Origin of the sequence: Kitasatospora sp. NPDC127116 (assembly GCF_042677365.1) — a bacterium.
Taxonomy (GTDB): Bacteria; Actinomycetota; Actinomycetes; order Streptomycetales; family Streptomycetaceae; genus Kitasatospora; species Kitasatospora lactacystinica.
Genome location: NZ_JBHXTL010000032.1, coordinates 31,040 through 72,481 on the forward strand (window position 1 = coordinate 31,040; position 41,442 = coordinate 72,481).

At 74.3% G+C, this 41,442-nt stretch carries 41 protein-coding genes; 20 read left to right on the plus strand and 21 right to left on the minus strand.

What is annotated here, in order from left to right:
- Positions 1-143: 143 nt before the first annotated feature.
- Positions 144-893: a site-specific DNA-methyltransferase gene (locus ACFVHV_RS15575; RefSeq protein ID WP_359904015.1), complete on the minus strand. Its 750-nt coding sequence runs from the start codon at positions 891-893 to the stop codon at positions 144-146.
- Between the two features lie 573 nt (positions 894-1,466).
- Here ACFVHV_RS15575 and ACFVHV_RS15580 point away from each other — a divergent pair.
- On the plus strand, positions 1,467-1,871 hold the full coding sequence (locus ACFVHV_RS15580) for a hypothetical protein (protein ID WP_380351568.1): 405 nt from the start codon (positions 1,467-1,469) through the stop codon (positions 1,869-1,871).
- A 159-nt stretch (positions 1,872-2,030) separates the two neighbouring features.
- Positions 2,031-2,804, plus strand: coding sequence for a methyltransferase domain-containing protein (locus ACFVHV_RS15585; RefSeq protein ID WP_380351570.1), 774 nt, complete (start codon positions 2,031-2,033; stop codon positions 2,802-2,804).
- Between the two features lie 212 nt (positions 2,805-3,016).
- On the opposite strand, the gene ACFVHV_RS15590 is transcribed toward ACFVHV_RS15585, so the two are convergent.
- From ACFVHV_RS15590 to ACFVHV_RS15605, 4 genes are all read right to left on the minus strand, one after another.
- Positions 3,017-4,234: a glycosyltransferase gene (locus ACFVHV_RS15590; RefSeq protein WP_359904010.1), complete on the minus strand. Its 1,218-nt coding sequence runs from the start codon at positions 4,232-4,234 to the stop codon at positions 3,017-3,019.
- Entirely contained in the window at positions 4,231-5,052 is an 822-nt protein-coding gene (locus ACFVHV_RS15595; RefSeq protein WP_380351572.1) for a MerR family transcriptional regulator, read from the minus strand. The genes ACFVHV_RS15590 and ACFVHV_RS15595 overlap by 4 nt, the downstream gene beginning before the upstream one ends.
- Before the next feature lie 114 nt (positions 5,053-5,166).
- Positions 5,167-6,285 carry a DUF6745 domain-containing protein gene (locus ACFVHV_RS15600; RefSeq protein WP_380351573.1) on the minus strand — a complete coding sequence of 373 codons (1,119 nt, stop codon included), beginning with the start codon at positions 6,283-6,285 and terminating at the stop codon, positions 5,167-5,169.
- Positions 6,286-6,418: 133 nt separating this feature from the next.
- On the minus strand, positions 6,419-6,745 hold the full coding sequence (locus ACFVHV_RS15605) for a hypothetical protein (RefSeq protein ID WP_359904002.1): 327 nt from the start codon (positions 6,743-6,745) through the stop codon (positions 6,419-6,421).
- Between the two features lie 201 nt (positions 6,746-6,946).
- Between ACFVHV_RS15605 and ACFVHV_RS15610 the strand changes: the two genes are divergently transcribed.
- The 7 genes from ACFVHV_RS15610 to ACFVHV_RS15640 all read left to right on the plus strand — a co-directional run bounded on the left by ACFVHV_RS15610 (position 6,947) and on the right by ACFVHV_RS15640 (position 13,924).
- Positions 6,947-7,924: an STM4015 family protein gene (locus tag ACFVHV_RS15610; protein ID WP_359903999.1), complete on the plus strand. Its 978-nt coding sequence runs from the start codon at positions 6,947-6,949 to the stop codon at positions 7,922-7,924.
- 120 nt (positions 7,925-8,044) lie between these two features.
- On the plus strand, positions 8,045-8,980 hold the full coding sequence (locus ACFVHV_RS15615; RefSeq protein WP_380351575.1) for an STM4015 family protein: 936 nt from the start codon (positions 8,045-8,047) through the stop codon (positions 8,978-8,980).
- 15 nt (positions 8,981-8,995) lie between these two features.
- On the plus strand, positions 8,996-10,135 hold the full coding sequence (locus ACFVHV_RS15620; RefSeq protein WP_380351577.1) for an STM4014 family protein: 1,140 nt from the start codon (positions 8,996-8,998) through the stop codon (positions 10,133-10,135).
- Positions 10,136-10,266: 131 nt separating this feature from the next.
- Complete coding sequence (locus tag ACFVHV_RS15625; protein ID WP_380351606.1) at positions 10,267-11,109, plus strand: STM4013/SEN3800 family hydrolase; 843 nt, start codon at positions 10,267-10,269, stop codon at positions 11,107-11,109.
- Positions 11,106-12,440 carry an STM4012 family radical SAM protein gene (locus ACFVHV_RS15630; protein ID WP_380351579.1) on the plus strand — a complete coding sequence of 445 codons (1,335 nt, stop codon included), beginning with the start codon at positions 11,106-11,108 and terminating at the stop codon, positions 12,438-12,440. The genes ACFVHV_RS15625 and ACFVHV_RS15630 overlap by 4 nt, the downstream gene beginning before the upstream one ends.
- Positions 12,437-13,351, plus strand: a complete 915-nt coding sequence (locus tag ACFVHV_RS15635) for an STM4011 family radical SAM protein (protein WP_380351580.1) — start codon at positions 12,437-12,439, stop codon at positions 13,349-13,351. The genes ACFVHV_RS15630 and ACFVHV_RS15635 overlap by 4 nt, the downstream gene beginning before the upstream one ends.
- Positions 13,352-13,543: 192 nt before the next feature.
- Positions 13,544-13,924, plus strand: a complete 381-nt coding sequence (locus ACFVHV_RS15640; RefSeq protein WP_359903984.1) for a VOC family protein — start codon at positions 13,544-13,546, stop codon at positions 13,922-13,924.
- Between the two features lie 75 nt (positions 13,925-13,999).
- On the opposite strand, the gene ACFVHV_RS15645 is transcribed toward ACFVHV_RS15640, so the two are convergent.
- The gene (locus ACFVHV_RS15645) at positions 14,000-14,710 is read right to left on the minus strand and encodes a rhomboid-like protein (RefSeq protein ID WP_380351582.1); all 711 of its coding nucleotides are present in this window, start codon (positions 14,708-14,710) and stop codon (positions 14,000-14,002) included.
- A gap of 289 nt (positions 14,711-14,999) precedes the next feature.
- Here ACFVHV_RS15645 and ACFVHV_RS15650 point away from each other — a divergent pair, with 289 nt between their 5' ends.
- The 3 genes from ACFVHV_RS15650 to ACFVHV_RS15660 all read left to right on the plus strand — a co-directional run bounded on the left by ACFVHV_RS15650 (position 15,000) and on the right by ACFVHV_RS15660 (position 18,236).
- Entirely contained in the window at positions 15,000-15,659 is a 660-nt protein-coding gene (locus ACFVHV_RS15650; protein ID WP_380351583.1) for a rhomboid-like protein, read from the plus strand.
- 211 nt (positions 15,660-15,870) lie between these two features.
- Complete coding sequence (gene argG / locus ACFVHV_RS15655) at positions 15,871-17,283, plus strand: argininosuccinate synthase (RefSeq protein WP_359903975.1); 1,413 nt, start codon at positions 15,871-15,873, stop codon at positions 17,281-17,283.
- Positions 17,284-17,567: 284 nt separating this feature from the next.
- Positions 17,568-18,236, plus strand: coding sequence for a GAP family protein (locus ACFVHV_RS15660; RefSeq protein ID WP_380351585.1), 669 nt, complete (start codon positions 17,568-17,570; stop codon positions 18,234-18,236).
- Positions 18,237-18,338: 102 nt separating this feature from the next.
- On the opposite strand, the gene ACFVHV_RS15665 is transcribed toward ACFVHV_RS15660, so the two are convergent.
- From ACFVHV_RS15665 to ACFVHV_RS15675, 3 genes are all read right to left on the minus strand, one after another.
- Positions 18,339-19,148 (minus strand): hypothetical protein, encoded by an 810-nt coding sequence (locus ACFVHV_RS15665; RefSeq protein WP_380351586.1) that lies wholly within the window; start codon positions 19,146-19,148, stop codon positions 18,339-18,341.
- Positions 19,145-19,717: a sigma-70 family RNA polymerase sigma factor gene (locus ACFVHV_RS15670; RefSeq protein ID WP_359903967.1), complete on the minus strand. Its 573-nt coding sequence runs from the start codon at positions 19,715-19,717 to the stop codon at positions 19,145-19,147. Before ACFVHV_RS15670 ends, ACFVHV_RS15665 begins: the two co-directional genes overlap by 4 nt.
- A gap of 355 nt (positions 19,718-20,072) precedes the next feature.
- Complete coding sequence (locus ACFVHV_RS15675) at positions 20,073-20,546, minus strand: MarR family transcriptional regulator (protein WP_359903964.1); 474 nt, start codon at positions 20,544-20,546, stop codon at positions 20,073-20,075.
- A gap of 169 nt (positions 20,547-20,715) precedes the next feature.
- On the opposite strand from ACFVHV_RS15675, the gene ACFVHV_RS15680 reads away from it, so the two are divergent.
- Positions 20,716-21,126, plus strand: a complete 411-nt coding sequence (locus ACFVHV_RS15680; protein WP_355266881.1) for an organic hydroperoxide resistance protein — start codon at positions 20,716-20,718, stop codon at positions 21,124-21,126.
- Between the two features lie 161 nt (positions 21,127-21,287).
- On the opposite strand, the gene ACFVHV_RS15685 is transcribed toward ACFVHV_RS15680, so the two are convergent.
- Positions 21,288-21,626, minus strand: coding sequence for an SHOCT domain-containing protein (locus ACFVHV_RS15685; RefSeq protein ID WP_380351588.1), 339 nt, complete (start codon positions 21,624-21,626; stop codon positions 21,288-21,290).
- Positions 21,627-21,778: 152 nt separating this feature from the next.
- On the opposite strand from ACFVHV_RS15685, the gene ACFVHV_RS15690 reads away from it, so the two are divergent.
- Positions 21,779-22,345, plus strand: a complete 567-nt coding sequence (locus ACFVHV_RS15690; RefSeq protein ID WP_380351590.1) for a hypothetical protein — start codon at positions 21,779-21,781, stop codon at positions 22,343-22,345.
- Positions 22,346-22,429: 84 nt separating this feature from the next.
- Here ACFVHV_RS15690 and ACFVHV_RS15695 read toward each other — a convergent pair whose 3' ends face one another.
- The 4 genes from ACFVHV_RS15695 to ACFVHV_RS15710 form a co-directional block, all read right to left on the minus strand.
- Entirely contained in the window at positions 22,430-23,080 is a 651-nt protein-coding gene (locus ACFVHV_RS15695) for a beta-glucanase (RefSeq protein ID WP_359903956.1), read from the minus strand.
- A gap of 140 nt (positions 23,081-23,220) precedes the next feature.
- A complete protein-coding gene (locus tag ACFVHV_RS15700) occupies positions 23,221-23,847 on the minus strand; it encodes a CBS domain-containing protein (RefSeq protein ID WP_359904120.1) in 627 nt (208 codons plus the stop codon).
- Between the two features lie 295 nt (positions 23,848-24,142).
- Positions 24,143-25,195, minus strand: coding sequence for a substrate-binding domain-containing protein (locus ACFVHV_RS15705; RefSeq protein ID WP_380351591.1), 1,053 nt, complete (start codon positions 25,193-25,195; stop codon positions 24,143-24,145).
- 266 nt (positions 25,196-25,461) lie between these two features.
- Entirely contained in the window at positions 25,462-26,661 is a 1,200-nt protein-coding gene (locus tag ACFVHV_RS15710) for an FAD-dependent monooxygenase (RefSeq protein ID WP_380351593.1), read from the minus strand.
- Between the two features lie 121 nt (positions 26,662-26,782).
- Between ACFVHV_RS15710 and ACFVHV_RS15715 the strand changes: the two genes are divergently transcribed.
- Together ACFVHV_RS15715 and ACFVHV_RS15720 are read left to right on the plus strand one after the other, a co-directional pair.
- Positions 26,783-27,496 carry a TetR/AcrR family transcriptional regulator gene (locus tag ACFVHV_RS15715; RefSeq protein WP_359903948.1) on the plus strand — a complete coding sequence of 238 codons (714 nt, stop codon included), beginning with the start codon at positions 26,783-26,785 and terminating at the stop codon, positions 27,494-27,496.
- 121 nt (positions 27,497-27,617) lie between these two features.
- Positions 27,618-28,418, plus strand: coding sequence for a HEAT repeat domain-containing protein (locus tag ACFVHV_RS15720; RefSeq protein WP_380351595.1), 801 nt, complete (start codon positions 27,618-27,620; stop codon positions 28,416-28,418).
- A gap of 63 nt (positions 28,419-28,481) precedes the next feature.
- Here ACFVHV_RS15720 and ACFVHV_RS15725 read toward each other — a convergent pair whose 3' ends face one another.
- Positions 28,482-28,847: a hypothetical protein gene (locus ACFVHV_RS15725; protein ID WP_359903942.1), complete on the minus strand. Its 366-nt coding sequence runs from the start codon at positions 28,845-28,847 to the stop codon at positions 28,482-28,484.
- Between the two features lie 271 nt (positions 28,848-29,118).
- On the opposite strand from ACFVHV_RS15725, the gene ACFVHV_RS15730 reads away from it, so the two are divergent.
- Positions 29,119-29,388: a GlsB/YeaQ/YmgE family stress response membrane protein gene (locus ACFVHV_RS15730; protein WP_359903939.1), complete on the plus strand. Its 270-nt coding sequence runs from the start codon at positions 29,119-29,121 to the stop codon at positions 29,386-29,388.
- A 76-nt stretch (positions 29,389-29,464) separates the two neighbouring features.
- Here ACFVHV_RS15730 and ACFVHV_RS15735 read toward each other — a convergent pair whose 3' ends face one another.
- Positions 29,465-31,366, minus strand: a complete 1,902-nt coding sequence (locus ACFVHV_RS15735; RefSeq protein WP_359904117.1) for an amino acid transporter — start codon at positions 31,364-31,366, stop codon at positions 29,465-29,467.
- A 470-nt stretch (positions 31,367-31,836) separates the two neighbouring features.
- On the opposite strand from ACFVHV_RS15735, the gene ACFVHV_RS15740 reads away from it, so the two are divergent.
- Positions 31,837-33,429 carry a N,N-dimethylformamidase beta subunit family domain-containing protein gene (locus tag ACFVHV_RS15740; RefSeq protein ID WP_380351597.1) on the plus strand — a complete coding sequence of 531 codons (1,593 nt, stop codon included), beginning with the start codon at positions 31,837-31,839 and terminating at the stop codon, positions 33,427-33,429.
- An 11-nt stretch (positions 33,430-33,440) separates the two neighbouring features.
- On the opposite strand, the gene ACFVHV_RS15745 is transcribed toward ACFVHV_RS15740, so the two are convergent.
- Complete coding sequence (locus ACFVHV_RS15745) at positions 33,441-34,268, minus strand: hypothetical protein (protein WP_380351598.1); 828 nt, start codon at positions 34,266-34,268, stop codon at positions 33,441-33,443.
- Between the two features lie 158 nt (positions 34,269-34,426).
- Between ACFVHV_RS15745 and ACFVHV_RS15750 the strand changes: the two genes are divergently transcribed.
- Together ACFVHV_RS15750 and ACFVHV_RS15755 are read left to right on the plus strand one after the other, a co-directional pair.
- Entirely contained in the window at positions 34,427-35,161 is a 735-nt protein-coding gene (locus tag ACFVHV_RS15750) for a polyprenol monophosphomannose synthase (protein WP_359903933.1), read from the plus strand.
- Between the two features lie 110 nt (positions 35,162-35,271).
- On the plus strand, positions 35,272-36,522 hold the full coding sequence (locus tag ACFVHV_RS15755; RefSeq protein WP_359903930.1) for an aromatic acid exporter family protein: 1,251 nt from the start codon (positions 35,272-35,274) through the stop codon (positions 36,520-36,522).
- Positions 36,523-36,599: 77 nt separating this feature from the next.
- On the opposite strand, the gene ACFVHV_RS15760 is transcribed toward ACFVHV_RS15755, so the two are convergent.
- The 4 genes from ACFVHV_RS15760 to ACFVHV_RS15775 all read right to left on the minus strand — a co-directional run bounded on the left by ACFVHV_RS15760 (position 36,600) and on the right by ACFVHV_RS15775 (position 41,111).
- Positions 36,600-37,049, minus strand: a complete 450-nt coding sequence (locus ACFVHV_RS15760; RefSeq protein WP_380351600.1) for an SRPBCC domain-containing protein — start codon at positions 37,047-37,049, stop codon at positions 36,600-36,602.
- A 4-nt stretch (positions 37,050-37,053) separates the two neighbouring features.
- Positions 37,054-37,527 (minus strand): VOC family protein, encoded by a 474-nt coding sequence (locus ACFVHV_RS15765; protein ID WP_359903924.1) that lies wholly within the window; start codon positions 37,525-37,527, stop codon positions 37,054-37,056.
- 90 nt (positions 37,528-37,617) lie between these two features.
- Entirely contained in the window at positions 37,618-39,633 is a 2,016-nt protein-coding gene (locus tag ACFVHV_RS15770; protein ID WP_380351602.1) for a phosphocholine-specific phospholipase C, read from the minus strand.
- Positions 39,634-39,677: 44 nt separating this feature from the next.
- Positions 39,678-41,111 (minus strand): endonuclease/exonuclease/phosphatase family protein, encoded by a 1,434-nt coding sequence (locus ACFVHV_RS15775; protein ID WP_380351604.1) that lies wholly within the window; start codon positions 41,109-41,111, stop codon positions 39,678-39,680.
- Between the last annotated feature and the right edge of the window lie 331 nt (positions 41,112-41,442).

A 41,442-nucleotide genomic window follows, 5' to 3' on the forward strand; every position in this document is an offset into this window, starting at 1 on the left:
GCTTCGTGGGCGTAGGGGGATACGGGGTTGCGGTTGATCGGGGGGGCGGTGGTGGTGTCCTGCCGGAGGTTGAGGGGGGGCTGGTGTTTGGTGCTCCAGCCGCCCTTTCGCGTCTGCGGGCCGTCGACCGGGACGGCCTCATGTCACGCCTCCGGTCCGGCGAGGGCGAAGTCGTCCTGGGTCAGCTCTGCTTGCAGGCGCTGTTCGGCGATCTCGGCGTAGTGCGGGGAGAGTTCGACGCCGACGAAGCGCCGGCCTTCGCGCAGGGCGGCGACGCCGGTGGAGCCGCTGCCGGTGAAGGGGTCGAGGACGGTGCCGCCTTCGGGGCAGATCTGGACAAGCTGCTGCATGATCTCCAGCGGCTTCTGGGTGATGTGGACGCGGTCCTTGCGGGGCTGGCTGGCGATGAAGTGGCCGGGCAGGTAGAGGTTGCGGCGGTTGTCGAGGGTGCCCTTGACGCCCCAGGTGATGAACTCGGCGGACTGCTTGAAGCCGCCCTTGCGAGGCCGGCTGGCGGGCTTGATCCACGGGATGGTGCCCTGCCAGGTCCAGCCGGCCATCTGGAGGGCGTCGCTGGTGGTGGGTTCCTGCCTCCAGTCGGAGAAGACCATGGCGACCGCGTGCTCGGCGCTGGCCCGGTAGGCCTCGGTGAGGAGTTCGGTGAGCCAGGAGCGGTAGGAGCGCTGGTCGCGGTTCTCGCCGGGGAAGGTCTTGAGATCGTGGGCGGAACCGCTGGTGACGTACTTGGCGCGGGCGTCGCGGCTGGTGCGCTCGGAGCTGGTCCGGCCGCCGCTGTTGTACGGCGGGTCTGTGATGACCGCGTTGACGGATTCGTCGGGGAGGGTCTTCAGCACGGTGAGGGCGTCGCCTCGGTGGAGGGTGAAGTCGTTCACAGGGGCCTTCCTCGGGCAGGGGTGAGCCGACTCCGGGCGCACACCGTGGCGGCCGCCGGGAGTGCCGGTGGAGGGGACGGTAGTCGCGATCGGCGGCCGCGCCTAACGGCTGGCGCAAGGACATCGGGGCTTGTCGGGGCTCGTTTGGTGCGGCCGGAGTTCGCGTCTACTGTCTCGCCATGCCAACCGGGCAGCAGGCCAAGTCGGCCCGGCCCGAGGCGCATTGGCCCGCGCTGTCTCATCCAGGCGAGACCGCGCGACGGAGTGCGCGAACCTTCCCTACACCCCGAAGAGGGCCTCGTGTTCCAGCTGAGATCACGAGCGCGGCCGGCTGCCGCGCGTGACCCGAGACCGGCGTCCGGGAGCTACCAACTCCCCTGACCCGGGCCCGCCCTGAACGAGGGCGGTTTCACCACCGGCGCGGTGCCGGCGACTTCTTCGCACGAGGGGCCGGCACCGCGCTGTCCTACGAATCCCGCAAGGAGCCGCTGCGATGCAGCATGCCCTGGCACACCTGTGCCCTCATCCGCCTCCGCCGTCGTCCCAGTCCCGGTTCGGTGATTGGCGGGCGTCGTGAAGAAGGCGTTCGGCGTGCTCGTCGGGTTCGTCGCCTGCGGGCCGCTGACGCTGGCCCTGCCAGTGGTGATCGCCGGCGCGGGCAACGCTTCGGCGACGTCCGCCTCGTGTCCGCCCGGTGGCGGTCCGCAGGGTGTGGACAGCTCGGCCGTCGCAGCGCAGGTCGAGGCGATCCTGAAGGGCTCCAGTCCGCTCAGCGCTCCGAGCGTGGCGGGGCTGAGCAAGCCCGACGAGCAGATCCCCAATGCCAAGACCATCCAGGCCACCGGTGTCGCGATGCGCTCGCGCTGGCCGGGCCGGGCCGGGCCGGTCGCCGCCGTCGCGGCGGAGCGGCAGAACCGGCAGGACCAGCGGAACCGGCGGCGGTCCGTCCGACCGGGCGTCACCGTCCGGTGTCCGTAACCTGCCCGCCCCTCGGTGGCCCCGGAAAACCGGTACTCCGTGCCAGTGTGCCCGGGCGAGGATAGCGCCGTGGCGGACGTACCGGTCGCCGCGCCCGCGCCGCGCCCACCTCCCGCCTCCCGCCTCCCGCCTCCCGCCTCCCTTGGAGACCCTGACGCCATGACCGACTCCGCCCTCGGCCGCTTCTACGACGCGTTCGCCGACGACTACCACCTCCTCTACGCCGACTGGAACGCCTCCGTCGCCCGCCAGGGCGCCGCGCTGGACGCCCTGATCCGCCGACACCTCGGTGACCGCCCGGCCGAGGTGCTGGACTGCGCCTGCGGCATCGGAACCCAGGCGATCGGCCTGGCCGCGCTCGGCCACCGCGTCACCGGCAGTGACCTCAGCCCGGTCTCCGCCGCCCGCGCCACCGCCGAGGCCGCCGAGCGCGGTATCCGGCTTCCCACCGCCGCCGCCGACATGCGGGAACTCCCCTTCCCGGACAGGCGGTTCGACGTCGTCGTCTGCGCCGACAACGCGCTGCCCCACCTGCTCACGGCCGAGGACGTCCGCGCCGCGCTCGGTGAGATGCGACGGGTCCTGCGTCCCGGCGGACTGGTGCTGGTCACCACCCGCCCGTACGACGAGCTGCGCCGCACCCGGCCCGCCTCCACCTCGCCGCAGACCGCCGACTACGAGGGCCGACGGTCGGTCCTCTTCCAGCTCTGGCAGTGGCGCGAGGACGGCGAGCGGTACGACCTGGAGCTCTTCCGTCTCCTTCCGGACGACGCCGGCGAGTGGCAGGTCGCGGTTCGCCGCTCCACCTACTGGGCGCTCACCCAGGACCAGCTGAGCGCCTTCGCCGCCGAGGCTGGCCTGTCCGGCATCCGCTGGGAGCAGCCCGTCGACACCGGCTTCTTCCAGCCCGTCCTGATCGCCCGGGCACTCTGACCTCCCGAAAGACTCCGGTACGGACCCCGCGGCCGCAGCACGAACGGCATCCCGACCATCCGCTCACCGCAGTGGCCGCGGGTCCGAGCGCCGGTCCGGGGCGCCGGGGACCACTGCGCTCCCGTGGCGCCGCAACTGCGCACCGCCGTGGTGCTCGACCGACTGGAGCGGGCCCTGGCCCGAGCCCCCGCGACGGCCCGTCCGCTCCTCCCCTACCGGCCCAATGCCGCCACCGCCTCCGCGACCCGGGCCGCGCCGTCCTCCTCCGCCATCGCGCGGGCCACCTCCTGCGCCCCTTCCCTCAGCCGCTGCTCCTCGACGGCCTGCCGGACGGCCTCCGCCAGCCGGTCGGCGGTCAGGTCGGCGAACCGCACCGGCGTGGTGGCGGCACCGAGCCGGGCGAGCCGACCGGCCCAGAACGGTTGGTCCGCCGTCACCGGGACGGGGACGCTCGGCACGCCCGCACGCAGGGCCGCGGCCGCCGTGCCCGCGCCCGCATGGTGCACGACCGCCGCCATGTGCGGGAACAGCCGGGCGTGCGGGAGCTCGCCGACGGTCAGCACGCCGTCGCCCTCCCCGGCGATCCCGGCCCAGCCGGCCTGCACCACGCCCCGGACGCCCGCCCGCCGCAGGGCCTCCACCGCGAGGGTGCTCAGCCGCTCGCCCTGCCCGGCCGCCATGCTGCCGAAGCCGATGAACACCGGTGGCGGTCCCTCCCGCAGGAAGTCCTCGACCTCGGCCGGGAGGCGGTGGTCGTCCGGTACGTACGGCCACCAGTTGCCGACCACCCGCAGTCCCTCCCGCCAGTCGGCCGGGCGCGGTACGACGGTCGGGCTGAAGCCGTGCAACACCGGCCAGCGCGCCCGTTCCACGGCCCGCCGGCGCGCGGTCTGGGAGAGCGCCGGGAGTCCGAGCCGCGACCGCATCCGGCGGGCGGCCTCGGCGTGCAGACGATCGACGACCCGCTGGCCGAGCGCCCCCGCCGCCCGGTTGCCCCAGCTCCCCAACGAGCGGCCGCCCCCGACGACCGGAGGGAACTCCCGTGTCGGCAGCGTGGGTTGCAGGTAGACCCCCAGGCTGGGAACGTCCATCGCCTCCGCGAGGTGCCAGCCCAGCGGCGCGGTGGTGGTGCTCAGCAGGAGCAGATCGGCGCCGGGTGCGGTGGCGTCCGCGAGGACGTCGCCCAGCTGCCCGATGAACGCCGCGGCCCGCGCGAGCAGTTCGGAGCGCCCGCGCGCGGGCCCGGCACCCGCGCCGCGTGGATCGACCGGGAGCGGCCGGAAGTCGAGGCCGCTGCCGGCCACCAGCTCGCGGAAGGCCTCGGGCGCCGCGAGCGCGACCTCGTGCCCCGCACCGCGCAGGTACGCCCCGAGCCCCGTGTAGGGGGCGACGTCGCCGTACGATCCGGCGGCCATGACGAGGATCCTCATCGGACCGCCCCGTCGACGTCGTCGACGTCGTTGCCGTCGAGGTCGTTCGCGTCGCGCCGCTCGGCGTTGGCACCGATGGCCGCACGGAGGTAGCCGGCCAGGCCCGGGCGCTGCTCGGCCGGCGGGACGACCAGGGCGAAGGCCCGGGCGTCCGCCTCGTAGTCGTCGGCGATCCGGCAGTGCATCTCCGGCGGGCAGGGTGTGAACCACCGGGTGATGTGCTGCCGGTGCCGCTCCGCGAGGTCCAGCACCGTCCGGTGGTCGACCGGCAGCCCCGCGTCGAAGGCCTCCAGCAGCCGGCCGCGCCACTCGGCGGCCTCCGCCATCAGCTGCTGCCAGTCCTCCTTGGAATGGGTGGCGGCGCGGGCCAGGGCCTCCTGGTGGCTGTCCCGCTCGCCCCACTTGAGGTGGGCGTCGGCCGCGTAGCTGAGGTCGAAGACCACGTCCCCGAAGACCTCGAAGCGCTCCTGCGGCGTCAGCTCGACCCCGGTGCGCTGGACCTCGATGGCCCGCTCGGCGACGTCGACCAGCTTCTGCAGGCGGCCGATCTGCTCGGTGAGGGCCTGCCGCCTCGCCAGCAGGTGGTCGAGCGCGTTGGCCTGCGGGTCCGCCAGGATGTCGGCGATCTCGTCGAGCGGGAAGCCGAGCTCCCGGTAGAAGAGGATCTGCTGGAGCCTGGCGAGGTCCGCGCCGCTGTAGAGCCGGTAGCCGGCCGGGCTGCGCTCACTGGGCGCGAGCAGCCCGGACCGGTCGTAGTAGTGCAAGGTCCGGATCGTGACCCCGGCGAAGCCGGAGACCTGGCCCACCGACCAGCTCATGCGTCCCTCCGATCATCCGTTCGTTCGCTGCGCCCCACCGTGCGGCCTGACGTGGGGTGAGGGTCAACACGCGCAGCTCAGGGGCCCGCTCCGGATGGCTGGAGGCATCCTGGATCAGGTCTCGCGCTGCGGGTGGTAGGCGCTCTCGGGTATGCCGAAGGTCCAGGCGACCCCGGCTCGCGCGGTGCGGGTGCTCGGGGGGACGCGCAGCCAGTAGGTGCGGTGGGTGCCGTCCGGTTCGGGGGTGGAGTTGACCACCTCGACCATCACCACCGGCTCGTCGTCGGGCAGGACGATCCGCCAGAGCACCCCGGTCTCGTCCCGGTGGACGGGCTCGGCGCCGGAGTCGGCCAGGTAGCGCTCGTAGCCGTAGTGCTCCAGCAGGACCCGGCGCAGCTCGGCGTTCTCCTCGGTGCGGATCCGCTCGACGGTCACCTCGGCCAGGCCGGCCAGGAACTCCGGCGGGACGGGCATGCCGCGCCAGGCGTGCAGGGCGAAGCCGTCGGCGTACTCCAGGGCGGGCCCGTCCGCCCGGTCGAGCCGTCCGGCCTCGTCGCGGTGCAGGACGGCCGGCCGCTCGCTGAGCAGGGCCACCTCCCGGTACGGCCACCACCAGCCGGCCTCCCGGGCCAGTTCGGCGAGCGGTGCGACGGCGTCGGCGCTCGCCCCGGCGGCCTCGAAGGCGGCGAACCACGGCGCGTCGTGCTGACCGCGCACGGCGTCCAGCAGGGCGAGCCGGACGGTGGTGCGGCGGTCCCGTGCCTCCTCGGCCACGGCGGCGTCGGCCTCCCGGTCGGCCTCGGGGGCGAGCCGGTCGAGCACGGCGTTGCGCAGTCGGTCGGCGAGCGGGGTGGTGACCGGTCCGAGCTCGCCACCGGTGAGCGCCCAGTGGCCCGCCCACCCGCTGGTGCCGACCTGCTCGACGGCCCGTCGACGGGCCTCCTCCCAGGGCCGGGTGCGCACGGCCTCGCGCACGCTCTGCGCGCCGGCGGCCCGCAGCTCCAGGGCCGCCTCGGTCGCGGCGAGCGGCGAGCCGAACCAGCGGACGGCCGCGGGCTCGGGCAGTCCGGCCGCCCGGTAGGCGGCCCGGACGGCACGCTCGGCCGCCGCCCTGTCCCCCGGCCCGGTGGCCGCCCCGGCCGCCCGCCAACGGGCCGTCGCCTCGGCCGGCCCGGGCAGCTCCCGCGCCTGCGCCCGGTCGCCGTGGGCCTCGTCGTGGATCACCGTTTCCATCCCTGCTCCGTTCCCGGCCGGGCTCCCCGCCCGGCCGTCCGTTCCCGTTCCCGTTCCCGTGCCGCGGCCCCGGCCGCGCCCTGCCCTCGTGCCCTGCCCGCGTGCCGCCCCCGTACGGCGGGCGGAGCGGTCGTCAGTCCGCGACCACCCGCACCGCGCCGGGCGCGTACTCGCGTTGGCGGACCACCCGGTACCAGCTCTTGGGCAGCGGTATCGCCGCGTGCTCCTCGTGCACCACCCGGCCGCCCTCGGGCAGGTGCAGCCAACCCGCGCCGAACGGCCCGGTCTCGCGGCGCAGCTCGCCGGGGCCGACCACGGCGTGGGCGTGCCCGGTGACCTCGCCGAGCGCCAGCACCATCCGGCCCCGCGCGTCCCGGGGCTGCACGGCCAGCCCCGCCACCCGCGGCGGCACCGCGCTCTCCTCGACCGGCACGATCAGCACATCGCCCTGGCGGTACATCAGTCCTCCCTCGCCGTACGGCCGGATCCCGGCGGACGCCGGAACCCACGGCTCCGCCGCGTCTGCCGCGGTCACTCTCCGGAGCCAGGACCCGAACATAGAGCAAGGGTCTGACAACCCGCCCGGGCGGCGACCCGGCCGCCGGATTGTCAGTCCCGACTGGTAGACAGTTGTTCGGCCCAGATCCCGGAGGAGCAGCGCATGACTGTCAACGACCACATCGAGCGGTTCCACGGTCTCCCCGTCTTCGACTTCGTGGAGGCCTTGGAGGAGGCCGAGGAGAAGGGCGGATCCGGCGCCGTCGAGCTGCCGGACGCGGCCTCGGCCGCCTGGAGGGTCAAGCTCGACTACGAGTCCGAGGCGACGTTCGCCGAGCGCTGGGAGCAGTTCCTCGGCGCCGTCGACACCGAGCGGGTCACCGCCCTGGTGATCGGCCAGTGGGCCCCGGACGAGCCGGACGGCTTCCAGGAGCCGATGGAGGCGATCGTCGCCGCCGCCGGCCGGCTGCCCGCCCTGCGCGCGCTGTTCGTCGGCGACATCACCTACGAGGAGTGCGAGATCTCCTGGATCCAGCAGTGCGACATCACGCCGCTGCTGACGGCCTTCCCGCGGCTGGCCGAGCTGGTGGTGCGCGGCGCCTCGCAGGACTGGGACGGCAAGGGCGGTCTGGCCCTGCGGCCGCTGCGGCACGAGGCGCTCAAGGCGCTGCGCTTCGAGGCCGGCGGCCTGCCGGGCTCGGTCGTGCGCTCGGTGGCCGGCTGCGACTTCCCGGCCCTGGAGCGGCTGGAGCTCTGGCTGGGCGTGGAAAACTACGGCGGCGACGCGACGATGGCCGACGTCGCGCTGTTCCTGGACGGCACCCGCTTCCCCTCGCTGCGCCACCTCGGCCTCCAGAACAGCGAGTTCCAGGACGACATCGCGGCCGCAGTGGCGCACGCGCCCGTCGTCGCCGGGCTGGAGTCGCTCAACCTCTCCATGGGCGTGCTGACCGATCAGGGCGCCACCGCCCTGCTGGAGGGCCAGCCCCTCACCCACCTGCGCTCCCTCGACCTGCACCACCACTACCTGACCGAGGAGATGCAGCAGCGCCTGCGCCAGGCCCTCACCGGGGTCGAGGTCGACCTCTCCGAGCCCGGCAAGCCCGACGACCGGTGGCGCTACGTGGCCGTGGCCGAGTAACCGTCACCTCCCGCACGCACGCACCCGACCGACCGCCCGCCGGTCCGTCCGTCCGTCCGTCCGATCACTCGACCACTCGACCACTCGACCACTCGACCACTCGACCCACCAGGATCCTCCATGACCGTCTCCCGCCACATCGAACGCTTCCACGAGTTGCCGGTCCACGAGTTCACGCCCGACGACGCCCGGCCGCGGCCCGCCGCGGGCGCCGTCGCCTGGCGGCTGTCCCTCGAGTACGGCTCCAAGCAGGACTTCGTCCAGCTCTGGCAGTCCTTCCTGGAGGAGGTCGACCCGGCCGGCGTCCGCGCCGTGGTGATCGGCGCCTGGTGGCAGGACGGCTACACGTCCGTACGCTCCGCCGTCGAGGCCGTCACGGCCGAGGCGCGGCGCCTGCCCGCCCTGGAGGCGCTGTTCCTCGGCGAGGTGACCTTCGACGAGTGCGAGATCTCCTGGCTGGAGATGGACGACGTCACCCCCTTGCTGAACGCCTTCCCCGGGCTGCGGTCGCTGGCCGTGCGCGGCGGCACGGACCTCGCCCTGGAGCCGGTGCGGCACGACCGGCTGACCAGCCTGCGCTTCGAGTCCGGCGGCCTTCCGGCCACCGTGGTGCGCGCGGTGGCCGGCTCCGAACTGCCCGCGCTGGAGCGCCTGACCCTCTGGCTCGGCGTGGACGAGTACGGCGGTGACGCGACGATGGACGACCTGGCACCGTTCCTGGACGGTTCCCGGCTGCCGAAGCTGCGCCACCTCGGGCTGGCCAACAGCGAACTCCAGGACGAGATCGCCGCCGCCCTTGCCCACGCCCCCGTGGTGGCCCGGCTGGAGTCGCTCGACATCTCCATGGGCGTGCTCTCCGACGAGGGCGCCACCACCCTGCTGGAGGGCCAGCCGCTCACCCACCTGCGCTCCCTCGACCTGCACCACCACTACCTGAGCGACGCGATGCAGGAACGTCTGCACGAGGCCCTGCCCGGGGTCGAGCTCGACCTCAGCGACGCCGAGGCGGACGAGATGGACGACGAGGACGACCGCTACGTCTCGGTCTCCGAGTAGCCGGACACGGAGGCGATGACCGTGCGACTGACCGTCCTCGGCAACCCGGGGCACCGACGGGTGACGCTGTTCGCGGCCGCCGCCCGGGCCGCCGGACTGCCCGAGCCCGCCGTCCTGCCCTGGCTGGACGTGCTGCGCGGCCGGTACCGGCTGCCCGAGGACGGCCTGCTGCGCATCGAGTCGCCCGGCGAGGAGCCCGAGGTCGACCGGCTGCTGCGCGGCCCGGCGCTCGGCCCCGGCTACGCGCCGACCAGGGTCGAGGGCACGGCCGTCTGGTACGCGGGGGTCATGGCCGCGCTGCGCGGGCTGGCCGCCCGGCCCGGCGTACGGCTGCCCGGCGTACGGCTGCTCGGCGATCCGGAGGAGATCGCCGTGATGTTCGACAAGCGCCGGGCGCACGCGCTGCTCACCGCGGCCGGGGTGCCGGTGCCCAGGGCGCTCGGCGGCGAGGTCACCGGCTGGGAGCACCTGCGCGAGCGCCTCGCCGCGGCCGGCCTGCACCGGGTCTTCGTCAAGCCGGCGCACGGCTCCTCCGCCTCCGGGGTGATGGCCCTGGAGTTCGGGCCGCGCGGGCAAGTGCAGGCCACCACCTCGGTGGAGCTCACCGACGGCGGCCTGCACAACTCGCTGCGGGTGCGCCGCTACCGCGGCGAGCGGGAGGTCGCCGCGATCGTCGACGGCCTGGCACCGGACGGCCTGCACGTCGAGCAGTGGATCCCGAAGGCCTCGCAGTCGGGGCGCTCGGCGGACCTGCGGGTCGTGGTGGTCGCCGGCCGGGCCACCCACGCCGTGGTGCGCACCAGCACCCAGCCGATGACCAACCTGCACCTCGGCGGCGCCCGGGGCAGCATCGACCAGGTCCGGGAGGCCGCGGGGCCAGCCTGGCCGGCCCTGCTGGAGACGGCCGAGCGCGCGGCGGCCTGCTTCCCCGGCTCGCCGATGGTCGGCGTCGACGTGCTGCCCACGGCCGGCTGGCGGCGCGCCCTGGTCGGCGAGGTGAACGCCTTCGGCGACCTGCTCCCCCGCCTCACCGGCCTGCCCGGCGGCCCTGCCGAGGGCCTGGACACCTACGGCGCCCAGCTGGCCGCCCTCACCGCCCCCTCCCCGTCGTCGCCCGCGACGACGGACCACCAGATCACGGAACCCGCTCGATGAACCACCTGACCACCACCCCGGACCACGCCCCGACCCCGGCCCACATCCCGGCGCACGCCCCGGCCCCGGCCCACGCCCCGGCTCCGGACCACACCCCGGACCACGCCCCGGCTCCCGCTCCCACCCCCGACATGAACGCCGTCGTCGGCAGCCACGACCTGCTGCTCGTCACCCTCGACACGCTCCGCTTCGACGTCGCCGAGGAACTGGCCGCCGCCGGCCGCATCCCGCACCTCGCCGCCGTCCTCCCCGGCGGCCGCTGGGAGCGCCGGCACGCGCCCGGCAGCTTCACCTACGCCTCCCACCAGGCGATCCTGGCCGGCTTCCTGCCGACCCCGGCCTCCCCGGACGGACCGCACCCGCGCCTGTTCGCGGCCCGCTTCGCCGGATCCGAGAGCACCGCCCCGCGCACCTGGGTCTTCGACGCCCCCGACCTGCCGACGGCCCTGGCCGCGGCGGGGTACCGCACGGTGTGCATCGGCGGCGTGGGGTTCTTCAACAAGCAGGGCCCCCTGGGCTCGGTGCTCCCGGGCCTCTTCCAGGAGAGCCACTGGGCACCCGAGTCCGGCGTGGCCTCGCCGACGTCCTTCGAGGTGCAGGTCGCCCGGGCCGAGCGGGTCGCCGCCGAACAGCCCGCCGACCAGCCGCTGTTCCTCTTCCTGAACGTCTCGGCGCTGCACCAGCCGAACTGGTTCCACCTGCCCGGCGCCACCCGCGAGCACGGGGACTCGCGGGCCAGCCACGCCGCCGCCCTGGAGTACGTGGACGCGCACATCGGCCGGCTGTTCGCCGCGATGAGCGCCCGCCGCCCCTGCTTCGCGATCATCTGCTCCGACCACGGCACCGCCTACGGCGAGGACGGCTACACCGGGCACCGGATCGGCCACGAGGTGGTCTGGACGGTCCCGTACGCGCACTTCACCCTCCCCGCCCGACCGGCGGGCGCCGCCGCGACCTCCGAGGAGCCCGCATGACCACCGCGCCCCCGCGCCCGGACTCGCCGTACCAGTCGTACGTCTACGCGTACCCGCACAAGACGGCCTACCGCCCGCTGCCCGGACGTCCGCCGCTGCGCGAGCTGTGGGCCGGCGAGCCGCAGCACGCGCTCTCGCTCTACCTGCACATCCCGTTCTGCGAGGTCCGCTGCGGCTTCTGCAACCTGTTCACCCGGATCGGCAGCCCGGAGGGCCTGACCACGGCCTACCTGGACGCCTTGGAGCGCCAGGCCGCGGCGGTGCGCGCCGCGCTGGACGACGGGGCCCGGTTCGCGCTGGCCGCGTTCGGCGGCGGCACTCCCACCTATCTGACGGCCGGCGAGCTGGAACGGCTGTGCGACATCGCGGAGCAGCGGATGGGCGCCGACCTGCGGGCGGTGCCGCTCTCGGTGGAGGCCTCGCCCGCCACCGCGACCGCCGACCGGCTGGAGGTGCTGGCCGCCCGGGGCACCACCCGGCTGAGCCTGGGCGTGCAGTCCTTCGACGACGCCGAGGCGCGCTCCGCCGTCCGCCCGCAGAAGCGGGCCGAGGTGGAGGCCGCCCTCGGCCGGATCCGCGCGGCCGGGTTCCCGGTGCTCAACATCGACCTCATCTACGGCATCGACGGCCAGACCGAGGCGAGCTGGCTCCGCTCGCTGGACACCGCGCTCGCCTGGCGGCCCGAGGAGCTGTACCTCTACCCCCTGTACGTCCGCCCGCTGACCGGCCTGGCCCGGCGCGGGGAGCAGGAGAGCCGGTCCGCCTGGGACACCCGGCGGCTCGCGCTCTACCGGGCCGGCCGCGACCACCTGCTCGCCCACGGCTACCAGCAGGTGTCGATGCGGATGTTCCGCCGGGCCGCCTCCCCGCAGGCCGGGGCGGGCGAGTACGCCTGCCAGACCGACGGCATGGTCGGCCTGGGCTGCGGCGCCCGCTCCTACACCTCGCGGCTGCACTACTCCTTCGACTACGCGGTGAACGCCACCGAGGTGCGCGGCATCATCGACGACTACGTCGCCACCGAGGACTTCCACCGTGCCGAGGTGGGTCACTGGATGGGCGGTGCGGAGCCTCGCCGGCGGCACCTGGTGCAGTCGCTGCTCCAGGCCGAGGGCATGCCGCTGGCGGACTACCGTGCCCGGTTCGGCGGGTCCCCGGCCGAGGACTTCCCGGCGGAGCTGTCCCGGTTCGCCGAGCGCGGCTGGCTCGCCGACGGCGACCCGGCGTTCCTGCGGCTCAGCCCGGAGGGCCTGGCGCACTCGGACGCCGTCGGGCCGATGCTGTTCTCGCCCGGGGTCCGGGCCCTGATGGCGGCGTACGAGGCGAAATGACCTTCCTCGGCATGCCCTCCGCCTCGCCGCCGGAGGAGGACGGCGCGCGGGACCTCACCCTGCTCTACCGCGGTCCGCTCTCCTCCTGCGACTACGACTGCCCGTACTGTCCGTTCGCCAAGCGGCGCGACAGCCCCGGACAACTGCGGGCCGACCGGGCCGCGTTGGAGCGCTTCACCGGCTGGGCCGCCGGGCGCGCGGGAACCGGCGACACCCTGTCGCTGCTGTTCACGCCCTGGGGCGAGGGGCTGGTGCGGTCCTGGTACCGCCGCGCGCTGGTCGAGCTGAGCCGCCTGCCGCACGTCCGCCGCGTCGCGATCCAGACCAACCTCAGCTGCCGCACGGGCTGGCTCGCCGAGGCCGACCTCGACGCACTCGCCCTCTGGGTCACCTTCCATCCCGGCCAGGTCACCCGTGACCGCTTCCTCGCCAAGTGCCGCGAGCTGGACGCACTCGGTGTGCGGTACAGCGTCGGTGTCGTCGGCCAGCCCGAGCACCTCGACGAGGCCGGCCGGCTGCGCGGCGAGCTCTCCGAGGACGTCTACCTGTGGGTCAACGCCGCCGAGGGCCTCGACTACACCGACGCCGAGGCCGCCCGATGGGCCGCTCTCGACCCGCACTTCGGCTACAGCCGGCACGCCCATCCCAGCGCCGGGCTGCCGTGCCGCACCGGCGAGTCCGTGCTGTCGGTGGACGGCGACGGCACGGTGCGCCGCTGCCACTTCGTCCGGGACGTCCTCGGCAACCTGTACGACGGCAGCTACCGTGCCCGACTGCGGGCGCGGGCCTGTCCGTTGCCGGTCTGCGACTGTCACATCGGCTACGTCCACCTGGAGACCCTGCCGCTGTACGAGCTGTTCGGTGCGGGAGTGCTGGAACGCGTGCCGCACGGCTGGCCACGGGGCCGGTGACACCTCCGCGGCCGGCCGGCCACCCGGGGTGAAGGCCTCGCTTCGCCCGCGCCGCCGGGGTCACCTCGCTCCGGAGGCCGGCCCCGCATGACGTCCGGCAACCTCCCGCGCACGGTCCGAAGCCGTTCCGTGCCCACCGGGCGGTACGGCCCGCACATCCCTAGCCTGGTGACAGGGAGGAGGCGAAACACCATGCTTGGAGACGCTCCGCTGCAAGCAGTCATCCCCGCCGCCGATCTCACCCGCGCCAAGGCCTTCTACACCGACACCCTCGGTCTCAAGCTCGCCGAGGAGAGTGAGGAGGAGTTCGTCTGCGACACCGGCGGCACCCAGGTCACCGTCTACCACACCCCCAGCGGCGGTCAGGCCGCCCACACCCTGGCCAGCTTCAAGGTCGCCGACCTCGACACCGAGATGGCCGGCCTCCGCGACCGCGGTATCACCTTCGAGGAGTACGACTTCCCCGGTCTGAAGACCGTCAACGGCGTCGCCGAGGGCGAGGGCATGCGCGCGGCCTGGTTCAAGGACAGCGAAGGCAACATCCTCTGCGTGTCCCAGCGATTCGGCCGGTAGTCGTCCCGCCACCCGCCCGGTCGGCGGGCGGCCCCGCAAACCCGCCCGCCGACCCGTCCCATCGGCGGCCGTCGGTCACCGTCGGCGCGCCCGCCGCCGGACCGTGCGGGCCGAGGCGACCGGGTCGAAGGAACCCGGGCGGTCGCGGGTCAGCGGGTAGCAGGCGAAGCCGATCAGGGCCGCGCTGAAGTGGCCGATGCTGGTGTAGTCCCGGCTCTGCAGCACGCCCAGTCCGTAGACCACCAACACCCCGGCCGCGTACAGGTACCGCCAGGGCCGGACGATCAGATAGGTGAGGACCGCGACCACTCCGGCCAGTGCATAGCTGACGCCGTAGTCCAGGGTGTAGACGGCGCTCGGCGAGGCCAGCCCGCGGTGGATCGCCCAGCCGAGCACGCCCTCGCTGAGGTACGTGGCGCCGACGTGCGCGAGCGCCGCCACCGAGATCCAGCGCAGCGTGCCGAGCCATCGTTCGGCGGGCACGTGGAAGAGGTTGTACAGCAGGAAGTAGGACAGCCAGCCGCCGCCCGCGATCCACAGGGCACTGGTCACCAGGACGCGGACCGGCGAGACCTGGAGGTGGTGGAGGTTGGTCGAACGCCGCTCCAGGATGCGGTCGGCGGTCGCCGGATCGACGTGCCGGATCACCTGCGTGGTGACGAGCAGGATCGCCAGCCAGATGTAGGTCCCCGGCGCGCGCCGGACGTAGGCCCACACCGCGTGGGCGGCACGCGCCCACCGGGGCCGCCGGTGTGCCTCGGGGCCCTTGACGGTGCTGCCGCCCATCGACGCCTCCTCGCGACACTCCTCACCATCCCCCTCACCCTCGCCCCCGCCCGGCCCCGCCGCCACCCGCCACCGGTCGCCGAGTCGCCGAGTCGCCGAGTCGCCCGCAACGACCTTCCACAACGACATGGCCGCACGGGAGAACCGCGCCTCCCGGCACCCCGCCTCCGGCCCCGGCGCCTTCCGGCCGTTCGCGTACGCTGACGCTCGGACCGTCCCGGCCGCGGCCTTCCCGCCGCGCACCGGGCGAGCCGGTTCCGGGAACCGCCGAACAAGGGCACCAGGCACGATGAGCGATCGCCTCGCCACGAGGACACCGACCGGCCCCGCGGCTTCCCGGCACCCCGCGCTGAGAGCCGCCGTCCGGCTGCGCCTCACCACGGCGTACGTCCTGCTGCTGACCGTGACGGCCTCCTGGCTGGCGAGCCAGGGCCATGCCGAGCGGGCCCGGTTCGTGCGGCACAACAGCAGCAACGTCCATCACCTGGAACTTGGCCAGTGGTGGACCGTGTTCACCAGCGGCCTCGTGGTCGACGGGGTCCCGTCCTGGGCGGGTATCGCGGCGGTCGCCGTCGTCCTGGGCCTGGCCGAGTGGCGCTGGGGTCCGGCCCGGGCCGGTGCGGTCTTCGTCTTCGGGCACCTGGGCGCCACCCTGCTCACCGAGGGCGCCATGTGGGTGATGCTGACGGCCCGCATCCCGGGCGCGCTCTCCCGCGCCCGGGACGTGGGCATCAGTTACGGCCTGGTCGCGACCGGTGCCTGCCTCCTCGCGCTCGGCCCGCGTCCGCTGCGTCGCTTCGGACTGTCGGCGCTCGCCGTGGCCCTGGCCGCCGCCTGGGCGCTGGATCAGCAGCTGGCCGACGCCGGCCACCTGGTCGCCCTCGGGCTGGGCACGCTCGCCTCCCGTACCGCCTGGCTGCGCACCCGGGCACCCGCCCCGACCCCCTGATCGGCCGCAACTACCCGTCGGGCCAAGCGAGTCGGCAGGATCACCGCCCGATACGCGGCGGCCGGGCAGCCCTCTGCGGCCACCCAGGCTTTCGTATGCTCTTGCATTACTCTGCAAATCTATGCCAGAGTTCGGGCATCGGATCGATTACGCCGAATCCCGTCACACATCGCTAGATCAGGGGCCCGCCATGCGGGTCAAGGGTGCATCCATGTCGAAGGTCTTGAGCAAGCTGCCGGTCGGTGAACGGATCGGCATCGCATTCTCCGGTGGGTTGGACACCTCCGTCGCCGTCGCGTGGATGCGCGAGCACGGTGCGTTCCCCTACGCCTACACGGCCGACATCGGCCAGTACGACGAGCCGAACCTCGCCGACGTCCCGGCCCGTGGCCGCGCGTACGGCGCCGAGCAGGCCCGGCTGGTCGACTGCCGGGCCGAGCTGGTCGAGGAGGGCCTGGCCGCCCTCGCCTGCGGCGCCTTCCACATCCGCTCCGCCGGGCAGACGTACTTCAACACCACCCCGCTCGGCCGCGCGGTGACCGGCACCCTGCTGGTGCGCGCCATGCAGGAGGACGGCGTCTCCATCTGGGGCGACGGCTCCACCTACAAGGGCAACGACATCGAGCGGTTCTACCGCTACGGCCTGCTGGCCAACCCCAACCTGCGGATCTACAAGCCGTGGCTGGACCAGGCCTTCGTCGACCAGCTCGGCGGCCGCAAGGAGATGTCCGAGTGGCTCGCCGAGCGCGACCTGCCGTACCGGGACTCCGCCGAGAAGGCCTACTCCACCGACGCCAACATCTGGGGCGCCACCCACGAGGCCAAGCGGCTGGAGTACCTGGACACCTCCCTGGAGATCGTCAGCCCGATCATGGGCGTGGCCTTCTGGGACCCCGAGGTCGAGATCCTGACCGAGGACGTCACCGTCGAGTTCGAGTTCGGCCGCCCGGTCCGGATCAACGGCCAGGAGTTCGCCGGCGCCGTCGACCTGGTCCGCGAGGCCAACACCATCGGCGGCCGGCACGGTCTGGGCATGTCGGACCAGATCGAGAACCGCATCATCGAGGCCAAGAGCCGGGGCATCTACGAGGCCCCCGGCATGGCGCTGCTGCACATCGCCTACGAGCGGCTGCTCAACGCCATCCACAACGAGGACACCATCGCCACGTACCACACCCAGGGCCGGCGGCTCGGCCGGCTGCTGTACGAGGGCCGCTGGTTCGACCCGCAGTCGCTGATGCTCCGGGACAGCATCCAGCGCTGGATCGGCCACCCGGTCACCGGCAGCGTCACCCTGCGGCTGCGGCGCGGCCAGGACTACTCGGTCCTCGACACCCAGGGCCCCCACTTCAGCTACCACCCGGAGAAGCTGTCGATGGAGCGCAGCGTCGACGCCGCGTTCGTCCCGGACGACCGCATCGGCCAGCTGACCATGCGCAACCTCGACATCGCCGACTCCCGCAGCAAGCTGGAGCAGTACGCGGTGCACGGCCAGCTGGCGCCGTGGAGCGGCCTGATCGGCGAGCTCGCCCCGGGCGGTGCGGCTCCCATCGCCGCCGGCAACGGTGACGAGAAGGACCCCACCGCGCTCGACCTCGCGGCGATCGAGTCCGGCACCGACTGACGCGGCCCGTGCCCGCGGAGGGCCGTCGCACCCCGGTGGTGCGGCGGCCCTCCGTCGCTCTCCGCCTCACCCTCCGCCCGCACCCGCCCGTCGGCGCCCACCCCCGCACCCGCCCGCACCCACACGTCGGCACCCTTCGGCGCCCCTCGGCGCCGATCCCCGCACCCGCCCGCACCCGCGCTCCGCTCCGCCCTCACCCTAACGGCGGCACCGGCCGTGCGCCGCCCGCCCGTCGGTAGCTGAATGGCGGACGGCGCCCGGCGGCGGGAAGGGCAGGTGCGGGGATGGGCGAGGCGATCGGCCCGATGCTGGCCTCCGCGGTGGCGGTCGCGCTCTCCCCGCTGCCGCTGATCGCCCTGCTCCTGATCCTCGCCTCACCGCGCGGCCGGGCCAACGGGATCGCCTTCACGGCCGGCTGGCTGCTCGGCCTGACCGCGGTGGTGGCCGCCGTCGTGGCGGCGGGAACCGCGTGGAACCCCACCGGCACCACGCCGACCTGGCCGTCCTGGCTGAAGCTCGCCCTCGGTGTCGTGCTCCTCCTGCTGGCCGCCCGGCAGTGGCGCGAGCGGCCGCGCCCCGGCCGGGTCACCGCCCCGCCGGTCTGGCTGCTCTCGATCGACCGGCTGTCCGCCGCCCGGTCCGCCGGTCTCGCCGTGGTCCTGGTCGTGACCCGTCCGAACACCCTCGTCCCGGCCGTCGGCGGGGCCGCCTCCATCGCCGCCGCCCCGACCGGTGGCCGGGAGGCGGCGGTGGCGGCCGCCGTGCTGGTGCTGCTCGGTTCGCTGGGCACCCTGGTGCCCTTCGCGGTCCACCTGCGGGCCGACGGCCGCACACGGCGCTCCCTCGGCGAGTTGCGGGCCTGGACGGCCACCCACAACGCGGCGATCATGGTCGTCGTCCCGCTGCTGCTCGGCGCGGAGTACCTGGGCGCCGCCGTTTCCGGGCTCACCTGACCCCCTGCCCTCCCCCCGGCCCCCAAGCCCCCCGGCCCGCATGCTCCCCCGCCCCAGCCCGGCACGCGCCCCCACACCGGCCGCCCCGACAGCCGCACCCGGTCACCGGATCCGCACCACTCCCCGCCCCCGTACCGCCCGGACCGCCAACCGCCCGGGGTCGGCCCCCGGCCGCGCCGCGACCGCTTCCCGCACCGTCAGCAGGATCTCGCCGTCGTAGCGCTCCGCCAGCACCCGCGCCAGCTCCGCCGCCCCGCCCGGCCGGACGTCCGGCGCCAGCTCCGGCAGCCGGCCCGGGGCGCTGAGGTCCTGGGCCTGGGCCGCCCAGTGGGCCGCGTCGCACCGCTCGCCCTCGGCCGTGTAGTGCACCGCCAGGCAGTGCACGGCCAGCTGGTCCCCGTACTGGGCGGCTATCCGCCACCAGAAGACGCCGTCCGCCGTGCGCCCCATGCCGTACAGCAGGCAGCCCAGGGTGCGGAAGGCGGTCTTCTCGGCGAGTTCGAGGTCCAGGGCCAGCTCGCCCGGCTCCACCGCGCCCGCCACCCCCGCGCACAGGTGCCGCAGGTCGCGCCGCAGCTCCGCCCGCCCTCCGGCCCACCGGGTCTGCCCGGGGAGCGCCCCGGGACCGGGTCCCGCCCCCGGACCGGAGCCGGCGCCCGCCCCGGCACCCGTGCCCAGCCCGGCGCCCGTCCCCGTCCCCGCCGCCGGTCCCGGGCTCGGCCCCGAGGCCGGCGCGTGCGGCGGCCGGGCACCGGCGGGCGGCCTGGCGGGGCGTTCGCGCACGGCCGGGGCGGGCCGTCGAACGGCGGCGAGCCGCTCGGCCAGCCGACGCGTGAAGTCCACCGGATCGTGGTCGTCGAACTCGCGGGCCAGCTCACCGGCGTGCACGCGCAGCAGGTCCACGACCTTCATGTCCGCGCCCCGTCGTCGTCCGGGTGCTCCAACAGGTACTCCAGGTGGCGCCGTCCGAGGCTGTAGTAGGTGCGGGCGGTGGTGTGCGCGATGCCGAGGGACCGTCCGATGTCGTGGTAGGAGAGTCCCGCCTGGCGCAGCCGCACCACGTCGGCCTGGACCGGGGCGGCCCGCGCGAGCTCCTCCATCGCCCAGTCCAGGGCGTCCAGTTCGGCGAGTTCGTTCAGCTCGTCCTGGCTGGTGTCGGGACGGCGCTGGGCGATCACCCGCAGTCGCTTGCGTTCGGTGCGGCGGCGCTCGCGCAGCACGTCCACGACCGCGTCCTTGACGATCTTGAAGGCGAAGGCCTGCGGATCGGGGCTGGCCAGGGCCCGGCGCCAGTTCTTGTAGAGCGTGGTGCCCGCGTTCTGGACGGCGTCCTGGGCGTCCTCACGGTGCCGCAGGCGCTGCTGGGCGTAACGGAGGTACCCGGAGTTCTCGCGAGTGAAGAAGGCCTCGAAGTCGTTCGGCAGGTCGCCGAGCGGGTCGGCTCGCAGGCCCCGCTCCTCGCCCGGCCCGGGAGTGCTCACGCGGCCCCCCTTTCATCGGTCGGCTGGCCGGCCCACCGGGTGGCACGCCGACGGCCCCTTGGGGGCTCGTGGTGTAACCGTCCGGGAGCTCCGGGTTGTTGACCGGATCGGGCGGACAATTGCCGAACGTTTCCGTTCACTTCCGAACAGCGTGGCTGACCTGGCGCTTCGCCCTCACGAGCCCGGCCCGAGGGGCAACAATGTGACCCAGATCACAGGGTGCGGGAGGGTGGCTTGACAAGCCCCACGACCGCACCCCCCACCCCCCCCCCCCCCCCGCCCCCCCCCCCCCCCCCCCCCACCACCCGACCCCCCGCCGGCCGCCCCCCCCCCCCGACACCGGCCGCTTCGCCCCCTACGGAGCCGGCTCCACCTCCGCCGCGTCCAGCGCGGCGGTCACCCGGTCCAGCAGTCCGCGCAGCGCGGCCAGGTCCTCGACCGGCAGCCCGGTCGCCGCGAGCAGCCGGCGCGGGACCTGCCCGGCCCGCTCACGCAGCGCCGACCCCTCGGGGGTCGGCCGGACGGTGACCGACCGCTCGTCCTCCGCACTCCGCTCGCGGCGCACCAGTCCGGCCGCCTCCAGTCGCTTGAGCAGCGGGGAGAGCGTCCCGGAGTCCAGCCGCAGCCGCTCGCCGATCCGCTTGACGGGCAGCTCGCCCTCCTCCCACAGCACCAGCATCACCAGGTACTGCGGGTAGGTCAGCCCGAGGTCCCGCAGCAGCACCCGGTACACGCCTCCGAAGGCGCGGGAGGCCGCGTTGAGCGAGAAGCAGATCTGCCGGTCGAGGCGGAGCAGCTCCTCGTCGGCCATGCCGGAATGGGTGGTCATGGACCCATGGTACCGATCACCATCACGCCATTGAGTTGTGCGCAATTGAATTGCGTGCTCTACTGGTCTCAGCGCAGCGACGACCCAGCGGCCGCCGCGAAGCACGCCGGACCGGCAACCGCCCGGACCACCGGCCGCAGGAACACCCAGGACCTGAAGGGACGCCACCATGGACGCGCTCTACACCGCAGCCGCCACCGCCAACGGCCGGGAGGGCCGTGCCGTCAGCTCCGACGGACAGCTGGACCTCGCCCTCGCCATGCCGCCCGCGCTCGGTGGCAGCGGCCAGGGCACCAACCCCGAGCAGCTCTTCGCCGCCGGCTACGCCGCCTGCTTCGCCAGCGCCCTCGGCCTGGTCGGCCGGCAGGCCCGGGTGGACACCAGCGAGGTCTCGGTGACCGCCGAGGTGTCCATCGGCAAGGACGGGGCCGGCTTCGGCCTCGCCGTCGTGCTGCGCGTCGAGCTGCCCGAGTCCCTCGCGGGCGAGACCGGCGAGCTGCTGGTCAAGCAGGCGCACGAGGTCTGCCCGTACTCCCGCGCCACCCGGGGCAACATCCCGGTCGAGCTGGTCGTCGAGTAGGCACCCGGCCATCGGCCGGTCACCGACACCCCGCCGCCCCCCGACCGGCAGACCACGGCCCCGCCCCCCGGCGACTGAGCGGGCCCGCCGCACCCGAAGTGCGGCAGGCCCGCTCCGTGTCGCCCCGGGGTCGATCGCCGCCGGACCGATCGCCACCGGAATCAATCGCCGCCCGGCCCGTTCGCCGAACGCAGCGTCTCCAGTCGGTGCCGGTACTCCTCCGCGTCGATCTCACCCCGGGCGAACCGCTCCGCGAGCACCTGCTCCGGTGGCGTCCCCCAGCCCCCTTGGCCCCCCTGCCCCGCCTGGCCCCAGCCCTGCGGGCCGCCCGCGCCCGGAGCCGCCCGACCGGGCGGGATCGGCTGCCGCGAGCGCGAGAAGTAGCGGAACAGGGCCACGGCCAGGAGCACGGCGATCACCAGGAGCAGCAGCGTCCCGAACGCCATCAGCCCCATGCCCCAGCCACCCACGACGTGGTCGTGTCCGTGCCAGTACCTCATCAGGACCTCCTCCTCCGGCCCCCGTCGGGGCCCGCCGAGGTGAGCAGCGCCTACCACCATCGTGCGCCCGCCACCGGTGAAAGCGGCATGAGGGAAGCCTGAGAAAACGGTCCGGTGCCCGGCGCGGCGCCCACCGGGGTAGCGTGCCGCTCGTGACCCACCATCCGCCGCCCGTGTCCCACCCCGAGTGGCCCACGGCTCAGCAGCCACCCACGGCCTTCCGGCCGCCGGACGACGACCGCTCCCCCGAGCAGCTCGTCGCCGCCGGGGTGCTGCGGCGCCACCCGGACCCGCGCCCCGTCCCGTCGCTCGGCCACTCCCCGATCGGCTACGTCACCACCGCGCTCTGGGCCGAGCTCACCGCCCTCGCCATCGCGCCGGCCGCCGCCGAGAGCACCGCCGCCGCGCTGCTGCGCGCGCTCGCCGACCGCGCCGTGGACGCGGCGCTCGCCCCGGGCAACGAGCGCGCCCCGCGTGACGACCTGTACGTGACCGACCCCGCCCACATCGGCCCGCACCGCCGGGCGGTCTGGTTCCAGCGTTCCGGCCGGCCCGGTCCACCGGGCGCGAACGGCCTGTACGGCCAGAACGGCCGGAACGGTCCGCAGGGCCTGTACGGCCCACGCGATCCGCACACCCTGCTCACCCCGCTCGACCCGCGCGGCGGGTACGCCCCGCGCGGCCCGATCACCGCCGCCTTCGCACCCCACGAACCGTAGGCACCCGACGAGTCGCAGGAGCCCCACGGAGCGCCGTCACCTCGGGCACCCGTGAGCCCGCCCGCCCGCTCGGCGCCCGCCCGCTCAGCGTTCGACCCGGAGGCCGCGGCAGACCCAGCTGAGCCGGTCCGGCCCGCCGTAGGGCGGCCGGTCGTGGTACGTCCCGTCCGCCACCGACATGTTGACGATCAGGTACGCGTGCCAACCGGACCCGACGCCGTGCAGGTCCGCGTAGACCAGCTCGTCCTCCACGTACCAGTCCACCGAGTTCGCGCCGAGCACCACCCGCAGATCGAAGGTCGCCCCCGGCCCGATCCCGGAGCCCGCGCCGTGCCAGTACCGGTAGCCGCCCCGAACGTGATTGGAGATCTCCAGCAGGTCGGGGTTGTCCGGGTGGTACTCGAAGACGTCCACCTCGTTGCCGCCGTCCCGCCAGGTCCAGATCGCCGGCCAGGCGCCGAGCTCGACGGGCAGTGTCACGCTCGCCGACAGCACGTCCCCGGCACGGAGCTGGAAGCCGTCCGGACTGCCCTCGGTGGTCAGCAGGTTGCAGCTCCACAGCCCGCCGCTGTGCCGCCGGACGGCCGCGAACACCCCGTCGGGGCAGTAGTCGCGGTTGAGGTAGTCGAGTTTGTGGTCGCTCCGGTTGGTCGGCCCCATCCGGGGATAGGCGCTGCTGCGCCCGGCGATCCACTGACTGGTCGAAGTGAAGTCCGCGTCGAACACGACTGCCACGGCCGCCTCCCCGAAGCTCCGCCGTCCCGGCAGTCCGCACTGACGGGCACACAGGGTGAGTTACCCGATACCCTCCGCAGTATGCGAAGCGGATCGTTCGGGTCCGGGACGAACGTGCGAATCGGGGGCGGCGCGGCCGGTCAGCCGACCGGCGCCGCCCCTTCGGCCCCGAGCCGGTCGGTCACCGAGACCACCCCGTCCACCGAGCGGCACAGGTTGAGCACGATCGGCACCAGGTGTTGCTCGGGCACGGTGCCGCTGAGCACCACCCGCCCCTGGTTGACCTCCACCCCGACCTGCGCCGGGCTGACCCCGTCGATCCGGCCGAGCACCTCCTCGACGATCTCGCGCCGGATCACCACGTCCTCGCGCAGGAACACCCGCAGCAGGTCGCCGCGGCTGACCATGCCGATGACCCGCCCCTCCTCGTCCAGCACCGGCAGCCGCTTCAGGCCGTGCCGGCTCATCAGCCGCGCCGCCGCGACGATGCTGGTGTCCGGCGTGGTGCAGACCGGTTGCGCCGTCATCAGATCGGCCGCGGTCACCTCGCCGTTCGGGCCCGCCTGCGCCGACTCGGGCGCGGGCAGCAGGCTGGCCGGGTCCTCCTGCGCGGCCAGGGTCCGCAGCAGGTCGGCCTCCGAGACCACGCCGAGCGGGCGCGCCTCCGGGTCCACCACCGGCACGCCGGTGATGTCGTACTCGCTCAGCAGCGTCACGATCTCCCGGAATCCGGTCTCGGGGGAGACCAGGACGACGGGGCTGGTCATCACGGATTCGACGGTGGCATGCCGCACGCCGGTTCACCTCGTCCAACGATCCTGCTCCGACCGGACGCGGATCGTCCCGGCCGGTACCGGCAGCATCGCTCGCGGCGGCGCCGATCGCCAGGGGCCAAGGGGCCGAACGGGTGGGACCTTGGGCCCCCGCCCGCGAACACGTTCCCGACACCCCCGCCCGTGAACACGTTCCCGACACCCCGGCCCGCGAGCACGCTCCCGGCACCGGGTCCGCCGGGGACGCACCCCCGGCCGCACATCCCCCGGCACCACGCCCCCGACGGGATCACGCGTGCACGGTCGTCCCGCAGGCGAAGGAGCCCATCGGCAGGAAGCCGTGGCTCCGGACGTCCGCCTCGGCGACCGGGGAGGTGCAGAACCAGCCCTCCGGGCCGACGCCCCTCCAGTCGCCGTCCCGCACCCCGAGGTAGAGGACCCGGCCGTACCAGCTCTGGAGGAGGTACTCGCTGATCTCACCGCCGTCCGTCGGGGCCACTCCGTCCAGGTTCTTCGGCACCAGCACCCCGGGGTCGTCGCCCGGCTTACGGTGCCCGCCGGTCACCTGGCCGAGCCAGCGGCCGACCGAGTACGGGACGATCGCGTTCGGATCGTGCAGGACCGCGTCCTCGCCCTGGTCGTCCGCGACACCGGAGGTCACGCACGGGCCCGCGTAGAAGGCACCCGGATCGCCGCCGTTCACGGCGCCGGACGCGAAGGCGGTCATCTCGTCGGAGGTGTAGGTCGATCGGCGGTAGCTGGAAGTCGAGGAGAAGTAGCCGGGCACCACCGGCCTGATCGTCGCGTCCGGCAGCCGGGAGTCGATCTGCCGCCAGTTGGTGATGTCGCAGGCGTAGATCGACCGCAGCTGGAAGCTCGTCAGGTTGTTCGGCGCGTTGCCACCCGCCGGGGCCGCCCAGGTCACCGCGTCCTTCACGAACGGGATGAAGTCGATCGAGATCGGGTCGGTCTGCTGCGGCGGCCGGCTCAGCCGGACGAAGTCGACCGTGGCCCCGGTGTTGGCCACCAGGGTGTTCAGGGCCTGCTTGGTGTTGGCCGGCCGGAAGACGGTGGTGGCCCCCGCCTTGGAGGTGATCGTGCCGGATCCCCGGGCGTCCCAGCTGTACAGCCGGGGTGAGGTGGTGTCCCCGGCCGCCGCGAGCGAGGCGTTGTAGTCCGCCGCGAGCTTGTTGAGGAGCGCGTCGGCGGCGGGGGCGCCCATGCCGACCAGGTCGGTGCTGACGGGCGCCGGAGGGTCGGCGGGGGCGGGGGCGGCCGTGGCGAGGGCGAACGCGGCGGCCAGTGCGGCGGCGGCGCCGGCCCGGGTGGCGAGGCGAGGCATGCGGGGTCCCTGGAAGGTCGGCGGGGCGGTACCGGGATCCTCCGGGGTCCGGGCCCTCCACGACAGCCCCGCCGAACCGGGCGGGCGGGCAGACCCCCTGCTCGGCGGCGGGAGGGCGGCCGCCGCTCGTCGAACGTTCTTCCAGCGGTGGCCCGCCGGATGTCCGTCGTACGTCCGCCGGCCACCCGGGAGGGCGCGGCCGTCGCACGATCGACTCGCGGGACCGTCCGGGTGGAGGCTCCTGGTGCCGCACCGGGTGTCGCCGGTCAGCCGGCGAGTTCCCTCGGACGGCGCGACTCGCGCTCGTAGTCCGGCAGTTCGACGCTGCTGACCCGCTTTCCCAGCTCCAGCATCCGCTCCAGCGCCCAGCGCCGGTTGAGCAGCGCGTTGCGGAACCGCAGGCCCGCGGCCGTGCGCGGGGCGAGGAACGGCCCGGTCCGGTCCCCGCCCTTCTGGCAGCCCTGCGCGTAGCCGCGCAGCAGTTGCTCGTACCGCCCGAAGGCGGCCCGGTGGTCGCCGCGCGCCCGGGCCAGCTCGCCCGCCAGGACGTACGCGGCCACCACCGCCGTGCCGGTACCCATGCCGCCGATGGTCGCCCCGCAGGCGGCGTCGCCGATCAGGGCGATCCGGCCGGTCGACCAGGCGGGCACGTCGGCGCGGCTGATCGAGTCGAAGTACAGCTCGGGGGCGGCGTCCAGGCTCTCCAGCAGCTGCGGCACCCGCCAGCCGAGGCCCGTGAAGGCGGCCCGGACCAGCGCCTTCTGCCGCGCCGGGTCGTGGCGGTCGTGGCGCAGCTCGGGCGAGGCGAAGAGGCAGAACGCGCCGGCCCGGTCCGGGTCGCGGTGGGCGGCGCCGACGGACATCAGCCGGCCGGGGGCGTTGAGGCCGACCGCGCCCGTCGGCAGCCCGAGGTCGTTGGGCAGCTGCCAGGTGGCCGCGTAGTAGCCGAGGTGGCGGACGTAGCGCCGCTCGGGGCCGAAGGCGAGCCGGCGGACGGTGGAGTGCAGCCCGTCGGCGCCGATCACCAGGTCGAACTCGCGTGGTGCCGCGTGCCGGAAGGTGACCCGGACTCCGCCCGGGGTCTCCTCCAGTGCGGTGACCGAGTCGCCGAAGACGTACTCGGCGCGGGCGCTGCTGTGCCGGTGGAGCAGTTGGGCGAGTTCCCCGCGCGGGACCTCCAGGTCGCCGCCGGCGAATTCGGCGGGCAGGTGCAGCAGCTGGCGCCCGTCGGGGCCCACGAAGGTCATCGGGCTGCCGCCGGTGCCGAGCGTGCGCAGTTCCTCCAGGACTCCCATCCGCTCCAGCACGGTCAGGTGGGTGCGGCCGCGGAAGTCGACGTCCTGGCCGCCGTCGCGCAGTGCGGGGGCCAGCTCGACCACGGTCACCTCGAAGCCGTACCGGCCCAGCCAGTGGGCCAGCGCGGGGCCGGCGATGCTCGCGCCCGAGATCAGGACCTTGGTGCTCATGGAAACCACTCCGTCCGGGAATCAGAAAACTGTGTCTCGCGGACACTGTTCGTTGCTGTGTACGGTAGACACAGTTGGCCTGGAAGGACAACCCCCCAGGCCGCGGCCCAGGACGGAGCGGATGATGGCCGAGGCGGCGAACGACACGGTGCGACTGCTCTGGGGGCCGCCGGCCAGACCCACCCGGGGGCCGAAGCCGGCCCTGAGCCTGGAGCGGATCGCCGCGGCCGGGGTCGAGGTCGCCGACGCGGAGGGACTCGCCTCGGTCTCCATGCAGAAGGTGGCCGGACTGCTCGACTTCACCAAGATGTCGCTCTACCGCTACGTCCCCGGCAAGGCCGAACTGATCGCCCTGATGGTCGAGTCGGCCGTCGACGCGCCCCCGGACGCCTCGGAGGGGGCCGACTGGCGGGATCAACTCACCGCCTGGGCCCACCACTTGGCCGAGTCCTTCGCCCGCCACCCGTGGCTGCTGGACGCCACCGTCGGCGCGCGGGTCATCGGCCCGAAGGAACTCTCCTGGCTGGAAGGGGTGGTGACGGCACTCGACGGCCACGGGCTGACCGGCCCCGAACGGATGGACGCCGCCGTCCTGCTCACCGGGCACGTACGCGGGATCGCCGCGCAGGCCCGCGCCGCCGGGTCGGCCGCCACCCCCGAGGCCGAACTCCTCGCCGCCCTCGGCACCGTGGTCCGGGAGCACGCCGACCGCTTCCCCGCGGTCGCCGCCGCCATGGCCGATCCGGGCGGCCGCGACCAGGCGCTGGAGTTCGGCCTGGAGCGCATCCTGGACGGACTGGCCGCCCTGATCGAGCGCCGCGCGGACACCGCCTGACGCGTGCGGACACCGCCTGACCCGCGGGGCCTCCCCGGACCGCCGGGCCGCCTACCCGCCCGGCGGTGGCACCCGGAAAATCGCTCGGAGCGCCGACGGTCGCTCGCTAGGATCGCGCCCCATGGCGATGTTCGTGCACCTGACCGCCGCGGCGAACGCGCCGCGCATCCGCCGCGCCGGGATCCGCGCCGACAGCCGGGGCCAGGGCGGCGCGCGCGGGGTGTACTGCTTCCCCGTGCTGCCCTCGTACACGCTGACCCACCAGTGGCTGCGCGAGCTGGCCCGGTTCGGCCCCAAGGGCGCGCTGGTCGCGGTGCACCTCCGGCTGGACGACGAGCAGGAGGTCCTGGCCGGCCACTACCGCGACCGGGCCCGGGGCGTCCAGCAGCCGCTGCGCGCGGCCGAGGCGGTCCGGCGGATCGGCGCACTGGCCGACCCGCGCGGCTGGGAGGTGTTCCTGCCGCGCGCGGTGGGCGCCCGCGAGGTGCACCGGGTCCGCGCCGTGCCGCAGGTCACCAGCTGGCGCTACGTGCCGGGCGCCCACGGCACCCGGCCCTGCACCTGTCAGGGCTGCCGGATCTACGGCGAGTACGGCGGCCGCCGGCTGCGCGAGCGCCACCCGCACCCGCTGGACGGCCCGCCGCCGCCCGTGCCCGTGGTGCTCGCGCGGATCGCGGCGGCCGGCGAACCGGGCGACCCGGCCGAACTGCGCTCCGCGCTGCACTGGTTCGGACTGCGCCGGCGCGGCCCGGTGGACCGGCTCGCCCGGCTGGCCTCCCATCCGGCCCCGGAGGTGCGCGAGGACCTGGTTCGGGCCGTCGGCCGCTGGTCCACCCCGGGCGTCGCCGAACTGCTGGACGGCCTGGCGGAGGATCCGCACCCGCGGGTCCGCGAGGCCGTCGCGGCGGTCCGGGACCTCTGAGGTCCCGGCCGGGTTCGGGCCCCGGCGCCGGATCGCGCGTCGGCGCCGGGTCGTGCGTCGGCGTCAGGAGACGCGCTTGAGCTGCCAGGAGTTCTTCTCCAGGCTCGGCACCGCGGAGTACTGACAGCCGGAGCTGTAGAAGGTGCTCACGATCGTCCAGCCGGCCGGCGGCCAGGTGGAGGCGCAGGCGTTGACGACGGTGCCGACCGGGTAGCCGGTGAGCTGCATGATCTTCTTGGTGTTCGGGGTGAACCCGGAGCCGCAGCCGGCGCTGTTCCACCACTGGACGTCCACGAAGCCGGTCGGCGTCAGCGAGGAGGAGCAGCTGGTGCTGGTGTCGCCGGGCGCGGCCTGGGCCGTCCCCATGGTGAGGGTGAGCGCGGCGGCGGCGCAGCCCAGGGTCAGCGCGGCGGAACGAAGTCGAATCACGGGGGTCGGCTCCTCTCGGCGACGCGGCACGTCCGCGTCCCGCCCATTCCTATCCGTGCGGCCGCGACGGCGGACAGCGGATTTCCGGCCCGACCTGCGGCGGGTTCTCTCCCGTCCCGGCCGGGAGCGGCCCGGTGGCACGCCGCCGACCTGCGCGGTCCCCGGTCGACGTGCCCGTTCGCCCGATCCGGGTGATCATGGGACGAACCGCGTCATCGGCGATTCGGCGCACCGGGCCGTCGGCCCGGGTGCGCCCGGAAGGTGGACTGCGATGTTCCAGCTCCTGTGGATTCTGCTCATCGGCTTCGTGCTGGGCGTGATCGCCAAACTCATCCTGCGCGGACCGCAGTCGATCCCCTGGTGGCTGACCATGCTGCTCGGCGCCGCCGGGGCCTGGCTCGGCAACGCCGTCTCCGGCTGGATCGGTGTCCGCCACACCTCGGGGATCGACTGGATCCGCCACATCCTGCAGATCGTCTTCGCCGTGGCCCTGGTGGCCTTCGTCGCCCCGGCGTGGAGCAGATCCCACCAGAACCGCTGAGCGGCCGGCGCGCCGTTCCGTCCCGAAGCCGGGAGGGCCCGGTCACGCGCCGTGCTGGCCGCCGTCGGCCGGGCGCTCAGCCCACGTGGACGGCCGGTCGGCGTGAGCGGTCCGGTTCGGCCTCGCGCAGCACCTCGCGGGTGACCGGGGCGATCTCGCCCTGTCCGAACAGGAAGAACCGCAGGAACTGGGCGAACGGGTTGCCCTCGGTCCATTCGAAGTAGATGTGCGGCTGCTGCCCGGTGAGGTCGCGCACCCGGAGCAGCAGGGCCGCCAGGGCGTTGGGCACGCTGGAGCTCTCCAGGGTGAGCACCCGGTAGCGGTCGTGCAGCACCTCGCCGCGCACGGTCAGTTCGGCCTCGAAGTCGGACGGGTCGAGCACGGTGACCTCGACGAAGACCAGGTCGTCCTCGGCCGGGATGTCGTTGTCCCGCCGGATCTGGTGGATCTTGTCACGGTACTCGGCGAGGTCGCGGCTGTTCGGTTCGTTGGCGATCAGCCGCAGCGGGCGGTGGGTGTAGTCCCGGACGAACCGTTCCGCGACGTCATCCAGCACCACGTCGGTGACGCGCAGTTCGAAGGCGCGCTTGAGCCGGGAGAGGAACGAGACCAGCATGATGCCCGCGATGAAGCAGGCGCCGATCTTGACCCCGTCCGGCCGCTCGGCGATGTTCACCGCCGTGGTGTAGAGGAACACCGCGGCGATCACCGCGAAGCCGGCCCGCCAGCGGCGCTGCCCGGCCTTGTGGGCGGCGATGGTGACGGCGATGGCGGCGGAGCTGATCAGCACCAGCACGCCGGTCGCGTAGGCGCCGCCCTGGGCGTCCACGTTGGCGTCGAAGATCCAGGTCACCAGGAAGGCGATCAGGGTGAGCACGACGACGGTCGGCCGCACCGCGCGGGCCCAGTGCGGGGCCATGCCGTAGCGGGGCAGGTAGCGCGGCATCAGGTTGAGCAGCCCGGCCATCGCGGAGGCCCCGGCGAACCAGAGGATGGCGATCGTGGAGAGGTCGTAGACGCTGCCGAAGGTGCTGCCCAGGTACTCGTGGGCGAGGAAGGCGAGCGCCCGACCGTTGGCCTGGCCGCCGGGCTCGAACTGGTCCGGCGGGATGAGCAGCGTGGTGATGAAGCTGGTGGTGATCAGGAAGACGCTCATGATCGCGGCGGCGGTGGTCAGCAGCTTGCGGGCGCCGCGGATCCGGCCGGTGGGCTTCTCCTCGGTGTCGTCCGGGTCGCCCTCGATGTGCGGCATCACGGCGACGCCGGTCTCGAAGCCGGACAGGCCGAGCGCCAGCTTCGGGAAGACGATCAGCGCGACGCCGATCATCGCGATCGCGTTGCCGTGCTCCACGGTCAGCGCGTCCGTCCACTCGGTGAACAGCTGCGGCTCGCTGAACACGTGCCACAGCCCGTTGGCCACCACCACGACGTTGAGCGAGAGGTACACCGCGACCAGCACCACGGCCAGGCCGATCGCCTCGCTGAAGCCCTTGAGGAAGACGGCGCCGAGCAGCGCGATCATGATCATGGTCAGCATGATCTGCTTGCCGGTCAGCGCGTCGTGCAGGTGCGGGTTCTCCACCAGGTGCGCGCTGGCGTCGGCGGCGGACAGGGTGATGGTGATCATGAAGTCGGTGGCGGCGAAACCCAGCAGGGTGAGCACGAAGAGCTTGCCCTGCCAGAAGGACAGCAGCCGTTCCAGCATCGCGATCGAACCCTGGCCGTGCGGGCTCTCCTGGGCCACCCTCCGGTAGACCGGCAGCGCGCCCAGCAGGGTGACGGCCACCAGCACGATGGTCGCCAGCGGCGAGACCAGCCCGGCCGCGAGCGCGGCGATGCCGGGCTGGTAGCCGAGCGTGGAGAAGTAGTCCAGGCCGGTCAGGCACATGACCCGCCACCAGCGCCGGCCCTCCTCGTGCGGAACCTCGGCGTGCGGGCCGGGGTGCTGCTTGGCCTTTTCGGCCAGGCCCTCCAGCATCCAGGCCCGGAACCGCCCGCGCCGGGAGTCCTGCCCCGCCCCCGCTTCGGCCGACCCCGACGAAACCACGTGCACCCCTGTCCACGACTCGGCCGGGCGCGGACGGCTCCGGACCCCCTGCGGCCGCCGGACGGCGCGCCTGGTCAGGCTAGGGGACCGGCCCGCCGGGGCAGGGCGACCGCGCCGGTCGACACACCCGGGTGCGCCCGTACGGCCCTGCCCGGTCGCGGGCCGTCCCGGCCGCCTTCGCCGGCGCCCCGCGGCGCCCCTGAAGCGCCCCAGTGGCGCCCCCACGGAGCCCGGCGACGGCTGCGGTCCGGCGCGGCGGCCCGCACGGGCCTCGCGAAACACGCGAGGATGTCCGCGCGGCCGACCCACCGGACCGGCGGCCCCCAGCGCGCCGCCACCGACCGGGTCGACGCGCCCACGGCCCCGGACACGGGCACGCACGAGGAAACACGGAGGTCGCGGTGGCGGAGCCGAGCCGGCGCAGGATTCTGGGCCTGGGCCTGATGGCGGCCGCCGTCACCTCCTGCGGCCACCCCCGCCCGGCCCCGGCCCCGGCCGCCGCCGCGCAGCCGTCCGCCGCGGCGGCCACGGCGGCCTCCTCCGCCCCGAGCGCCCCCGGCAGCCCGGCCCCCGACGGGCACACCGGGCCGACGAGCGAGCGCTCCCGCCCCGGCAACCCCGACTGGGAGATCACCGACCCCGGCCCGGACGACGCCATCGCGGGCTTCGCCGACCGGGTCAGCGTCCTGCCCGGCGAGCCCTTCGGCCTGCACGTCTCCACCCCGGCCGCGGCCTTCACCGTCTCCGCCTACCGGATGGGCTGGTACGACGGCGCCCGCGCCCGGCTGGTCTGGCGCCGCGAGCACGTCCCGGGCAGCCGGCAGGCCGCGCCGCACGTGGACCCGGAGACCCGCACCGTGCTGACCGGCTGGCAGCGCACCCTCGCGGTGGACACCGCCGGCTGGCCCGAGGGCGCCTACCTGCTGCGCCTGGACGCCGAGGACGGTTCCGGCCGGCGCTACGTCCCGCTCACCGTCCGCTCGGCGAGCACCGCCGGCAGGACCGTGATCATGAGCGCCCCGGCGACCTGGCAGGCCTACAACGAGTGGGGCGGCTACAGCCTCTACAACGGCCCGACCGGCGGCCTGGCCACCCGCTCGCTGAAGGCCGTCTTCGACCGTCCGTACGACTACGACCACGGCGCCGGGCTGTTCCTGGTCTACGAGGCGCCCCTGGTAGCCCTCGCCGAGCGGCTCGGCCTGCCGCTCGCCTACACCACCGGCATCGACGTGGCCCGCGAGCCCGGCCTGCTGACCGGGGCCGCCGCCGTCCTGTCGCTCGGCCACGACGAGTACTGGTCGCCCGAGCAGCGGGCCAACGTGGTCGCCGCCCGCGACGCCGGGACCAACCTGGCGATCCTGGGCGCCAACTGCTGCTTCCGCCGGGTCCGGTTCGAGCCGACCGACCTCGGGCCGGACCGCACGGTGGTCTGCTACAAGGACGCCTGGGCACAGGACCCGGGCCACCTGTCGGGCGCCCCGGCGACCACCGACTTCCGGGCCGGCCCGGGCGCCGACCCGGAGAGCTCGATGCTCGGCGTCATCTACGACGGCTACCCGGTGGACGCCCCGTACGTGGTCACCTCGCCCGGGCACTGGGCCTTCGAGGGAACGGGCGTCGCGGCCGGGGCCTCGTTCCCGCACCTGGTCGGGGTCGAGTACGACCGGGTGGACACCGGCTTCCCCACCCCGCGCCCGATCGAGGTGATCGCCCACTCCCCCGTGGTCTGCGACGGCCGCCGCTCCCACTCCGACACCGCCTACTGCACCGTGCCGGGCGGCGCCGGGGTGTTCGCCACCGGGACGATGCGCTGGGTCGAGGCGCTGGACGCCCGCGGCCCCGGCGGCGGCAGGGCCGACCACGGCATCGACGCGCACGCCGGGGACCTGGTCCGCCAGGTCACCGAGAACGTCCTGCGCGCCTTCGCCGCCGGCCCGGCCGGCCGGGCCCGCCCGGCCCAGGACAACCTCGCCGCCGTCTACGGCACGGCGTAGCGGGGGGCGGCTCAGCCGGTGGCCGGCGGGGTGAAAGTCTCCGCGGGGCCGAAGTCCGAGACGCGTTCCTTCGTCACGACCGGCTTGCCGGCGACCACCGTCGACTGCTCGCTGCGGACGGTCCGGCCGAGCCGGTCGATCCACAGCTCGCAGTCGGCCGCGTCCGTGCCCTCGTTCTGCCGCCCGACCCCGTAGCTCGGGTCCGCGCGGCGCAGCTCGGCCGGTGAGAGCCGGGCGCTCAGGTGGAACACCGGCACGCCCGCCTCGGTCTCCATGCCCTTGCGGGCGGCGGGCCCGGCGTCCAGCAGGACCTTGGCGTAGCCGTCGTCGTCGTATGCGCCGACCCCGGCGCTCGCCGGGGGCTTCTGATCAGTCGTCCACCGGGTCTCACCGTTCTCCTTGTTCCGCCGGTAGACGGCCTGGTCGATGATCACCCTCTCCTCCCAGGCCAGGACGGAGGACCCGCGGACCATCTTCGCCTCCGTACGGGATCCCTCGGCCGGAGTGTTGTGGTTCGACCGGCCGGTGACGGTGGTCAGCTCCTTCTCTCCGCCCTCGCCCCTCTCGACGGTCATCTCAAGGCTCGCGGCGTACGGCTCCCGGGAGCGGTGGGCGATCGCGACGGCGGGGTCGAAGGCTCCGGTCGCGTCGGCCGGTGCGCCCGTGGCGTCGGCCGGTGCGCCCGTGGCGTCGGCCGGTGCGGCGGTGGCGCCGGCGGACGCTCCGGCCGTGGGGGCGGCCTTCGGCGGAGCGGCGCCGTCGGCGCCGCAGCCGGTCAGCGTGGCCAGTGCGAGGACCAGGGCGGTGACGGGCAGAGCGGTGCTGCGACGAATCGTCAAGGAGGGCTCCGGGTCGGCGTTCGGAAAGGGCGGCGGCAGCCTCCCACATCGGCCCATCGCGGTCGAACGGGTTTCCGCCCCGGCCGGGGCGGGAGCCGGCCGCCACGCCGGATAGACTCGCACGGTCCCATCCGGAGCAGGCACGAGGGAAACAGAACATGGTCGAGGCCTCCCCCAAGGTCGTTGTGGTCGTCCCCACGTACAACGAGCGGGAGAACCTCCCGGTCCTCGCGGGCATGCTCGCGGAGCTTCCGGTGCCCAACCTGCACCTGCTGGTGGTCGACGACAACTCCCCCGACGGCACCGGCGAGATCGCCGACAAGCTGGCCGCGGACTCCGGCGGCACCGTGGGCGTGCTGCACCGCACCGAGAAGGACGGCCTCGGCCGCGCCTACCTGGCCGGCATGGCCAAGGCCCTGGACGAGGGCGCCGACGTGGTGGTGCAGATGGACGCCGACCTGTCCCACCCGGCCTCGGTGATACCCGTGATGGTCGAGACGCTGCTCGCCGACGACACCGCCGTGGTGCTGGGCTCGCGCTACGTCCCCGGCGGCTCGACCGCCGAGGAGTGGCCCTGGCACCGCAAGGCGCTGTCCGCCTGGGCGAACTTCTACGTCAACGCGATCCTGAGCCTCGGGGTCAGGGACGCCACCGCCGGGTTCAAGGCCTGGCGCGCGAGCGCCCTGCGCGCCATCGACCTGCCGACCGTGCAGAGCAACGGCTACTCGTTCCAGGTCGAGATGAACTACCGGGTCGTCAAGCAGGGCCTGTCGATCCGCGAGGTGCCGATCCGTTTCGAGGAGCGGATCGAGGGCGCCTCGAAGATGAGCATGGGCGTGCAGGTCGAGTCCGCGCTGGCCCCCTGGAAGCTGCGCTTCAACCGCGACAGCTAGCGGGCCCCGGCGGTGCGCCGGCCCGGCCCGACCCGGCCCGATGCGGGCGTACGGGTGCCGGAGTGCCCCGGGAGCGGTGTGAACGGCGGATGCGGGGAAAGAAGGGCGACATGGCCCTTCTCCCGGAGTCCCTCGCGGACCTGGTCCGCCGCAGCGCCCGAGAACCCTTCGTGGTCCAGACCGTCCGGGCCACCGTGGCGGCCACCATCGCCTACGCGGTGGCGACGCAGCTGAGCAGCGAGCCCGCCCCGCTGACGGCGCCGCTGACCGCGCTGCTGGTCGTCCAGGTCACCGTCTACTCGACGCTGAAGACCAGCATCCGCCGGGTCAACTCGGTGGTGGTCGGGGTGCTGATCGCGATCGGGTTCAGCGCCGTGGTCGGGCTCTCCTGGTGGAGCCTCGGGCTGATCATCCTGGCCTCGCTGGTCGTCGGCCGGTTCGTCCGGGTCGAGGAGTTCGTCCAGGAGGTCGCGATCAGCGCGATGCTGATCCTGGGCGTGACCAAGCTGGCCTCGCAAGCCTGGGACCGGGTGCTGGAGACGCTCATCGGCGCCGCCGTCGGCCTGCTGTTCAACCTGCTGTTCGCGCCGCCGGTCTGGGTGGACACCGCCGGGGAGTCGATCGAGGACCTCGCCCGGCGGGCCCGCCAGCTGCTCCTGGACATCTCCGAGGAACTGGGCCGCCCCACCCCGGTGGCCCGGGCCGCCGAACGGCTGCACGAGGCCCGGCGGCTGGACCAGGCGATCGCCGACGTGGACGCGGCGCTGCGCCAGGCGGAGGACAGCCTGCGCTTCAACCCGCGGATCAGCGAGGGGCTGCTGTCCCGGCTGGTGCTGCGCACCGGGCTGGACACCCTGGAGATCTGCGTCGTGGTGATCCGGGTGCTGGCCCGCTCGCTGACCGACCTGGCCAAGCGGCGCGCGCCCGGCGAACGGCTCTTCCCGCCGGACGTCGCGTCGGGGCTGGAGGAGCTGCTGGCGCACGTGGGCGACGCGATGGTGAGCTACGCGGTGCTGGTGACCACGCAGGTGAGCCGCAACGCGGAGGAGGCCGAGGACAGGCTGACCGCCGAGCTGGCGGCGGCCTGGGCCTGCCGGGAGAACGTCGCCCAGGTGCTGCTGCGCAAGGTCCAGGAGCACCCGGAGGCCTGGCAGTTGCACGGTTCGATACTGGCCGAGGTGGACCGCATCCTGGACGAGATGGACCTGGAGCACCGCAGCCGGCGGCTGATGGAGGAGCTGGACCGGGCCTCGGTGGCGAACCGGGAGCGGTTCTCCCGCTACGCCGCGCTGCGCCGCCTGCTGCGCGGCGAGCGGGCCCGCGGCGGCCGGTCCGCCACCGCGGAGCGCCCGGCGGCGTAGGGCGCTCCGCCGTGGCGGACACGCCCCGGCCGGGCGCCGTTCGCCACGGGCCGAGGGTCAGGGCCAGGGGGCAGGGGTCAGGGCATCAGCCAGGGCTGCTGCGGCAGCGGGTGGCCGGTCTCCAGGTAGGTCTTGAGGTTGGCGAGCACCGCCGACCAGCCCTGTTCGGCGTCCGCCCGGGCGGCCTCGTCGGCGAGGTCCACGTGGGTGACGGTGAGCCGGGTGAGGTCCTGCCAGCCCTGGAGCTCGAAGGTGACCCGGGAGGGGAAGGCGGCGTGCTGCTCCTGCGGGCCGGCCCAGGTGGTGACCAGCAGGTGCGGGCGGTCGACCGCCTCGACGGTGCCGATGACGTCGGCGGTCCCGGAGCCGTCGGTCCGCTGGTGTTCCCAGGGCGCGCCGAGCAGCCAGGTGGAGACGTTGCGGTGGCCCCAGTAGAGGCCGGACTCGTCGGCGTTGGTGAGCGCGTGCCAGACCCGCTCGGGGGTGGCCCGCAGGTAGGTGATGCCGCGGTGGCCGAAGGCGGTCACGGCCTCACCCCTGCGCCGCGTCGAGCAGCGGCTGGATCTCGATCTTCTGCATCCGCAGCATGGCCGCGAAGACGCGGTCCGCTTTGGCCCGGTCCTCGCCCGCGACCAGGTCGAGCAGCACCCGGGGGGTGATCTGCCAGGAGAGGCCGTAGCGGTCCTTGAGCCAGCCGCACGGACCCGGCTGACCGCCGTCCGCGGTGAGCTCCGCCCAGAGCCGGTCGACCTCCTGCTGGTCCTCGCACTCCACCTGGAGCGAGATCGCCTCGGTGAAGTGGAACGCCGGACCGCCGTTGAGGGCCGTGTACTCGCGGCCGGCGAGCTCGAACTCGACGGTCATCACCGAGCCCGCCGGGCCGGGGCCGGTCTCGCCGTACCGGTTGGTCCTGGTGACCCGGGAGTCCGGGAACAGGGTGGTGTAGAAGGCGACGGCCTCTTCGGCCCGGTCGTCGAACCAGAGGAAGGTGGTGATCTTCTGCATGCGCCCGACGGTAACGGCGGGCTCCGGCACGGCGGCCGAGCCACGGCCGGGGGTCACCGGATCGGCGCCCCCGGCCGGGCCGGCCGGGGCTCAGTGCACCCAGCCCGCGTAGCGCTGGACGAAGCGCTGACCGGTGTGGGCGGTCACGACGACGTCGTAGCGGCCCTGCTTGTCCAGCGGCCAGGCCAGGTCGGCCTGCTTGCCGGGCTTGACGTGGACGGTCTGCGCGGTGCCCGCGAAGTCGTTGGGCGCGGCGGTGAAGGCCACGTCGGTCATCCCGTCGTTGGCCACCTGGAGGGTGAGCCCGCGGTTGCCGCGCAGGTCGGCGGTGACGATCGGCACGCCGATGTCGTTCTGGCCGTCCTGGCCGTCGCGCACCACGGTGCCGGCGAAGCGTCGGACGAAGCCGTCCGGGCCGTGCACGGTGAAGTCGTAGCGGCCGCCGGTGGCGGCGGCGTCCCAGACGTAGCGGGCGGTGGCGCCGGGGGCGACGGTGTACGGGGTGCCGGCGAAGGGGAGCAGGATGTTCGGGTAGACGGTGTACGGGAAGGCCACCGAGCCGTCGTTGCTCATCGTGCAGGTGACCCTGCCGGTCTTCCGGTCCGCCTCGACGTCGGCCCACGGCTGGTACGGAAGCGGCCGGTGCGGGCGTTCGCCGCGCTCCTGGACCGGCATCGCCTGGGCGCCGACCGCCGGCAGCGCGACGCCGGGCAGCTTGGTGCCCGCGTCGGCCCTGGCCATCAGGGCCTTGGTGTCGGGCAGCGCCGGGATCGAGTGCTCGGGGGCGGCGAAGTCGAAGCAGCTGGTGAGGTCGCCGCAGACGGCCCGGCGCCAGGCCGAGATGTTGGGCTCGGCCACCCCGGTGACCAGCTCCATGAAGCGCAGCACCGACGTGTGGTCGAAGACCTGGGAGTTGACCCAGCCGCCGCGCGACCAGGGCGAGATCACCCAGAGCGGCACCCGGTTGCCGAGGCCGATGGCCCGTCCCTGGGTGAACTCCTCGGGGGTGCCCGGCTCGGGGGTGGGCGGGACCATGTGGTCGAAGTAGCCGTCGTTCTCGTCGTACATCACCAGGAAGACGGTGTGCTGCCAGACCTCCGGGTTGGACATCAGCGACTGCAGGGCCTGGTCGACCCAGTGCGCGCCGTAGGCCGGACCGGCCTCCGGGTGCTCGGAGAACAGGTAGGGCGCGACCAGCCAGGAGACGGTCGGCAGGGTGCCGTCCTTGCAGTGGCGGTCGAAGTCGGCGGGGTCGAACTTCGTCATCGCGTTGACGTACCGCGGGTCGTCGTGCGGGAACTCGTGGAACTGCTTGAAGTAGGAGAGCGCGTTGTCGTCGTAGTCGCCGGTGCGGTCGTCCTTGCTGGGGTTGTGGTAGACGCGCCAGCTGACGCCGGCCGCTTCCAGGCGCTCGGCGTAGGTGGTCCAGTCGGCGACGGGGTTGTCGGTGACCGGGGTGTTGTCGATCCACGGGCCGGTGGTGCCGTCCCGGCCGGGGCCGGCGGTACCGGTCCACAGGTAGAGGCGGTTGGGGTCGGTGGGGCCGGCCAGCGAGGTGAAGTAGGCGTCGCAGACGGTGAACGCGTCGGCCAGGGCGTACTGGTAGGGGATGTCGTCGCGGGTGAAGTAGCCCATGGTGCGCTCGCCCTTGGCGGCGATCCACTTGTTCATCGCACCGTTGTTGATGGCCTGGTGGCCGGTGGCCCAGTCGTGCGGGAGGCCGCCGGCGTTCTGGGCGTTGTACTTGGCGGTGTCCATCCGGTAGGGCAGCATCGCGCCGCCGTCGCCGCGCCGGCTGTCGGGCTGGCGGAAGACGTCGGTGCCGTCCGGGAATTGGAGCGCCTGCTTGTCGCCGAAGCCGCGGACGCCGGCCAGGGTGCCGAAGTAGTGGTCGAAGGAACGGTTCTCCTGCATCAGGACGACGACGTGCCTGACGTCCTTGATGGTCCCGGTGAGCGGGGCGGCGGGCTTGGCACCGGCGGCGGGGGCGGGGGCGGGGGCCGGGACCGGGGCGGCGGCGGCCTGGGTGGCCGCCAGACCGGTCAGGGCGGTGGCGCCGGCGGCCGCGGTGGCGCCGACGAAGGTGCGGCGGGAGAGCTCGGGCATGACGAACTGGCCTCTCGGAGCTGGGGGGTGGGGAGCCGGGGAGCTCAGAGCCGGAAGGTGGCGACCGCGGCGGCGGTGTCGGAGGGCCACTCGTTGGCGGCGGAGCCGGGCTCGGGCTGCGGCCAGTCGGCGACCAGGGTGTGCGCCTCGACCAGCTTCAGCGGGCCCGCGTACTGGACGTAGTCGACGCGGTCCTGCGGCTCCGGACGGTCGCCGCGCCGCTTGCGGGTGGGCGACCAGGTGTTGCCGGGGGCCTTGACCGGGTCGGGGCACTCCTCGCGGAAGGTGTCGGTCAGTCCGGCCCCCTGGAGGGCCGCGGTGACCGGCCAGGCGAGCGCGCCGACGCCCTGGTGGGCGGCGGCGGTGGCGGCCGTCCAGTCGCGGTGCGAGGGCGAGGAGAGCGCGCCGGCCAGCACCACCGGGGTGCGCCGGGCGATGTCGGTGCGGACGGCGGCCGCCAGCGCCCGGGCCTGCCGCAGCCGCAGCGAGCCGTTCTCGGCGGCCTCCACCTCGGCGGCGCTCCGCCCGTCCTGGACGGCGTACGGGCCGTAGCCCGCCTCGTCCAGGTGCGCGGCCCAGAAGCGGACGCTGCGGCCGCCGGGCAGTCGCAGGGTGGCCGCGGCGGCGGGCAGTTCGGCGGTCGGGGCGGTGACGTCGGTGAGCGGGTGGCGGCTGAGGATGCCGACGCTGCCCGGGCTCTGGTAGGCGTACCAGCCGAGGGCGTCGGCCAGGGTCCTGGCCCGCTCCCCCGCGGTCTCCTGCAGGGCGAGCACGTCCAGGCCCTGGGCGAGGACCACGCGCAACTGCTTCTCCAGCGCGTCGGTGTGGGCCGAGCCCGCGTCGTGCAGGTTCCAGCTGGCGGCCTTGAGGCGCAGCGGTGCGGCCGGGTCCGCCACCGGGACCAGGACGGTGACGGTGTCGGTGGCACCCGTGCTGTCCTTGACGCCGACGACCACCGGCTCGGGGTTCTTGCCGGCGGCGGGGGCGGTGCCGGTGAGCGTGCCGTCGGCGCTGACGGAGGCCCAGGCCGGGCCGCCGACCTTGCGGTAGGTGGCGGAGCCGGCCGGGTTGCCGGCCGGGCGGGACCAGAGGCCGCCGAGCCGGACCGTCACGGCGGCGCCCGGGGCGACGGGCGTGGCGGTGAACGCGTCCACGGCGGCGTGCGGGCGGACGACGGCGGGCTTGGGGCGGAAGGAGAACGGCTCGGTCCTGGCGAGGATGCCGTAGCCGTCCTTGGCGAGCAGGTAGGCGGTGTACGGGCCGCCGGTCAGCGCGGAGGTGTCGAGCTGGACGTCGCCCGAGGTGCCCGGGGTGTACTTCCACAGCAGCGAGCCGCCGTTGCCGGGCTGGCGGCCGCCGTCGTAGATGCCGACCCAGTTCTTGGCGTCGGGGGCGTCGGTGGTCCACTGGAAGGTGAGCCGGTCGCCTTCGGTGGGGTTGGTGGAGGAACTGAGCGTCAGGGCGCTGCCTGCGGCCACGGTTGTCCTGTCCGCCGCCCGGGACCGGGCCGCCGGGGGACGGTTCGCCGGGGCCGGGTACGGCTGGTCACGGAGGCTGGGAGAAGGGAGCTCGCGCAGTTGGCTGTACAACTGCGGGCGGCCTCATTCACCCGAAGGCCGGCGACCGGCGCATGAACGAAGCATGACGGGGCGTCGGGCGGTGCGGGAACTTCGGTGGGCGCACCTGCGGACATGCGACGGGGGTGGGGGGGGGGGCGGCCGCCCCGCCCCCCCCCCCGGCCGGGGGCCCCCGCGCCGGGCCCCCGGGGCGCCCCCGCCCCGGGGAGAATAGAAAACCAAGCCCCCCCAC

What these genes read in the sequence shown, in the direction of transcription:
- ACFVHV_RS15585 (WP_380351570.1), top strand. Translation starts at nt 2,031, where the DNA reads ATGACCGACTCCGCCCTCGGCCGCTTCTACGACGCGTTCGCCGACGAC.
- ACFVHV_RS15590 (WP_359904010.1), bottom strand. Translation starts at nt 4,234, where the DNA reads ATGAGGATCCTCGTCATGGCCGCCGGATCGTACGGCGACGTCGCCCCC.
- ACFVHV_RS15595 (WP_380351572.1), bottom strand. Translation starts at nt 5,052, where the DNA reads ATGAGCTGGTCGGTGGGCCAGGTCTCCGGCTTCGCCGGGGTCACGATC.
- ACFVHV_RS15600 (WP_380351573.1), bottom strand. Translation starts at nt 6,285, where the DNA reads ATGGAAACGGTGATCCACGACGAGGCCCACGGCGACCGGGCGCAGGCG.
- ACFVHV_RS15605 (WP_359904002.1), bottom strand. Translation starts at nt 6,745, where the DNA reads ATGTACCGCCAGGGCGATGTGCTGATCGTGCCGGTCGAGGAGAGCGCG.
- ACFVHV_RS15610 (WP_359903999.1), top strand. Translation starts at nt 6,947, where the DNA reads ATGACTGTCAACGACCACATCGAGCGGTTCCACGGTCTCCCCGTCTTC.
- ACFVHV_RS15615 (WP_380351575.1), top strand. Translation starts at nt 8,045, where the DNA reads ATGACCGTCTCCCGCCACATCGAACGCTTCCACGAGTTGCCGGTCCAC.
- ACFVHV_RS15620 (WP_380351577.1), top strand. Translation starts at nt 8,996, where the DNA reads ATGACCGTGCGACTGACCGTCCTCGGCAACCCGGGGCACCGACGGGTG.
- ACFVHV_RS15625 (WP_380351606.1), top strand. Translation starts at nt 10,267, where the DNA reads ATGAACGCCGTCGTCGGCAGCCACGACCTGCTGCTCGTCACCCTCGAC.
- ACFVHV_RS15630 (WP_380351579.1), top strand. Translation starts at nt 11,106, where the DNA reads ATGACCACCGCGCCCCCGCGCCCGGACTCGCCGTACCAGTCGTACGTC.
- ACFVHV_RS15635 (WP_380351580.1), top strand. Translation starts at nt 12,437, where the DNA reads ATGACCTTCCTCGGCATGCCCTCCGCCTCGCCGCCGGAGGAGGACGGC.
- ACFVHV_RS15640 (WP_359903984.1), top strand. Translation starts at nt 13,544, where the DNA reads ATGCTTGGAGACGCTCCGCTGCAAGCAGTCATCCCCGCCGCCGATCTC.
- ACFVHV_RS15645 (WP_380351582.1), bottom strand. Translation starts at nt 14,710, where the DNA reads ATGGGCGGCAGCACCGTCAAGGGCCCCGAGGCACACCGGCGGCCCCGG.
- ACFVHV_RS15650 (WP_380351583.1), top strand. Translation starts at nt 15,000, where the DNA reads ATGAGCGATCGCCTCGCCACGAGGACACCGACCGGCCCCGCGGCTTCC.
- argG (WP_359903975.1), top strand. Translation starts at nt 15,871, where the DNA reads ATGTCGAAGGTCTTGAGCAAGCTGCCGGTCGGTGAACGGATCGGCATC.
- ACFVHV_RS15660 (WP_380351585.1), top strand. Translation starts at nt 17,568, where the DNA reads ATGGGCGAGGCGATCGGCCCGATGCTGGCCTCCGCGGTGGCGGTCGCG.
- ACFVHV_RS15665 (WP_380351586.1), bottom strand. Translation starts at nt 19,148, where the DNA reads ATGAAGGTCGTGGACCTGCTGCGCGTGCACGCCGGTGAGCTGGCCCGC.
- ACFVHV_RS15675 (WP_359903964.1), bottom strand. Translation starts at nt 20,546, where the DNA reads ATGACCACCCATTCCGGCATGGCCGACGAGGAGCTGCTCCGCCTCGAC.
- ACFVHV_RS15680 (WP_355266881.1), top strand. Translation starts at nt 20,716, where the DNA reads ATGGACGCGCTCTACACCGCAGCCGCCACCGCCAACGGCCGGGAGGGC.
- ACFVHV_RS15685 (WP_380351588.1), bottom strand. Translation starts at nt 21,626, where the DNA reads ATGAGGTACTGGCACGGACACGACCACGTCGTGGGTGGCTGGGGCATG.
- ACFVHV_RS15700 (WP_359904120.1), bottom strand. Translation starts at nt 23,847, where the DNA reads ATGACCAGCCCCGTCGTCCTGGTCTCCCCCGAGACCGGATTCCGGGAG.
- ACFVHV_RS15705 (WP_380351591.1), bottom strand. Translation starts at nt 25,195, where the DNA reads ATGCCTCGCCTCGCCACCCGGGCCGGCGCCGCCGCCGCACTGGCCGCC.
- ACFVHV_RS15710 (WP_380351593.1), bottom strand. Translation starts at nt 26,661, where the DNA reads ATGAGCACCAAGGTCCTGATCTCGGGCGCGAGCATCGCCGGCCCCGCG.
- ACFVHV_RS15715 (WP_359903948.1), top strand. Translation starts at nt 26,783, where the DNA reads ATGATGGCCGAGGCGGCGAACGACACGGTGCGACTGCTCTGGGGGCCG.
- ACFVHV_RS15720 (WP_380351595.1), top strand. Translation starts at nt 27,618, where the DNA reads ATGGCGATGTTCGTGCACCTGACCGCCGCGGCGAACGCGCCGCGCATC.
- ACFVHV_RS15730 (WP_359903939.1), top strand. Translation starts at nt 29,119, where the DNA reads ATGTTCCAGCTCCTGTGGATTCTGCTCATCGGCTTCGTGCTGGGCGTG.
- ACFVHV_RS15735 (WP_359904117.1), bottom strand. Translation starts at nt 31,366, where the DNA reads ATGCTGGAGGGCCTGGCCGAAAAGGCCAAGCAGCACCCCGGCCCGCAC.
- ACFVHV_RS15750 (WP_359903933.1), top strand. Translation starts at nt 34,427, where the DNA reads ATGGTCGAGGCCTCCCCCAAGGTCGTTGTGGTCGTCCCCACGTACAAC.
- ACFVHV_RS15755 (WP_359903930.1), top strand. Translation starts at nt 35,272, where the DNA reads ATGGCCCTTCTCCCGGAGTCCCTCGCGGACCTGGTCCGCCGCAGCGCC.
- ACFVHV_RS15765 (WP_359903924.1), bottom strand. Translation starts at nt 37,527, where the DNA reads ATGCAGAAGATCACCACCTTCCTCTGGTTCGACGACCGGGCCGAAGAG.
- ACFVHV_RS15770 (WP_380351602.1), bottom strand. Translation starts at nt 39,633, where the DNA reads ATGCCCGAGCTCTCCCGCCGCACCTTCGTCGGCGCCACCGCGGCCGCC.